Origin of the sequence: Tissierella creatinophila DSM 6911 (genome assembly GCF_001940565.1) — a bacterium.
Lineage (GTDB): Bacteria > Bacillota > Clostridia > Tissierellales > Tissierellaceae > Tissierella_A > Tissierella_A creatinophila.
This window is the reverse complement of the sequence record NZ_LTDM01000007.1, coordinates 1-56,721: the sequence shown is the minus strand read 5'-3', so window position 1 is coordinate 56,721 and position 56,721 is coordinate 1. Positions and strand designations below refer to the sequence as shown.

General features: G+C 30.5%; 57 protein-coding genes, 2 tRNA genes, 2 rRNA genes, 1 other RNA gene and 1 other annotated feature. Of the genes, 9 read left to right on the top strand and 53 right to left on the bottom strand.

What is annotated here, in order from left to right; all coding sequences use genetic code 11:
* Positions 1-59: 59 nt before the first annotated feature.
* From TICRE_RS02880 to TICRE_RS02855, 6 genes are all read right to left on the bottom strand, one after another.
* On the bottom strand, positions 60-566 hold the full coding sequence (locus TICRE_RS02880; RefSeq protein WP_075724938.1) for a Uma2 family endonuclease: 507 nt from the start codon (positions 564-566) through the stop codon (positions 60-62).
* A gap of 361 nt (positions 567-927) precedes the next feature.
* On the bottom strand, positions 928-1,362 hold the full coding sequence (locus TICRE_RS02875) for a Csac_0668 family 2Fe-2S cluster-binding (seleno)protein (RefSeq protein ID WP_075724936.1): 435 nt from the start codon (positions 1,360-1,362) through the stop codon (positions 928-930).
* Between the two features lie 150 nt (positions 1,363-1,512).
* Complete coding sequence (locus TICRE_RS02870) at positions 1,513-1,938, bottom strand: WapI family immunity protein (protein ID WP_075724934.1); 426 nt, start codon at positions 1,936-1,938, stop codon at positions 1,513-1,515.
* 27 nt (positions 1,939-1,965) lie between these two features.
* Positions 1,966-2,214, bottom strand: a complete 249-nt coding sequence (locus TICRE_RS02865) for a hypothetical protein (RefSeq protein ID WP_075724932.1) — start codon at positions 2,212-2,214, stop codon at positions 1,966-1,968.
* A gap of 5 nt (positions 2,215-2,219) precedes the next feature.
* On the bottom strand, positions 2,220-2,825 hold the full coding sequence (locus tag TICRE_RS02860) for a hypothetical protein (protein ID WP_075724930.1): 606 nt from the start codon (positions 2,823-2,825) through the stop codon (positions 2,220-2,222).
* A 58-nt stretch (positions 2,826-2,883) separates the two neighbouring features.
* Positions 2,884-3,129, bottom strand: a complete 246-nt coding sequence (locus TICRE_RS02855; protein ID WP_075724927.1) for a hypothetical protein — start codon at positions 3,127-3,129, stop codon at positions 2,884-2,886.
* Between the two features lie 442 nt (positions 3,130-3,571).
* Here TICRE_RS02855 and istB point away from each other — a divergent pair, with 442 nt between their 5' ends.
* Positions 3,572-5,008: an IS21-like element helper ATPase IstB gene (gene istB / locus TICRE_RS13725; protein ID WP_143583026.1), complete on the top strand. Its 1,437-nt coding sequence runs from the start codon at positions 3,572-3,574 to the stop codon at positions 5,006-5,008.
* A 748-nt stretch (positions 5,009-5,756) separates the two neighbouring features.
* Here istB and recR read toward each other — a convergent pair.
* From recR to TICRE_RS02825, 4 genes are all read right to left on the bottom strand, one after another.
* Complete coding sequence (gene recR / locus TICRE_RS02840; RefSeq protein WP_075724926.1) at positions 5,757-6,356, bottom strand: recombination mediator RecR; 600 nt, start codon at positions 6,354-6,356, stop codon at positions 5,757-5,759.
* Positions 6,357-6,369: 13 nt separating this feature from the next.
* A complete protein-coding gene (locus TICRE_RS02835; RefSeq protein WP_075724924.1) occupies positions 6,370-6,711 on the bottom strand; it encodes a YbaB/EbfC family nucleoid-associated protein in 342 nt (113 codons plus the stop codon).
* 16 nt (positions 6,712-6,727) lie between these two features.
* On the bottom strand, positions 6,728-8,350 hold the full coding sequence (dnaX, locus tag TICRE_RS02830) for a DNA polymerase III subunit gamma/tau (protein WP_075724922.1): 1,623 nt from the start codon (positions 8,348-8,350) through the stop codon (positions 6,728-6,730).
* A gap of 81 nt (positions 8,351-8,431) precedes the next feature.
* Positions 8,432-9,013, bottom strand: a complete 582-nt coding sequence (locus TICRE_RS02825) for a rhomboid family intramembrane serine protease (RefSeq protein WP_075724920.1) — start codon at positions 9,011-9,013, stop codon at positions 8,432-8,434.
* A gap of 144 nt (positions 9,014-9,157) precedes the next feature.
* Between TICRE_RS02825 and TICRE_RS02820 the strand changes: the two genes are divergently transcribed.
* Positions 9,158-9,247 (top strand) — tRNA-Ser (locus TICRE_RS02820).
* Positions 9,248-9,260: 13 nt separating this feature from the next.
* Positions 9,261-9,526, top strand: an RNA gene (gene ffs, locus TICRE_RS02815) — signal recognition particle sRNA large type.
* Positions 9,527-9,569: 43 nt separating this feature from the next.
* Here ffs and TICRE_RS02810 read toward each other — a convergent pair.
* The 7 genes from TICRE_RS02810 to TICRE_RS02780 all read right to left on the bottom strand — a co-directional run bounded on the left by TICRE_RS02810 (position 9,570) and on the right by TICRE_RS02780 (position 17,720).
* Complete coding sequence (locus TICRE_RS02810) at positions 9,570-10,730, bottom strand: M20 family metallopeptidase (protein ID WP_075724918.1); 1,161 nt, start codon at positions 10,728-10,730, stop codon at positions 9,570-9,572.
* An 80-nt stretch (positions 10,731-10,810) separates the two neighbouring features.
* Entirely contained in the window at positions 10,811-13,387 is a 2,577-nt protein-coding gene (gene clpB, locus TICRE_RS02805) for an ATP-dependent chaperone ClpB (protein WP_075724916.1), read from the bottom strand.
* Between the two features lie 17 nt (positions 13,388-13,404).
* Complete coding sequence (locus TICRE_RS02800) at positions 13,405-14,322, bottom strand: DnaJ C-terminal domain-containing protein (protein ID WP_075724914.1); 918 nt, start codon at positions 14,320-14,322, stop codon at positions 13,405-13,407.
* Positions 14,323-14,424: 102 nt separating this feature from the next.
* Positions 14,425-14,679, bottom strand: coding sequence for an aspartyl-phosphate phosphatase Spo0E family protein (locus TICRE_RS02795; protein WP_075724912.1), 255 nt, complete (start codon positions 14,677-14,679; stop codon positions 14,425-14,427).
* A 148-nt stretch (positions 14,680-14,827) separates the two neighbouring features.
* Positions 14,828-15,097, bottom strand: coding sequence for a metal-sensing transcriptional repressor (locus tag TICRE_RS02790; RefSeq protein ID WP_075724910.1), 270 nt, complete (start codon positions 15,095-15,097; stop codon positions 14,828-14,830).
* A 15-nt stretch (positions 15,098-15,112) separates the two neighbouring features.
* Positions 15,113-15,319: a heavy-metal-associated domain-containing protein gene (locus TICRE_RS02785; protein WP_075724908.1), complete on the bottom strand. Its 207-nt coding sequence runs from the start codon at positions 15,317-15,319 to the stop codon at positions 15,113-15,115.
* Between the two features lie 28 nt (positions 15,320-15,347).
* Positions 15,348-17,720: a heavy metal translocating P-type ATPase gene (locus TICRE_RS02780; RefSeq protein ID WP_075724906.1), complete on the bottom strand. Its 2,373-nt coding sequence runs from the start codon at positions 17,718-17,720 to the stop codon at positions 15,348-15,350.
* Positions 17,721-17,916: 196 nt separating this feature from the next.
* Between TICRE_RS02780 and TICRE_RS02775 the strand changes: the two genes are divergently transcribed.
* The 4 genes from TICRE_RS02775 (at position 17,917) to TICRE_RS02760 (ending at position 22,645) form a co-directional block, all read left to right on the top strand.
* Positions 17,917-18,156, top strand: a complete 240-nt coding sequence (locus TICRE_RS02775; RefSeq protein WP_075724904.1) for a FeoA family protein — start codon at positions 17,917-17,919, stop codon at positions 18,154-18,156.
* A 27-nt stretch (positions 18,157-18,183) separates the two neighbouring features.
* The gene (gene feoB, locus TICRE_RS02770; protein WP_075724902.1) at positions 18,184-20,178 is read left to right on the top strand and encodes a ferrous iron transport protein B; all 1,995 of its coding nucleotides are present in this window, start codon (positions 18,184-18,186) and stop codon (positions 20,176-20,178) included.
* Positions 20,179-20,193: 15 nt separating this feature from the next.
* A complete protein-coding gene (locus TICRE_RS02765; protein ID WP_075724901.1) occupies positions 20,194-20,457 on the top strand; it encodes a FeoC-like transcriptional regulator in 264 nt (87 codons plus the stop codon).
* A 727-nt stretch (positions 20,458-21,184) separates the two neighbouring features.
* The gene (locus TICRE_RS02760) at positions 21,185-22,645 is read left to right on the top strand and encodes a nicotinate phosphoribosyltransferase (RefSeq protein WP_075724899.1); all 1,461 of its coding nucleotides are present in this window, start codon (positions 21,185-21,187) and stop codon (positions 22,643-22,645) included.
* 15 nt (positions 22,646-22,660) lie between these two features.
* Here the strand turns inward: TICRE_RS02760 and TICRE_RS02755 are convergent, their stop codons facing one another.
* The 5 genes from TICRE_RS02755 to serS form a co-directional block, all read right to left on the bottom strand.
* The gene (locus TICRE_RS02755) at positions 22,661-24,016 is read right to left on the bottom strand and encodes a sodium-dependent transporter (protein WP_075724897.1); all 1,356 of its coding nucleotides are present in this window, start codon (positions 24,014-24,016) and stop codon (positions 22,661-22,663) included.
* A gap of 122 nt (positions 24,017-24,138) precedes the next feature.
* Complete coding sequence (gene tadA / locus TICRE_RS02750) at positions 24,139-24,621, bottom strand: tRNA adenosine(34) deaminase TadA (protein ID WP_075724895.1); 483 nt, start codon at positions 24,619-24,621, stop codon at positions 24,139-24,141.
* A gap of 76 nt (positions 24,622-24,697) precedes the next feature.
* Positions 24,698-24,772, bottom strand: a tRNA-Arg gene (locus TICRE_RS02745).
* 324 nt (positions 24,773-25,096) lie between these two features.
* A complete protein-coding gene (locus TICRE_RS02740; protein ID WP_075724893.1) occupies positions 25,097-26,602 on the bottom strand; it encodes a M1 family metallopeptidase in 1,506 nt (501 codons plus the stop codon).
* 140 nt (positions 26,603-26,742) lie between these two features.
* The gene (gene serS / locus TICRE_RS02735; protein ID WP_075724891.1) at positions 26,743-28,017 is read right to left on the bottom strand and encodes a serine--tRNA ligase; all 1,275 of its coding nucleotides are present in this window, start codon (positions 28,015-28,017) and stop codon (positions 26,743-26,745) included.
* Positions 28,018-28,070: 53 nt separating this feature from the next.
* Positions 28,071-28,239: a binding site (T-box leader), on the bottom strand.
* Between the two features lie 159 nt (positions 28,240-28,398).
* Between serS and TICRE_RS02730 the strand changes: the two genes are divergently transcribed.
* Positions 28,399-28,752: a DUF1667 domain-containing protein gene (locus TICRE_RS02730; protein WP_075724889.1), complete on the top strand. Its 354-nt coding sequence runs from the start codon at positions 28,399-28,401 to the stop codon at positions 28,750-28,752.
* Between the two features lie 147 nt (positions 28,753-28,899).
* Positions 28,900-30,891 carry an LTA synthase family protein gene (locus TICRE_RS02725; protein WP_075724886.1) on the top strand — a complete coding sequence of 664 codons (1,992 nt, stop codon included), beginning with the start codon at positions 28,900-28,902 and terminating at the stop codon, positions 30,889-30,891.
* Between the two features lie 40 nt (positions 30,892-30,931).
* On the opposite strand, the gene glpK is transcribed toward TICRE_RS02725, so the two are convergent.
* The 31 genes from glpK to TICRE_RS02570 form a co-directional block, all read right to left on the bottom strand.
* Positions 30,932-32,431: a glycerol kinase GlpK gene (glpK, locus tag TICRE_RS02720; RefSeq protein WP_075724884.1), complete on the bottom strand. Its 1,500-nt coding sequence runs from the start codon at positions 32,429-32,431 to the stop codon at positions 30,932-30,934.
* A 15-nt stretch (positions 32,432-32,446) separates the two neighbouring features.
* Complete coding sequence (locus tag TICRE_RS02715) at positions 32,447-33,466, bottom strand: PTS transporter subunit IIC (protein WP_075724882.1); 1,020 nt, start codon at positions 33,464-33,466, stop codon at positions 32,447-32,449.
* 34 nt (positions 33,467-33,500) lie between these two features.
* The gene (locus TICRE_RS02710) at positions 33,501-34,478 is read right to left on the bottom strand and encodes an ATP-binding protein (protein ID WP_075724880.1); all 978 of its coding nucleotides are present in this window, start codon (positions 34,476-34,478) and stop codon (positions 33,501-33,503) included.
* Complete coding sequence (locus tag TICRE_RS02705) at positions 34,479-35,567, bottom strand: DnaD domain protein (protein ID WP_075724878.1); 1,089 nt, start codon at positions 35,565-35,567, stop codon at positions 34,479-34,481.
* Between the two features lie 21 nt (positions 35,568-35,588).
* Entirely contained in the window at positions 35,589-36,191 is a 603-nt protein-coding gene (locus tag TICRE_RS02700) for a GNAT family N-acetyltransferase (protein ID WP_075724876.1), read from the bottom strand.
* Positions 36,192-36,244: 53 nt separating this feature from the next.
* Positions 36,245-37,459 carry an FprA family A-type flavoprotein gene (locus tag TICRE_RS02695; protein ID WP_075724874.1) on the bottom strand — a complete coding sequence of 405 codons (1,215 nt, stop codon included), beginning with the start codon at positions 37,457-37,459 and terminating at the stop codon, positions 36,245-36,247.
* Positions 37,460-37,534: 75 nt separating this feature from the next.
* The gene (gene dnaB / locus TICRE_RS02690) at positions 37,535-38,872 is read right to left on the bottom strand and encodes a replicative DNA helicase (RefSeq protein ID WP_075724872.1); all 1,338 of its coding nucleotides are present in this window, start codon (positions 38,870-38,872) and stop codon (positions 37,535-37,537) included.
* 12 nt (positions 38,873-38,884) lie between these two features.
* Entirely contained in the window at positions 38,885-39,331 is a 447-nt protein-coding gene (gene rplI / locus TICRE_RS02685; protein WP_075724871.1) for a 50S ribosomal protein L9, read from the bottom strand.
* Positions 39,331-41,322 carry a DHH family phosphoesterase gene (locus TICRE_RS02680; RefSeq protein WP_075724869.1) on the bottom strand — a complete coding sequence of 664 codons (1,992 nt, stop codon included), beginning with the start codon at positions 41,320-41,322 and terminating at the stop codon, positions 39,331-39,333. The genes rplI and TICRE_RS02680 overlap by 1 nt, the downstream gene beginning before the upstream one ends.
* Positions 41,323-41,332: 10 nt before the next feature.
* A complete protein-coding gene (locus TICRE_RS02675) occupies positions 41,333-42,283 on the bottom strand; it encodes a DUF2232 domain-containing protein (protein WP_075724867.1) in 951 nt (316 codons plus the stop codon).
* Between the two features lie 12 nt (positions 42,284-42,295).
* Positions 42,296-42,613 (bottom strand): MazG-like family protein, encoded by a 318-nt coding sequence (locus TICRE_RS02670; RefSeq protein ID WP_075724865.1) that lies wholly within the window; start codon positions 42,611-42,613, stop codon positions 42,296-42,298.
* A 92-nt stretch (positions 42,614-42,705) separates the two neighbouring features.
* A complete protein-coding gene (gene rpsR / locus TICRE_RS02665; RefSeq protein WP_075724863.1) occupies positions 42,706-42,930 on the bottom strand; it encodes a 30S ribosomal protein S18 in 225 nt (74 codons plus the stop codon).
* Positions 42,931-42,944: 14 nt separating this feature from the next.
* Positions 42,945-43,379: a single-stranded DNA-binding protein gene (locus tag TICRE_RS02660; RefSeq protein WP_075724861.1), complete on the bottom strand. Its 435-nt coding sequence runs from the start codon at positions 43,377-43,379 to the stop codon at positions 42,945-42,947.
* A 20-nt stretch (positions 43,380-43,399) separates the two neighbouring features.
* Positions 43,400-43,684, bottom strand: a complete 285-nt coding sequence (gene rpsF / locus TICRE_RS02655; protein ID WP_075724859.1) for a 30S ribosomal protein S6 — start codon at positions 43,682-43,684, stop codon at positions 43,400-43,402.
* Positions 43,685-43,781: 97 nt separating this feature from the next.
* Positions 43,782-45,185, bottom strand: a complete 1,404-nt coding sequence (locus tag TICRE_RS02650) for a sensor histidine kinase (RefSeq protein ID WP_075724857.1) — start codon at positions 45,183-45,185, stop codon at positions 43,782-43,784.
* Positions 45,166-45,861 carry a response regulator transcription factor gene (locus TICRE_RS02645; protein ID WP_075724855.1) on the bottom strand — a complete coding sequence of 232 codons (696 nt, stop codon included), beginning with the start codon at positions 45,859-45,861 and terminating at the stop codon, positions 45,166-45,168. Before TICRE_RS02645 ends, TICRE_RS02650 begins: the two co-directional genes overlap by 20 nt.
* Positions 45,862-45,877: 16 nt before the next feature.
* Positions 45,878-46,528, bottom strand: a complete 651-nt coding sequence (phoU, locus tag TICRE_RS02640; RefSeq protein WP_075724853.1) for a phosphate signaling complex protein PhoU — start codon at positions 46,526-46,528, stop codon at positions 45,878-45,880.
* A 19-nt stretch (positions 46,529-46,547) separates the two neighbouring features.
* Positions 46,548-47,300, bottom strand: coding sequence for a phosphate ABC transporter ATP-binding protein PstB (pstB, locus tag TICRE_RS02635; protein WP_075724851.1), 753 nt, complete (start codon positions 47,298-47,300; stop codon positions 46,548-46,550).
* A complete protein-coding gene (gene pstA / locus TICRE_RS02630) occupies positions 47,297-48,109 on the bottom strand; it encodes a phosphate ABC transporter permease PstA (protein WP_075724849.1) in 813 nt (270 codons plus the stop codon). The genes pstB and pstA overlap by 4 nt, the downstream gene beginning before the upstream one ends.
* Entirely contained in the window at positions 48,106-48,966 is an 861-nt protein-coding gene (gene pstC, locus TICRE_RS02625; RefSeq protein ID WP_075724847.1) for a phosphate ABC transporter permease subunit PstC, read from the bottom strand. Before pstC ends, pstA begins: the two co-directional genes overlap by 4 nt.
* A 2-nt stretch (positions 48,967-48,968) precedes the next feature.
* Entirely contained in the window at positions 48,969-49,853 is an 885-nt protein-coding gene (locus TICRE_RS02620) for a substrate-binding domain-containing protein (protein WP_233120129.1), read from the bottom strand.
* Between the two features lie 176 nt (positions 49,854-50,029).
* Positions 50,030-51,190 (bottom strand): iron-containing alcohol dehydrogenase, encoded by a 1,161-nt coding sequence (locus TICRE_RS02615; RefSeq protein ID WP_075724845.1) that lies wholly within the window; start codon positions 51,188-51,190, stop codon positions 50,030-50,032.
* A gap of 117 nt (positions 51,191-51,307) precedes the next feature.
* Positions 51,308-51,535: a DUF951 domain-containing protein gene (locus TICRE_RS02610; RefSeq protein WP_075724940.1), complete on the bottom strand. Its 228-nt coding sequence runs from the start codon at positions 51,533-51,535 to the stop codon at positions 51,308-51,310.
* A gap of 68 nt (positions 51,536-51,603) precedes the next feature.
* On the bottom strand, positions 51,604-52,080 hold the full coding sequence (locus TICRE_RS02605; protein ID WP_075724843.1) for a general stress protein: 477 nt from the start codon (positions 52,078-52,080) through the stop codon (positions 51,604-51,606).
* Between the two features lie 84 nt (positions 52,081-52,164).
* On the bottom strand, positions 52,165-53,040 hold the full coding sequence (locus tag TICRE_RS02600; RefSeq protein WP_075724841.1) for a mechanosensitive ion channel family protein: 876 nt from the start codon (positions 53,038-53,040) through the stop codon (positions 52,165-52,167).
* Positions 53,041-53,054: 14 nt separating this feature from the next.
* The gene (locus tag TICRE_RS02595) at positions 53,055-53,315 is read right to left on the bottom strand and encodes a DUF3343 domain-containing protein (protein WP_075724839.1); all 261 of its coding nucleotides are present in this window, start codon (positions 53,313-53,315) and stop codon (positions 53,055-53,057) included.
* 9 nt (positions 53,316-53,324) lie between these two features.
* Positions 53,325-53,915 (bottom strand): sulfurtransferase-like selenium metabolism protein YedF, encoded by a 591-nt coding sequence (yedF, locus tag TICRE_RS02590; RefSeq protein ID WP_075724837.1) that lies wholly within the window; start codon positions 53,913-53,915, stop codon positions 53,325-53,327.
* Position 53,916: 1 nt separating this feature from the next.
* Positions 53,917-55,005: a DUF5711 family protein gene (locus TICRE_RS02585; RefSeq protein WP_075724835.1), complete on the bottom strand. Its 1,089-nt coding sequence runs from the start codon at positions 55,003-55,005 to the stop codon at positions 53,917-53,919.
* A gap of 59 nt (positions 55,006-55,064) precedes the next feature.
* Positions 55,065-56,138: a YkvI family membrane protein gene (locus TICRE_RS02580; protein WP_075724833.1), complete on the bottom strand. Its 1,074-nt coding sequence runs from the start codon at positions 56,136-56,138 to the stop codon at positions 55,065-55,067.
* A 199-nt stretch (positions 56,139-56,337) separates the two neighbouring features.
* A 5S ribosomal RNA gene (gene rrf, locus TICRE_RS02575) occupies positions 56,338-56,454 on the bottom strand.
* A gap of 138 nt (positions 56,455-56,592) precedes the next feature.
* Positions 56,593-56,721, bottom strand: a 23S ribosomal RNA gene (locus tag TICRE_RS02570); the annotation flags it as partial.

Below are 56,721 nucleotides of genomic sequence, written 5' to 3'. Positions count from 1 at the left end.
ATCATATGTTTTAGTGAAAGATAAATATATTAAAGGAAAGGAGTATGCAAGGATTTCTGCTATCGCAGATTGCAATTCATCCCCCGCTTATAGAAGTGGAGGTATCCTTGCAATAAAAACGATGAAAATATTTGAACAGTACTGTTTCCAGGTGAGATTATCCAGTACTCTTTTATACCCACTTTCATATATATATCCATTTTTTTGATAAAGTCAATAGAGGCTGTAGAGGGTGAAAGGACTTCTACTACTAATGTAGGAACGCCCTGGTAGTTTTGTTCTCCTAGACCACTTTTATCGCAAATTACAGTTAAGTCAGGTTGAACTTTATGGGTCTTTTCTTCATCTTTTAGTACAACATCAAAAGGAGCAACAAAGTGTCTACACTCTTTCCCTTTAAAATAATTTCCAAATTCGGTTAAAAGATTTGTAACAACTATTTGGTGAATTACAGAAGGAGCAGCCAATAGATATATCTTACCATCTATAAGTTCCAAATTGTCCTGACTTTCTTTGTCTATTTCTAAAAATTCTTCATAGATAACTTCTTGTTGATTTGGTAGCATTTATACTCCCTGTCAAATAATAATAAAGTTTGGTGGAAACTGAGGAGTTTCAGGGCATATGCAACTCCTAAAACTTGACCAGTTAAGGCATATCCTACTTGCTTAGGCTATAAAAAATATATATTTAATTATTTATTTATTTGCTCTATGCCTTGGATTACCTTCAGTTTGCAGGTTTGACTACGATGCTCCGCATTTGGCTTTGCGGAGGCTTTGTAGGTCGCACCAAGCAAAAACCCCAGTAATACTCGCAAGACTTCTCTTGCAAATAATACCGGGGTTTTAACTAAACTTTATTATCATTCACTATTCTTTATTATCTTCCACCAATGTTTATTATGATAAGACACTGTAACCTATATTATTTACTATCCAATGCCTTCTTTAAGGTTTCCAATATAACAGGGCTACAACATTTACCTAGAGGGTTATTAAGTTCACATTGTCCATTTTTCATGGCTCCTGTTAATCTAATAATATCTTTCATATTTTTAGCATCATTATTTAAAACAGCATCTATAATCTGTTCTTCAGTTACGTCATTACAGTAACAAATATACTTAGGATTAGCCCTTTTTTTAAACCATACAGGAACCTTTACGTGCTTTTCATAAAAAGTATTTTTATTATTTGAACTATAATACACTACGTTGCAATTTTCATTTATACATACATAGTAATTTTCTTTATCAATAACTTTTTTAATAAGGTCTTCTAATACCAAATGCCTTACAGCTATATTTGGTACATTTTCTCCTACCTGATGACATAATGGACAACATTTCTTTTCTACCACTACACCAGTGGTATCTAGTAATGAACTTCAACAAGATTTACTTGTATATTTATTTTCATTCATTTTACCCCTCCTTATCTCTTACCATATAGAATCTATATATCCGTTTTTTTAACTTTGTACATGGTTGTTTTTTTATTTCTATACAATTTATCTATCATATTTACTAATAATGCTACTTAAATTGCGAATTGTTTCCTGTATAAAACTTTGGTCACTAATAATTTCAAATATCAATTTATTATCTTCATCATGCTTTTCAATGTAATCACCAAAGACAATTACATGTCCCAACTTATCAAATTTAATTATTAGTTCAAGATTTCTTTCATGGGTCATAAACCTGATTTCTCCCTTTAAGTTCCTCCAGCATTCTTTAAGCGAGATAAAGAAGTTATAAAGTTCCTTAGTATTAAGCCATAGTGCACCACATGCTCTATAATTACCTGATTTTATATCTATCTTCCCTATAACATCATATCCTCCAAATATGTTTATATCTTCAGCAGCATGAGATGTTTCTCCTATATCTATTGCAATATATCCATTATTTCCTCTAATTTCAAACCTATCCATATATATGTCTCCTATATCTATAAGAAATTAAATTATTCTATGTAAGAATAACATAGCAATTATACCAAAAATAGCACCCAATATACTTCCTAATGCAATTAACTTTCCGCTTCTTATGATAATTTCTTCAGTTTCTTTTTTTATTATTTCTGTGTCTCTTTGCTTATCTAACTCTTTAACTGCCTTTTTCAACTTCCTATATCCTATAAAAATAATACAATAAGAACAAAGAGATAGTATCACAAAAAATATCCTTAATTTATCTTTTAACTCCATATTCTTCAACCCTTAATATTTCCAATAATATTATCCAAGGAAATCAAATCTCCAACACCCCTAAATCTTTCCATATCATTATTTATATTATTTATATTATTTATATATATAGGTATCCCACCATATTGGCAATCAGGATGAAGGTTTTTTATATCCATTTTAATTTGATCCGTATCAGTATAATCCTTTTCATAATATTTTTTATAAATAGATTTACCATGTATAATATATTGCATAACTATTAACCTTGGGGTCTTAGAAATAGATATATATTTTTTATTATCTAGATTTAAATGAAAACACTGAAAATCCGATTGTATTTTTTTCACTCCGCATTGCATCAAAAATTCAATGACCATCTGTTTATCCACTTCTATATCCATGGCATCATCAGGGAAAACAATGGTTGCATTTTTTATTTTTAATTCTTTAATCTGACTTTTTATATCTTTAATATAGTTTTCCTTGTCTTGGTCAAATAAATGATAATAAGCCGGAATATTTGGTATGAATTGTTGAAGGGGAATTATATATTTTGAATAGTCATCTTCTTTTTTTATAATGAAATTATTATTACTAACTATTATATAAAATTTACTAGGTTTGAACATATCTACCTAATCACCTTTCTTATTCTTAACTATATTGTTGCTTTCTATCTAGTCTCTTTTATTTACATCTATCCTTTAGTAACCACGGCAATATAACCTCAAATTCTAACTGAATAACAGGCTGTGGAAATTTATCTGGTACAAGGTCTAACTCCTCACTAAATATAAAATTTACATTATCAATTTTTATGATATTTGAGTCATTCCACTTTTCTACATCTTCATTAGGCTTTTTAATGATTTCTCCCACTAAATGATAGAACCCCATATATAAATGATTATAATCATTCATTTCATACTGCATAAATTCTACCTCTTTTTGTGGATTTATTTCCAATGTCTTGTAAAAATCTAAAACTTCTTTTGAAAAACCTTCACAGCATTCTAAGTAATTTCTACAATATGCACAATCACAGCCTTCTTCAACTGTTATGGTATCATAATATTTTTTGTCCTTTTAACATTTATATCTATAACCCAATTAGATAAATATATTCTTTCCATCAAAATACCCCACTTTAAAATTCCCTTTAAATATCAAATTTCCCAAACACTAGAGACATTATACCCAATATCGTTATATACTGTAAATGTTAAGATGAAACTACACAAATATTAGAATCTCAAAGTACACAAAATTGTACATTTTTCTTGTATAATAATTCTATCATATAAAAGATAGGAGAGATATAATGCGGAAAGATGTGTCAAATCAAATAAAATTAATTAGAGAGGAGACTGATCTATTGAATAAAAGTGAGCTGGCAAGAAGATTTAATTGCGATAGAAGAACAGTAGATAGGTATTTAAATGAAACAGATTCTCAAACAAGAAAATCACGAGAAGTTAAAACTAAAGTTGATGATTTTAAAGAAGTAATTATTGATAAAGTAGATAATTGGGGTTCAAACTCAATGGCTGTATTTAAATTCATTGAAAAAAAGGGCTATGATGGTGGGTATCATACGGTAAATAATTTTATCAAAACCCATATAAAAACAGAAGTAAACAAGGCAAATATTAGGTTTGATACAAGTCCAGGGCTTCAAGCTCAAGTAGATTGGAAGGAAAGTGTTACGATGGTAAGTCGGCAAGGAGAAATATTTGATATAAATATTTTCTTAATAGTTCTAGGGTATTCTAGACTCAAATTTATCAAATTAACTACAGATAGGGTTCAAAAAACTTTGTTTGAATGCATCACAGAAAGCTTTAAATACTTTAATGGAGTTCCTAAAGAGCTTCTCTTTGATAATATGTCTACTGTTGTAGATCGAAGCAGGACAACCTTTAAAAATGTAAATATAAATCAAGATTTTAAATATTTTGCAATGGATGCTGGATTTGAAATAATTACCTGTAGACCCTACAGACCTAAAACTAAAGGTAAAGTTAAGACTTTAGCTAAACTAATAGATAGATTAACACCATTTAATGAAGAATTTGATACATTTGAAGAACTTAATAAAATAGTAGAAGATTTTAATTATGATATAAATAGAGAAATATCACAAGCAACTAATGAAATACCATTTATTAGATTTCTAAAAGAAAAAGAAATGAGTTTTAGAGATGAAAGAGCTTCAAAGATTCAAATATCTGTATCAGCTTTCCCATTTGAAAAAACATTTAAAGATTTTGATTTTGACTTTCAACCCTCTTTAAATAAAATTCAGATGATTGACTTTGAAAGTTTAAGATTCCTAGAAAACAAAGAAAATATATTGTTTTTTGGATCTTCAGGTGTTGGAAAGACTCATTTAGCTATAGCAATTGGAGTTGCTGCAGCTAAAAGGAGAAACATGGTATACTTCATTTCTTGTCATGATTTAATAATGCAGTTGAACAAGGCTCATGCCGAAAATAGGTTAGAAACTAAATTAAAACACTTTGCTAAATATAGACTTCTAATTATTGATGAGATTGGTTATTTACCTATTGATAAGCAAGGAGCAAATTTACTCTTTCAATTAATAAATAAAAGATATGAAAAGAATTCTACCATAATTACTACAAATCAACCATTTAGCAAGTGGGGAGAAGTGTTTTCAGATATAACGCTAGCTAATGCAATTCTGGATAGATTGATTCATCATTCAAGTATTATTAAAATTACAGGCCCTTCTTACAGACTAAAAGGTAAGGTAGATATGATGGAGTCTAAAAAAGCTAGCAATAACTAATTCTAATAAATGTACATTTTGGGGTTGACATTTACAATTTTATTATATTTTTTAGTTTAAATAAATTGTATAACACTTGAAAATGCTTGTCAACCAACCATATAGATATTTTTTTAATATATTTGTCAACTAAACTTTATTATAATTCTCACACGACTTTATTATAATTTTTCTAAAATCGCATTGATTTTTTTGATATACATATTGTATCTATGTCAAATAATAATAAAGTTTGGTGGAAACACAAAGTTTCATAGAACCCTGCAAAGCCTTGTACCAACTAGTCTACAACCTTATTTATATATTTATTTATTTTTATGAGTAATAATAAAGTTTGGTGGGAAATCACCCTATTTTCAGCCATTTACAAGTCAAAATAAGGAAATAAATCAATAAAAAATCATAATAAAGTTTGGTGGAAACTGAGGAGTTTCAGGGCATATGCAACTCCTAAAACTTGACCAGTTAAGGCATATCCTACTTGCTTAGGCTATAAAAAATATATATTTAATTATTTATTTATTTGCTCTATGCCTTGGATTACCTTCAGTTTGCAGGTTTGACTACGATGCTCCGCATTTGGCTTTGCGGAGGCTTTGTAGGTCGCACCAAGCAAAAACCCCAGTAATACTCGCAAGACTTCTCTTGCAAAAAATACCAGGGTTTTAACCAAACTTTATTATCATCCACTAATCTTTATTATATCTCACTAATGTTTATTATGATAAGACAACTCCCCCTATATCTATCAAAGTTCCCTTCTGTTTTCCATCGCCTTTGATAGTGTCACTTCATCAAAGTATTCGAGATCTCCTCCAACTGGGATTCCATGGGCTATTCTTGAAACCTTTACTCCAAGTGGCTTTATTAGTCTTGATATATAAAGTGCTGTGGCTTCTCCTTCTACTGTTGGATTTGTAGCTAGGATTACTTCTTTTACCTTACCATCTGCCAATCTGTTTAGCAGCTCTTTTACCTTTATATCATTTGGACCAATATTATCCATTGGAGATATGACTCCATGGAGTACATGGTATTCTCCTTTATATTCACGCGATCTTTCCATTGCTATTATATCCTTTGCACCTTCTACCACGCATATAATAGATTTGTCTCTATTTGCATTTTGACATAGTATGCAAGGATCTATATCTGTAAGGTTTTGACATACACTACAAAGCTTTATCTTTTCTTTTGCTTCAAGTATAGCTTCTGATATCTTCTGGGCTTCTAAATTTTCCATTTCAAGTATAAAAAACGCAAGCCTCTGAGCAGTTTTTCTACCTATTCCTGGTAATTTTGATAGTTGATCTATAAGGTTTGCTATAGGTACTGCATACTGCTGCATAAATTTTCCTCCATTAAAATAATCCTGGTATATTCATTCCACCAGTTAATTTACCCATTTCTTTTGCCATCATCTCTTCTGCTTTTCTAAGTGCTTCATTTACTGCGGCTAAAACTAAATCTTCTAACATCTCTACATCTTCTGGATCTACTACTGATTCATCTATATCTATGCTAAGTAATTCTTTTTTTCCATTTACTACGGCTTTGATAGCTCCTCCGCCAGCAGTTACTTCTATTTCTGTTTGTTCTAATTCTTTTTGTGTATCTTCCATTTGCTTTTGCATCTTTTGCATTTGTTTCATCATATTACCCATGTTTCCTCCGCCCATTCCTGGGAATTTACCTCTTGCCATTTTACATCTTCCTTTCTTATTCTATTTCTACTATATCTTCTCCAAAAAAGTCTATGACTTCTTTAATAGCATCTTCATCAGTTTTTTCTTTTTCTTTGGATTTATTTGATATTATACTTCCCAAAGAAAAATCTACTACTATATCTATATTAAAATACTTTGATATTATCTCTTCTACAAGCTGTTTATTGTCTTCTTTATTAACAGCTCCATGATGAAACCCAAACTCTTCATCATAGTTTATTTCAAGTTGATTATTTGAGAAACTATTTAGCTTTCCTTCTCTTATAAGTGCATACAAACTTACCTTTTTAACCTTTATCTCTTTTAAAACTATATCCCAATGGTTTGAGATGGTTTCAAGGTCTAAATCTATAAAGCTTTCACCCTCATGCTCTTCTTTTATGTTTTCTTTTTTAGGAGTTGCTACAGACTTTTCTCTAGGCTTTTCTACTACACTCTCTGTTTGAAGGTTTTCTCTTGTATTCTCTATTTTTACTTCTTTTCTAGGTACAAAACCTTCTTCAAGTCTTTTTATTCTCTCTAAGAGAGAGAGTTCTTCTTCTATATCTACCATCTTTATAATGGCTATTTCTAGTATAAGTCTTATCTCTCCAGACCATCTTCCCTTATTTTCTGCATCTATAAGTATATTTAATGATTTTAGTATAAACTCTATACTCATCTTTTCAGCCTGGGTCTTAAACTTTTCTATATTGTCTATATCTATTATAGTTTCAGGGTTTTTAGATGATTTTATTATCATCAAGTTTCTAAAGTGACTTATTAAATCTTTTACAAGTCTATTTAAATCTTTTCCACTTTGATTGATGGTTTCTAAAGAGTCAAGTGCATCTTCTAGTTTTTTATCCTTTATATTATCTATCATAGTAAATAGAATATCTGTATTTGCTATACCCAGTAAATCTAGTGCGTCACTATATTCTATTTTATTTTCTGAAAAAGAAATACATTGATCAAGCAAACTTAAAGCATCTCTCATAGCTCCATCTGAATTTCTAGCTATTAAGCTTAGAACTTCCCTATCTACTTCAATTGCAAGTTCACCCGTTATCTTTTCCATGTTTTCTACTATATCTGTAGATTGTATTCTTTTAAAGTCAAATCTTTGACATCTTGAAAGAATAGTTTGAGGGATTTTTTCTGGTTCTGTAGTTGCTAAGATAAATATTAGATGTTTTGGAGGTTCTTCTAGTGTCTTTAAAAGGGCATTAAATGCTGAGTTGCTAAGCATATGAACCTCGTCTATTATATATACTTTTTTCTTTATATTTGTAGGAGGGTATATTACTTTTTCCCTTAGTTCTCTAATATCATCTACTTTGTTGTTACTAGCAGCATCCATCTCTACTACATCTACAGTGGTTTCTTTCAATATTTCAACACAGTTTTTACATTTGTTACAAGGCTCACCATCTTGTGAATCTAAACAGTTTACAGCCCTTGAAAATATCTTTGCAGCAGATGTTTTTCCAGTTCCTCTCGTTCCAGAAAAGAGATAGGCATGACCTATGTTTTCATTTTTAATTTGATTTTTTAATGTTGTAGTTATATGATGTTGACCCAATAATTCATGAAAAGTCTTAGGTCTATATCGTCTATAAAGAGCTTGATACATTTTCTCACCTCTGTCTATATATTATATCAGATAAGCTCAAGTTTTACACTCATAAAAAGGATAAAGAAAAGACTCTATACTCTATTTAATAAATCCATAGGAAAGTAAATATCCTGCTATCAATCCTCCAAAATGAGCTGTTGCACTTATATTGGGAACTAAAAGGGTAATGGCTATATTTATTACTAATAATTGTAATATGCTTTTTTTACCTTCTGGAGTTACCATCTCTGGATGACGCCTTATTAGATATAAAAAAGCACCAAACATACCAAACAAGCTTCCAGATGCTCCTGCTGAAATTGTTTCATAACTAAAAATATAAGTTAATAAGTTTCCTCCAAGTCCTGTAAGAAGAAAAAACAATATATACTTTTTATGACCCATAACTCTTTCTATTTGAGTTCCAAATATATATAGTGCATATGAATTAAAGAACAGATGCATTATGCCTATATGGATAAATATAGAGCTTATAAGCCTATAGTATTGTCCATATTCTTTTACAAGTGGGGGAAATAGTGCTCCAAATCTCACAAGGGTTTCTACATCCGTAGTTCCACCATTTAATGTAATAACTACAAAGTAAACTAACATTATGGCTAAAAGAACTGAATTTACTGATGCCTTTTTTATATATTCTATAAGATTATCTTTTTTCATCTTTTCCTCCAATTAAATTAATGTTTTACTATCTATATTTTTATTATATCATATGATATTGCAATATATTAACAAAGCATTAAAATTTTACCTATTTGACATTTACTCTATTTTAAGCTATAATATACTTCTGTAAGTAACTATGGAGAAATGGCCGAGTGGTTGAAGGCGCTCGCCTGGAAAGCGGGTAAACGTGAAAGCGTTTCGAGGGTTCGAATCCCTCTTTCTCCGCCATTTAAAAAGTTTGCCGTACTAGATGGGGAGCTAGCGGCACCCTATAACCTGCAATCCGCTATAGCAGGATTGAATTCCCAATGGAGGTATCTCTATTGTGGGGTCTGCCCCAAGTAAGTGGCGTTGACGATTGGGTCTTACGCAACGAAAACTCATGAACCCCGTCAGATCCGGAAGGAAGCAGCGGTAAGTGAATCCTTTCGTGTGCCGTGAGGTCGCCTGGTCCGAGTTAACTGCTTGGGTAACGCCTGGAATAGGATATCGATATTGGGTGTACGGTTACATAAAAAAACGAGTGAAAGATTAATCTTTCACTCGTTTTTTATATCTCTAATATATATGTGATATAAACTTCTGCCATCTTTGATATGGAAGATAGTTTCACCTTTTCATCTCTCTGATGAGCCATTTTATCATCACCAGGACCTAATATTATAAATGGGATATCAGTATCAGGTATGATCTGTGAACCATCTGTATAGAAAAATAATCCCTTATAGTCAGTATCATAATTTAGAGTTTTAAAGATTTCTTTTATAGTTTTTATCAAATCATTATCTTTTGAAACTTCTAGTGCGGGTCTATTGTTTTTAACTTCTATATTTATTTTTAATTTTTCTATCTCTTTCATAAAATCATCGGCTATAGTTTTTGCTATTTGAAGTATCTCTTTATGATTGCATCCTGGTATAGTTCTTATATCTAAACTGGCACTGGCATTTGTAGGTATCACATTTGTACCTACTCCTCCCCAAAATTCATTTACAGAAATAGTTGTCTTACCGAGTAATTCGTGAGTCTCTTCTCTTTGTATCTTCTCTTTAAATTCCTCTATAAACTTATAAAGATATTCTATGGCATTTACACCTAAATCAGGCCTAGATCCATGGGCAGATAATCCTTCTACATTGATACCTAACCAAAGTGCTCCCTTTTCTGCTATTCCTAACTTTTCATCTGTAGGTTCTGGTATTATTATGCATTTAGAGTCTTCTAAAGCCTTAGTATCCTTTATAGATAATACACCCATACCTCTATATTCTTCATCTGCTGTAAAGCAAAATTTTACATTATAGCTTGGAGTGATATCATTTTCCAATATATAGAGTAATGTAAGTATGGTAGCAGTAACTCCACCTTTCATGTCAGCACTACCTCTGCCATACATAAAACCATCTTTAACTTTGCCATCAAAGGGTGGATAAATCCATTTATCGTAATCTTCCACGGGTACCGTATCTATATGACCTAAGAAAGAGATTGAACTTTCCTTTTCCTTCCCAGGAATAGTAATTATAAGGGAAGATCTATTTTTACCATGATTAATTTCTTTATAATCTATATCATAATCTTTAAAAATAGATAGTATATATTTGACTACATCAGATTCATTTCCATCTGGTTGAGTAGAGTTTATTTTTATTAAGTTTTTTAATATATCTTCTATCTTTTCTTCATTGACAAATTGTTTTATATTATTCATCTTTCCCTTCCTTTATAAATAATAATTGCACCTATATTTTATTTCATAACTGATATAGGTGCAATTATCATGTTGATTTTTTATATATGAATGTCTAATACTCCATCCTTTACATCTACTATTATAGTGTCTTTATCTTTTATTTCTCCACTGATAAGTTTTCTACCTATTTTTGTTTCAAGTTCTTTTTGTAAAAATCTTTTAACAGGTCTTGCACCATAGCTAATAGAGTAAGATTTATCTAATACATATTCTTTAGCTTCATGGGTAAAGTTTATTTGGATTTCTCTATCTTCTAATCTCTTTTGTATTTCACGAACTTGAATATCTATTATCTTAAAGATTTCATCTCTTAGTAATGGTTTAAACATTACTATTTCATCTACTCTATTTAAAAACTCTGGTCTAAAAAGGCTTCTCATTTCTTTTAAAACTTCTTCTTTAGCACTCTCCATTATATCGCCTTTAGAGTCTATTCCCTCCAAGAGATAGTGACTACCTATATTTGAAGTCATAATTATAACTGTGTTTTTAAAGTCTACCGTTCTACCCTTATTATCTGTTAGCCTTCCATCATCTAATACTTGAAGAAGTATATTAAATACATCAGGATGGGCTTTTTCTATCTCATCAAATAAAATTACAGAATAAGGTTTTCTTCTTACTGCCTCAGTAAGTTGTCCTCCCTCTTCGTATCCTATATATCCAGGAGGGGAACCTACTAGTCTTGATACTGTGTGTTTTTCCATATATTCACTCATATCAATTCTTATCATGTTTCTTTCATCATCAAAAAGTACTCTTGTCAGTGCCTTTGTAAGTTCGGTTTTACCAACTCCGGTAGGTCCTAAAAATATAAAGCTTCCTATAGGTCTATTTTCATCTTTCATTCCAGATCTAGCCCTTATAACTGCATCAACTACGGATTCAACTGCTTCATCTTGCCCTATTACTCTTTCGTGAAGAACTTTATCAAGACTTAAAAGTTTTTCTCTTTCTGATTCTACAAGCTTAGATAAAGGTATGCCTGTCCACTTAGATATAATCTCTGCTATCTCATCTTCGGTTACTTCTTCTTTTAGCATCTTATCTTCTGATTCGTCAGTCTGATTTGCCTTTTCTAGTTTATTTTCTAATTCTACTAGTGTTCCATATTTAAGTTGGGATAATCTTTCAAGGTCATATTTTCTTTCAGCATCTTCTATTTCTCTTTTTACTTTATCTATATCTTCTTTTATCTTTTTTACCCCACCTATACTCTTTTTCTCATCTTCCCATTTTGCTTTTAATCTATCTAGCTCTTCTTTTGAATCTGAAAGCTCTTTTTCTAGTTTTTCAAGTCTTTTCTTAGAAGCTTCATCAGTTTCTTTTTTTAGAGCTGCTCTTTCTATTTCTAGTTGTAGAACTCTTCTACGAACTTCATCTACCTCACTTGGCATTGAGTCTATCTCGGTTCTAAGCATAGCTGATGCCTCATCCATAAGGTCAATTGCTTTATCAGGAAGAAATCTATCACTTATATATCGGTCCGATAATGTAGCAGCTGCTATAACTGCTCCGTCAGATATCCTTATACCATGGTGGATTTCATACTTTTCTTTAAGTCCCCTTAAGATAGATATAGTATCTTCTACATTTGGTTCTCTTACAAGTACCTTTTGAAATCTTCTTTCAAACGCTGCATCTTTTTCCATATACATTCTATATTCATCTAAAGTTGTAGCCCCTATAGTACGAAGCTCTCCTCTTGCAAGCATAGGTTTTAGTAGATTTGATGCATCCATAGAACCTTCTGATTTACCAGCACCTACTATATTGTGAATTTCGTCTATAAAGAGGATTATTTTTCCATCTGATTTTTTTATCTCTTCTAATACTGCCTTTAATCTTTCCTCAAACTCACCTTTATACTTTGCCCCTGCAAGAAGTGCACCTATATCTAGTGAAAATATAGTCTTATCTTTAAGACCTTCTGGGACATCTCCATTTACTATTCTTTGAGCTAATCCTTCTACTATTGCAGTTTTACCGACTCCCGGTTCTCCAATTAGTACTGGGTTGTTTTTAGTTCTTCGACTTAGTATTCTTATGGCACTTCGTATCTCACTGTCCCTTCCAATTACAGGGTCCATAGATCCTTTTTTTACCTCTTCTACCATATTTACTCCAAAACGTGTTAGAGCTTCGTAAGTTGACTCTGGACTATCTGTAGTTATAGTTTGATTGCCTCTTATACTTTTTAAGCTTTCCAAAAATCTTTGCATGCTTATATTGTATTTCTGAAATATCTTTTCTGAACGAGTTCCTTTTTCTTTTAAAAGAGAAATATATATATGCTCCACGCCTATATATTCATCTCCAAATTTTTTCATTTCTGTTTCTGCATCTTGAAGAAGTCTTGTATAGGTTCTACTAGGATAGATGGAACCTCCTTGTTGCTTTGGAAGCTTTTCTATTTCTCTTAAAACTTCAGCTTTTATCATGCTTACATTTTCATTCATAAAAGAAAGTACTCTTGGAATTAGTCCTTCTTTGTCATCCATCAAGCTATAGTGAATATGGATTTCATCTACTTGAGGATTGCCATATTCTGTAGCTAAATTTTGAGAAGCTTGAATAGCTTCAATACTCTTTTGTGTAAATTTGTTTAAATCCATAAATTCATCTTCCTTTCTTATTCTTCCATATTTTTTAGTTTTTCATATAGTTTTCTTTGAGTCTTTGAAAGGGTCTTAGGATTTACTATATTTATCTTCAAAAATAAATTACCCCTATTTCCTTTCATATCTCTATACCCCTTTTTAGGTATTTTAATTCTTTTACCACTTTCTATTCCTTCAGGAATATTTACCTTTATCTTACCATCTAATGTATCTACAACTTGTTTATTTCCAAGAGCTGCATCCCAAGGAAGTACATCTACTTTAGATATAAGATCAAGTCCGTCTAGTTCTAAACCATCTTCTTCTATAAAGTTTATTTTAAATAGAATATCTCCATCTATACCCCATTTTTCCCCTTTAACTTTTAATTTCTTACCTGGACCTATCCCACTTGGAACTTTTACTTTTATGGTTTTAACTTCTCCGTTAAAGCTTAAAGATATATCTTTTTCAAACCCTTTATATCCTTCTTCAATTGTTATGTTTAATTCAGAATCGTAGCTTTGCCTTTGAGCTTTAGCACGTCTTGAAGTCTTTCTTCCGCCACCAAATAAATCGTTTATATTAAACCCACTAGAAGCCCCAGATCCTCCTCCAAATATAGTATTAAAGAAGTCACTAAATCCTTCATCAGAACTTGTATATGTGTAAGATCCACCGCCTCCATAGCCGTACTGTGAGGGATCAAAGTTTTGTCCCCCTTGAAATCCTCCAGTTGAACCAAATGTATCATATTGTTTTCTCTTCTTTTCATCACCTAATACTTCATATGCTTCATTTACTTCTTTAAACTTTTCTTGTGCATCTTTATCGTCAGGATGTAAATCGGGATGATACTTTTTAGCTGCTTTTCTAAAAGCTTTTTTTATTTCATCTCCACTGGCACTTTTGCTTACTCCAAGTATTTTATAGTAATCTTTATATTCCAATATATATTCACCTCTTTTTTAAGTTTAAAATCTCTGACCTTATTTGACCTTTATAAGTTTATTATATACCTTTCTGGTATAAATTTCAATAAAAAAGGCAATTTAAATTGCCTTTTTTATTGAAGACATCTCTTCTTCATATCTAAAATTAAGTTTTAAATCATTATATTCTAAAATATAGTATTGTAAGATAAGGCTATCAAGTTTTTGACTAACTTCAACGACCTTTTTATCTCTTATATTGTGAGTTTCTAAGAGTTCTTCTAATAATTTTCTCGTTTTATTGATTTCTTTTAGCATTTTTATCTTCTCCTTATCTTCATAACAAATAGGAAAGGTTCTAGTACGTATATACATATATATATTATCTCCATCTTTAGAAATTTAAATCACATTTTCTAATATTTTTATGAATGTATGTTCATCAGTCTATTCAATCATAACATGCGTTCGAAGTAATTGTAAAGCATAAAATAAAAGATTTCCTTAAATTTAAGGAAATCTTTTATTTTATATATTTATCTATTATATTTATTATCTCTTGTATCTTTTCTTCGCCTTTATCTTCACTTTGGAGTATAGCTGTGGCAACACATGATCTAATATGACTATTTAATATATCTATATTTGCCTTTTTTAATAAACCTATTACAGATAGAATTTGCGTAGATATATCTACGCAATATCTTTCATCTTCAAGCATGTTTATTATTCCATCTATCTGTCCCCTAGCAGTCTTTAATTTATTTAAGGCTTTTTTCTTTGTTTCGTTCATAGTTTTTTTCCGCCTTTAATCTATACTTACGAGCTCATAACCCGCTTCATCTATTGCTTCTTTTAATCTGCTATCTTCCAAATCGCTTCCTTCAACTTCTACTTTGTTTTGTGCTAAATCCACCTCTACATCTAAGACCTCTGGTAATTCTCTTAATGCATTTTTAACTGCGTTTTCACAGTGAGAACAACTCATGCCTTCTACTATCAATGTTTTTTTCATTTTTATATTCCTCCTATTTATTTACTATTTATCTAAACTTTTTAAGTCTTAAAGAATTTGTAACGACTGAAACTGAACTAAATGCCATCGCTGCACCTGCTACCATAGGATTTAAAAATCCAAGTGCTGAGAATGGTATACCTATAGTATTGTAGAAAAATGCCCAAAATAGATTTTGGCGTATTGTCTTCATAGTTCTATGACTTAGCCTTATAGCTGTAACTACTCCAGAAAGGTCTCCCCTCATAAGAGTAATGTCCGCTGCTTCCATAGCTACGTCAGTTCCTGTTCCTATTGCAAAACCTACATCTGCTGCTGCAAGAGCTGGTGCATCGTTTATACCATCTCCTACCATTCCTACATGCTTACCTTCTTTTTTTAATGCTTCTACTTTTTCCGCTTTGTTTTCCGGCAAAACATCTGCTAAGATATTTGTAATACCAACCTGATCTGCTATAGCTTTTGCTGTTCTTTCATTGTCTCCTGTTATCATATATACTGTAAGATTCATCTCTTGAAGCTCTTTTATAGCTTTTAAAGAAGTTTCTTTTATCGTATCTGCTACTGCAATTATACCAGAGAGTTGACCATCTATAGCTATAAGCATTGCAGTTTTTCCAAGCGTTTCAAGTTCTGCTAGAGTATTTTCTTTTTCCTCTATATCCACACTATTATCCTTCATAAGCTTTCTATTTCCAATAAGAACTTTTTTACCTTCAAAATCTGCTTCAAGCCCCTTACCTGGAACTGCTGTAAAGTTTTTAGCTGCAACTATTTTTTCAAGCTTTGTTTCACCATATTTAACAATTGATTGACCCAGAGGATGTTCTGAGGCTTTTTCTACACTTGCTGCAATCCTTAAAATTTCATCTTCTTCAAATCCATTAAAGAAAAGTATATCTGTTACTTCAGGTTCTCCTTTAGTAATTGTACCCGTTTTATCAAATATTATAGTGTCCATTTCATGAGTTCTCTCTAAATGTTCACCTGATTTTATTAAAATCCCATTTTCTGCTCCCTTTCCAGTTCCTACCATTATAGCTGTAGGTGTTGCTAGGCCAAGCGCACATGGACAGGCTATAACAAGAACTGCTACTGCATTTATAAGTCCTTCATTAAAGTCTTTAAATACTAAGAAAAATATTAAAAATGTAACAAGTGCTATCCCTACAACCACCGGTACAAATATACCTGATATCTTATCTGCAAGTCTTTGAACAGGTGCTTTTGAACCTTGAGCATCTTCTACAAGTTTTATTATCTGTGAAAGCACTGTATCTTTTCCTATATTAGTAGCCCTAAATTTAAATGCCCCAAATTTATTGATAGTAGCTCCTATTACTTCATCTCCAATTGCTTTATCTATTGGTATACTCTCTCCTGTTATCATAGATTCATCAAGTGAGGAAGTTCCTTCTACTATAACACCATCTACTGGAACCTTTTCTCCAGGTTTTACTATCACTATGTCCCCTATATTTAAATCATCTATATCTATCTCAATTTCTTCACCATCTCTAATTATTAAAGCAGTTTTTGGTTGAAGACCCATAAGTTTTTTTATAGCTTCTGAAGTCTTTCCCTTTGCAATAGCTTCAAATGTCTTTCCTAAAAGTATAAGAGTTATAATAGTTGCCGATGCTTCAAAGTAGTATTCATGCACTCCTGCAAAAAGATTATATATACTATAAAAATAAGCAGCGGAAGTACCCATAGCAATTAGTACATCCATATTAGCTCCTCCGCCTCTTAAAGCTTTATACGCTCCATTATAAAATCTATATCCTATTATAAACTGTACAGGAGTTGCTAGGGCAAACTGAAACCAACCATTTGTCAGTATATTATTTATTCCTGCCATATGAAAAAACATAGCTGAGAAAAGTGGTATGGTGAGTATAGCAGAAACTATAAAAGAATTTTTTAAAGACTTTATTTCTTTTTCTCTAAGTTCTTTTTCACGATCTAAATCTCTATCTATCTCTACTTCTGCCTTATATCCTGCTTTTTCTATTATAGCTATTATGTCTTTATCGGTTAAAACACCCGATGAAAATTCTACAACTGCCTTATTGGTAGAAAGATTTACATTCGCCTTTTGGATTTCCTCTTTCTTATTTAAGGCCTTATCTACTCTAGTTGAGCATGCAGCACAAGTCATGCCCTCTATAAGATAAGTTCTCTTAACCAAGGGTACTTCGTATCCAGTTTTCTCTATCAGATTTACTAATTCGCTTGGTCCTACTATATTAGAATCATATTCTATAGTGGCCTTTTGACCCAATAGATTTACTACTGCATTTATAACACCTTCTTTTTTATTTAAGGCTTTTTCAACTCTAGCTGAGCATGCAGCACAAGTCATACCATTGATTTCTATATCTATTTTTGAATTTATCATAATATCAACTCCTCCTTCCACCCCCCTCTATAGGGGGTCTTTTATTTATAATAGCACCTTAGTTTCAGTTTGTCAAATAAAAACAATTTAATTCCCAGTAAAAAGGTGTTGATTTTTTCAATAATTTATTATAGAATATAAATAGTTGATAATCGTTATCAATTCATGCTTTTTAATTATAAAGGAGTGAATTTAAATGGAAAATCTATACATAGAACAATCATCTCTATCATCTCTTAAAAAGGGTGAATGTGGTAAGATTTGTGGAATTTCTGCCGGATGCAATTCAAGAAGTAGATTATGTGAACTAGGACTTAACAAAGGAGTATTAGTAAAAATAGTCAAAAATGACATTGGACCGTTAATATTAAATATACAAGGACACAAGCTTGCTATTGGAAAAGGACTTGCAAGTAAGATAATTATAGAAAGATAGATTTTAAATGTAGAAAGGGATGGATACATGGACACAATTGCTTTGGTAGGAAACCCAAATAGTGGTAAAACTACGCTTTTCAATGCTATAACAGGATCAAATCAACATGTTGGAAACTGGCCTGGAGTTACTGTTGAAAAAAAGGAAGGAAAAGTAAAATATAATAATAAAGAATATAATATAGTGGATCTACCAGGTACTTACAGCCTTGGAGCCTTTTCAGAAGATGAAATTGTTGCAAGAGATTTTATATTAAAGGGAAATCCCGATGTAGTAATAAATGTAATTGATGCAACCAATATTGAAAGAAATTTATACTTAACAGCTCAACTTATAGAGATGGGTACAAAGGTAGTCCTCGCTCTAAACATGATGGATGAAGCAAAGGCTAAAAACATAGAAATTGATTTAGATAAATTATCTAAAGAACTTGGTGTACCAATAGTTGCAACGATTGCTTCAAAAAAACAAGGTATACAAGATTTATTAAAGTCTGCAACTGAATATATTAACTATGAAAAAATGATAAAACCTTTTACTTATACTGAAAGAATTAAAAACGAATTAGAATCTATAATGCCTCTTCTTTCAGATTCTGAATATATATATCCTAAGAACTGGTTAGCGATTAAGATTTTAGAAAAAGATAAAGAAATTATAAATTATATAGATAAAAATGGAACCGAAAATTTAAAAAATAAAGTCAATGAGATTCAATCAATAGATTCTGATTTAGAACTTGAAATAATAGATAATAGATATAATTTTGTAGGAGATATTCTCTCCCATAGTGTAAAAAGACCTGCTGAAGACCAGCTTAGTTTAACAGATAAGATAGATAAAATAGTTACAGATAAGTTTTGGGGGATTCCTATCTTTGGGCTTATAATGTTTATAGTATTTCAACTTACATTTACAATTGGAGAAGGTTTTTTAGGTGGACTTGTTGAAGGATTAATAGGAACACTTGGAAAATATGTAGAAGAAGTATTATTAAATATATCCGCTCCCACTCTACTTACTTCATTTATAATTGACGGGATATTTGGAGGCGTTGGAGCTGTTTTAGTCTTTGTACCTCTTATAGTAGTCTTATATTTCTTTTTAGGAATATTAGAGGATACAGGTTATATGGCAAGAGCTGCGTATGTTATGGATGGTATAATGAGAAAACTTGGTCTTCACGGTAAGACATTTATTTCAATGATAATAGGTTTTGGATGTAATGTGCCTGGAATTATGGCAACTAGGACACTCGAAAATAAAAAAGATAGAATGATAGCGATACTTATAAATCCATTTATGAGCTGCGGGGCAAGGATACCTATATACATGTTGTTTATTGCAGCATTTTTCCCAAACAACGGAGGATTGGTGCTATTTTCATTGTATCTACTAGGTATTATAATGGCACTTGTAGTAGGTAAGATATTTAGTAAGACACTTTTTAAAGGAGAGAGTTCTGACTTTATAATGGAGCTTCCTCCTTATAGACTTCCTTCTATAACAAGTGTACTTAGAAATATGTGGGATAAAGTATGGGATTTTCTTCATAGAGCAGGTACGGTGATCTTTGTGGTTGTAAGTCTACTATGGGTGCTTTCGATACTTCCATATGGTGTAGAGCCATCTAGTCAGGGAAGTTATCTGGGTAAAATTGGAACTGTTGTAGCTCCAATATTTAAACCAGCTGGATTTGGGTCATGGCAAGCGGCTGTAAGTCTATTTTCTGGTATAGCTGCTAAAGAAGCAGTTGTTGGTGTTCTTGGAATGGTATATGCTGCTGGTTCATCTGATCCTAGCGCCCTAGCTGTTGAGCTTCAAAGTATATTTACACCTCTTACTGCCGTTTCCTTTATGGTTATGGTATTGTTTTATACTCCATGTGCTGCTACTATAGCTACAGTAAAAAAAGAAACTAATTCCTATAAATGGGCAATATTTATATCTATCTATACATTTATAATAGGATGGATATCAGCTGTACTTGTCTATCAAGTTGGAACTTTACTAGGGTTTTAAAGGAGATGAATTCTTTTGCTTAAGGAAACTTTAAAATTAATAGATGAAACAAATCTTTATTCAGATTTATATATAAGCAAATCACTTAATATTTCAAAAGATATGGCAAAGGCTCTAGTAGAAGATCTTATAAGAATGGGGTATTTAATAGAAGATATAGGTTCTTCCACTTGTGAAACTTCTTGCAATAGATGTCCTTATGCTAGAAGCTGTAACACGACTTTAGTAAAAACATTTAAAATTTCTTCTAAAGGAGAAAATTTGTTGAAATCTATCTAGACATGATACTTAGCTGTAAACAGCTAAGTATTTTTTATTTTTGAAGATATATTAAAAAACTTAATATATTTTCAAAAAAGATGTTTAGAAAATATATATTGGGTATAATATAGATACAACCATAAAAGATAAGATAACTTATACCCCTTAGATTTATCTTATATAAATTTTATGGCTTGTAAATAAAACTTTAGTTAACAGAGTCTAAAGTATTAAAGAAGTAAGAGTTTAGAAACGATAATTAGATTTATAAAAATTATCGCAAAAGAGATTAGATTTTAAAATACGAAGGTTGATTTAGATGTAAAATATTTAAAGTAACTAGAGTAAAAGTATTAAATAAACAAAGATAACAAGAGTAAGATAATAAGAGTAAATTTGTTTACAATTTAATATCGGTTTAAAGAATTGTTAAGATGGAAGTTTCCCCTAAAGACGGATACTGAAACTTAATAAATAAACTTAATAAAGAAGTATAAAAAGATTAAGTTTAATAAGTTCAATTGAGGAGAAGATTAGTATAGTACAAGATTTAAGCATTGAGAGTTGTTTAGACTCTGTTAACAGTTTTAAGTTTTATTTTAAATAGATGGGTGTTTTCTAGTAAACAATATAGAAGACATCCATCTTATTTTTTAAATCTAAAACCTTTGGCTATCATTTGTATATATTGTAATTCAAGAAGTTTAAGTTTATAATGGTAATAATATAATTTAAGGAGACGATTATGAATAATTTAGACTGGTCAAATAATAGAAATCTTTCAATGCTTGCAGATTTTTATGAATTCACTATGGCAAATGGATATTTAGAAAATGATATGGAAGGAAAAATCGCTTATTTTGATATGTTTTTTAGATCTATTCCTGATGATGGAGGATACGGCATCATGGCTGGAGTAGAACAACTTATTGAATATCTTAAAAACTTAAGATTTAGCGATAGAGATATAGAATACTTTCGAAGCAAAGGTATCTTTTCAGAAAAGTTTTTAAAATATCTTCGTAATTTTAAGTTTACCTGTGATGTATGGGCATTTAAAGAAGGCACTCCCATCTTTCCTAGAGAACCTATAGTTATAGTTAGAGGTCCTATGGTACAAGCTCAACTTATAGAAACCATGATACTTCTTACTATAAATCATCAATCGTTGATAGCAACTAAAGCTAGTCGAATAGTAAGAGCAGCTGAAGGTAGACCTGTAATAGAATTTGGCAGTAGAAGAGCACATAGTTATGAAGCAGCAATTTTAGGGGCTAGGGCAGCCTATATTGGAGGTTGTATGGGTACAGCTAACACTATAGTAGATAGAGATTTTAATATACCTGCAATGGGTACCATGGCTCATAGCTGGATTCAGTCATTTAACACTGAGCTTGAGGCGTTTAAAGCTTATGCTAGAGTCTATCCAGATAACTGTTATCTACTTGTAGATACATACAATACATTAAAACAAGGTATACCAAATGCTATAAAAACTTTTAACGAAGAGGTCTTACCTAGAGGCTTTAGACCTAAGGGCATAAGAATAGACAGTGGAGATATGGCTTATCTTTCTAAAGAAGCTAGAAAGATGCTAGATGAAGCTGGCTTTCCTGATTGTACAATTATGGCATCAAGTGGTTTAGATGAATATATTATAACAGATTTGATAAATCAAGGTGCTAAGATAAATTTATTTGGTGTAGGTGAAAGACTTATAACTGCTATGAGTGAACCAATATTTGGTGGGGTATATAAGCTTACAGCTCTTGAGGAAAACGGAAAGATAATCCCTAAGATAAAGATAAGTGAAAATGTTGGAAAGATAACTACTCCAAGTTTTAAACAAGTTCATAGATTGTTTGATAAGACTACAAATAAAGCTATAGCTGATGTTGTAACTCTTCATGAAGAAGAAATAGATGATACTAAGCCATATGAAATATTTCATCCTCTATTTACATGGAAGAGAAAGGTTATAGAAAACTTTTATGTTGAAAAACTCTTAGTTAAAATATTTGATAAGGGTGAGCAGGTCTATAAAAATAGAAATATACATGAAATCAAAGAATATACCAGTAAGAATATAGAAAACCTTTGGCAAGAAGTAAAGCGATTTGAAAACCCTCATGAATATGTAGTAGATTTATCGCTTAAACTATGGACAATAAAAGATAAGCTACTAAAAGAAAAAACCGATAGTTAAACTATCGGTTTTTTGCTATAATTTTTCACCAAATACTCCAATTTGGTATAAAAACACTAATAATATTCCAATAGGAGCTATATATCTTATTATTGTATAAAATGCCTTTTCATACATTACATTAAATGAACCTTCACTAGTAAGCTGTGCTTTTACTCTATCTTTATTCATAAACCAACCAATAAATATTACGCTTATAAGTGCTGCTGTAGTTAAAAAATAATTTGCTGTAGTCGTATCTAAAAAATCAAAGAAATTCTTACCAAAGAAGACTTTACCTGAGAGTGGACCATTAGCAAGTGATGCAAAAAATCCTATTATTGTTATACTTGTAAAGGAAAGTATACTTGCTTTTTTTCTTTCCATTTTAAGACTATCAACTAAAAACGCTACTACTACTTCAAGTAGAGATATAGTGCTTGTAAGAGCTGCTAGTGCTAAAAGTGAAAAAAACATTATACTAAAAAAGTATCCTCCTGGCATTTGATTAAATACATTTGGAAGAGTTGTGAATACAAGCCCCGGTCCTTCTGCAGGATCTAATCCATATGCAAATACAGCTGGAAATATTGCTACCCCTGCAAGCAGAGCAATTAGTGTATCTGCTATTGAAATTTGAAGTGCTGTTTTTCCTAAGTTTTCCTTATCTCCTATATACGAACCATAAGTTATCATAATTCCCATACCAAGACTAAGTGAATAAAATGCATGTCCAAGTGCAGCCAAAACTACTCTTCTATCTATTATAGAAAAATCCGGTTTAAATAAAAACTTAAGTCCCTCCATACTATTTGGAAGACTAATTGCTCTAATATCAAGTACGATGATAAGAACTAATAATAGAGGAACCATTATCTTTGAAACTTTTTCTATTCCCTTTTCTATCCCAGTAGAAACTACAAGTCCAGTTACACCCATAAATATAATTTGCCATATAATTGGTCTGTATGGATGTTGTATAAACGTCCCAAACATATTTGCAATCTCTTCACTATTTTGGCCTGCAAACTTGTTTGTTATAGATGAAAATACATATTCAAGTGTCCAACCTGCTACTACACCATAATACGAAAGAATAAAAAATGCAGATAAAACTCCAAGCACTCCCGAAATATAAAAAGGCCTCTTAGAATCAAGCTTTTTAAATGATCCTATAGCGTCAAGTTTCGCTTCCCTACCTATTACAAACTCACTTAACATAAGAGGTAATCCTATTATTGCAACTATCCCTAAATATATAATTAAAAAGGCACCTCCGCCATATTTACCCGTTACATATGGAAACCTCCATATGTTTCCAAGCCCTACTGCAGATCCTATTGCAGCTGCAAGTATACCAAACTTGGAACTAAAACCTTCTCTTTTTTCCATTTACCATAACCCCCTTTTTTTGTACATAATTTATACTATAATGTGATATAGCCTATTTGTCAAGAATAGTATGTGAAAATTTGTATTTATTTGTCAATATATGCGATATGGGATTAAATGGATTACTTATCTAAACTCTTAGAGTGATTTATTTCTTTAATCTTCCTTAGCTCCTTAAAAAAGTTCTGTAAAATTTCTGTACATTCTTTTTCTAAAATCCCAGTTTCTACTTCTACCCTATGGTTTAAACTTGGATGATTTACTATATTGATAAGACTTCCTGCACATCCTCTCTTGGGATCAAGCGAGCCTATTACAAGTCTTTTTATTCGTGAGTTGACTATAGCTCCTGCACACATAGCACACGGTTCTAGTGTAACATACATAGTAGAATCTATTAATCTCCAGGCATCCATAGATTTACTCGCCTCATCTATTGCAATTATTTCTGCGTGAGATAGTGAGTTTTTAAGTGTTTCTACTTTATTGTGACCCCTTCCTATTATCTTACCATCATATACAATAATAGCACCTACTGGAACTTCTAAGAGTTCATACGCATATTTAGCTTCTTTTAAAGCTTCTTTCATAAAATGTTCATCCATTTTTTCACCTACTTTTAAGTGTCTGAAACTTATCACATAAAAAAATCTTATAAATATTATATTTATAAGATTTAAGTGGCACCCCCGGCCGGAATCGAACCAGCAACTAACCCTTAGGAGGGGTTTATTATATCCATTTAACTACGAGGGCCTATTTTGCTTCTTCTTATTTTATTACTACATTATTTTATAATAACTATTACCTCTTGTCAACCTTAGTCTATTATTCCTTTTTCAATCTTCTATATCCCTATTATATCTTACTATCTTTAGTATCATAATAGTAACATATTTTAGAAATTTTAATATAATATAGTGAGCAATCCAAAATCTACTAAGGAGGTATTTACTATGTTACAATGTGGTGGTTATAAGAAAAAAGATAGTAGTTTATTGTTTTTCTTTTTATTATTAGTAATTATTTTTTCAGGTGGTTGTGGTTGTAAATATTAAAAAAGAGCTTTAAAGCTCTTTTTTATTTTAGCCACTCTTCTTCTAATCCCTTAAAGCTCTCCTTTGTTACTTTCTCACAAATTTCTAAAAAACCTTCAGTAGTAGCATTCTTATATTTATATTCTTTAAAATATGTGCTAAGGATTTTTAAAAGAGTATCCTTTCCATATCTATCTTCTATATCTCTTAAAAATACAGCTGCTTTTGTATATACTAAAATACCATAGTCATCCCAGTCTTCAAATTCTTCTATCGATTTATTTACCTGAGTATCTTCCCCTCTTAGATACTCTTCTATGATGTCATAATTCATTTCAAAACCATTTTCAAAATATAAATCTCCCTCTTTTTCCCCATATATTTTATCCATATATATGACTTCAGAATAGCTAGTTAATCCCTCATCTAACCAAGCTTCTTTTACTTGATCATTCCCAACAAGGCCATACCACCATTGATGAGCTGTCTCATGGACTATAGTTTGTTCTAGGATTGTCTTAGCATCTTTAGTGAAATATCTTTCATTTATAAATACTATACTCGGATATTCCATTCCACTTGGGAACTCTGTTAAAACTACTGAATATACACCATATGGGTATTTACCAAAAGATTTATTAAAAGCCTTTATAGAGTCTACACTATATTTTAAACTCTCTTCAATCATAGTTTTATTATTATCTAAATAATATAATTTTACTAAAGTATCATCTACCATTTCTTCTCTTATTTTAAAGTCACTACTTGCCGCAAAGGCAAAGTCTCTTATAAATCTTCCCTCTATCTTATAGATTTTTTCTTTGCCTATTATTTTTTCTTCCAAGATATTTCCACTACTTGCAACAATTATATCTTTATCTACTGTTATATTTACATCATAGTTGGATGCATCTGTATAAAATGGATCTCCTACTGAATAATAAGGATCCTTACTCCATCCATCTTCATCATATACTGATAGAACTGGATACCAATTTCCAAAGTTCATAGTGTTTTTTCCATATCCAAATCGATCTTGTGATGTAGGGAGTTTTACAAAGTACTCCATATCTATCTCTATTTGTTGACCTTCCATCAAAGGTCTTTCAAGTTTTATCTTTAAAAGTGTTTTATCCTCTCCCTCTATTGTATATTTTAAATCTTCACCTTTTAAACTAAGTTTTTTCATCTCTATAAATCCCTCTTTAAAGGTTTTCTTTGTATATGGAGATTGTGAAAAAAGAATAGGTGAATCTTCAAAACGTTTGAAAGCATTTGGATATAGCCTAAAATATATTTCTCCTAGGGCAACCCCTGTATTATTTTTAAATAGAGTTTTTTGTTTTCCCGTAAAGGATTTTTCCTTCTCATCAATTTTTATATCTATTTTATATTTATTTAAATCCCCTTCTACTGTGCCATTTGCATCTTTTTCTATCAAAGTAGATGGCTTAAAATTAGAACTCGTTTTATCATCATTACCCTTACAACCAGTTAAAAATAAAGTAAATATCAATAAGAATAGATAAATCCTGCTTTTATTTTTCAATTTATTCCTCCTAGAATTTTAGATTTATATGTATTATAACAATATTATTGCTAGTATATAACAATATATTCCATTTAAGAGATATTAATAACTAGAAAAAATACATCTTAGATATCTATCTATGATGTATTTTAAATAATTTACTTTTGGATTTTTTCTATATTTCTTAAATATGGTCTTAAAACTTCAGGTACTATTACACTTCCATCTTCTTGCTGGTAATTTTCTAGTATTGCTGCAAAAGTTCTACCAACTGCAAGACCTGATCCATTTAGTGTATGAAGATACTCTACTTTAGAAGTTTTATCGTTTCTAAATCTAAGATTAGTTCTCCTTGCTTGGAAATCTTCAAAGTTACTACAGCTTGATATCTCTACATATCTATCATAACTTGGCATCCAAACTTCTATATCATAAGTTTTAGCAGAAGAAAAACCTAAATCTCCACTACTAAGCATTACAACTCTATATGGAATATTTAAAAGCTTTAATATCTCCTCTGCATTTTTTGTAAGCTTTTCAAGCTCATCATAAGAACTCTCTGGTTTTACAAGCTTTACAAGTTCTACTTTATCAAATTGATGATTTCTTATAAGTCCTCTGGTATCTCGTCCAGCAGCTCCAGCTTCTTGCCTAAAACAAGGAGTATAACCTGTATAATATACTGGTAGATTTTCCCCCTCTAAAATCTCATCTCTATGAAGATTGGTAAGTGGAACTTCAGCAGTAGGTACTAAAAAATAATCTTTTTCTGGAAGATGAAACATATCATTCTCAAACTTTGGAAGTTGACCTGTACCTATCATACTATCTCTATTTACCATAAAAGGCGTAAGCATCTCAGTATATCCATGTTCAGAAGTATGAGTATCTAACATAAAGCTCATTATAGCTCTTTCAAGTTTTGCACCTAGTCCTTTAAAAACAGTAAATCTAGCTCCTGTAATCTTTGAAGCTCTTTCAAAGTCTAAGATATCTAAATCAGTTCCAATATCCCAATGGGCCTTTATTTCAAAATCAAACTTCCTAGGTTCTCCAAATTTTCTAATCTCTACATTGTCCTCATCACTTTTACCTATTACCACAGATTCATGAGGGGTATTTGGTATTTCAAGTAGTAGAGCTTTAAGTTTTTCATCTATTTCTTTTACTAATATATCTTTTTCTTTTACTTTATCAGAAAGGCTTTTCATCTCTTCTAAAACTTCCGCTACATCTTTTCCTTCCTTTTTAAGTTTTGGTATTTCTTTAGATACACTATTTTGTTTAGCTTTCATTTCTTCTACTTCTATAAGTAGATTTCTTCTCTTTTCATCTATTTGAATCACTTCATCTATTGGAAAAGATCCATGTCTTTTTTCTAAAGCTTCTTTTACTTCTTTTGCATTCATCCTTATTCTTTTGATATCTAACATTTTTAAAAACCTCCTATTTTTATCAAAAAACAAAAAATACCCCCGCTTCCCATAGTAGGGACGAGAGTAAAGCCCGCGTTGCCACCCTAATTAACCTTTTTAAAGTTCACTTAAAAGATTACTAGCTCCAGGATGGATTCAAAAAATTTACTTACCAATTTTCACCACGCATTGGCTCTCTTAAAAGTTCGTTTTTTTACTTATTCCCTTCTTCGCTACAATATTTAATTATAATATAGTATAACTCAAATTAACTAAATTATCAACCAATTTTCTAAAAAATTATATTTTTTTTATAAAAAAACATTTTTCATTTAAAATATATGGTATAATATATCTTGATGCTGGTATACCTATTTGTTAGAGAAGGTGAATAATATTATGCAATGTCAAATATGTCCTATGAAGTGTGAGTTAAACATAGAAGAAAACAAAGAAGATAATTCCTATAAAGTAAGCGGCAATAGATGCCCACAAGGACAAAAATATGCATTAAAAGAAATGACCGAGCCATCAAGAGTGGTTTTTTCCAGAGTGCTTTTAGATAGTGGCCCTATGAGTAGATTACATGTCAAAACTGATGATATAGTACCAAGTTATCTAAAAGATAAATTTATAGAGATAATAGAAAATACTAGAGTAAAGGCCCCTGTATCTAAAGGTGCTATTATAATAGAAGATATAATGAATACTGGTATAAATGTTATCTCAACTAGAAAAGTAAATAAGATTTAATGTTTGTTTAATCTTACTAATTTGTAAGGCGACTTTAATCTATGTGTAATCTTCTTATTATATAGTTCTATTTAAGAATAAAAGAAGATTTAATCTAATATATTAGTGTAGCTTGTAAGATTAGTAAAAAGAAAAAGAGGGGTATAAATGGAAAACAAAAAAAGAAAAGTTTATGGAAATTTTAAAAACAATATTATATTAGTATTACTAGTTCTTGGAGGAATATTTAATGACTTAGTTCTAAGAGCTCTTACTATAGGAGGAGTATTTAAATTAAAGCCAATTGTTACAAGTATCTCTATGATACTTATTATAAGTATACTTGCTCTGTTTTTATCCTATAAAAACAGAAACTATGTCTATATTATTCTGTCTGGGGTATTTAGTTTTTTAAGTGCAGCAAATTACTTATATTATACACATTTTAACTCGTTTATATCTGTTACACTTTTTAATCAAGCTAAACAACTTGGAAAGATGAAAAATAGTGTTACAGAAACTTTGGATATAAAGGTATTGCTATTTGTTATTCCAACTGTGCTTTTGATAATAGCTTTTAAAAGACTTAAAAAGAAAGGTTATTTTGAAAAGCCAGAAGGAAAAGTATGTAAAAGACAGGTTATAAGACCATTTGTACTTGGAACAGTAATGCTTCTAATGGTATCTCTTACACTAACATCAAGTGATTTTAGTAGACTTAAAAAACAATGGAATAGATCTTACCTTGTAGAAGAACTTGGTATATATTCTTATGCTACAGCAGATATAGTTAAATCTGCATTTGTACCTAAACCTACTAAAGTAAATCCTGGAGATTTTAATGAAGCACTAAAAGGTTTAGTAGATGAAAATAATAGTTCAAGAATAGAAAATGAGTATACAGGTATATTAGAAGGAAAAGATATATATGTAATTCACTATGAAAGTGCACAAAATTTTGCTATGGATTTATCATTTGGAGATGGAGAAGTTACTCCTTTCTTAAACAAATTATCAAAAGAGGGATTGTTCTTTAATAACTTTTATCCTCAACATTCTATAGGTACTAGTAGTGACTCAGAGTTTACCTTTAATACTTCACTATATCCTATAAATAATGGTACAGTTTTTATAGACCATAGTAATAAAGAGTATGAATCAATTCAAAAGTTATTAAATGAAAAAGATTATTATACAATGAGTATGCATGGTAACAACGGAGACTTTTGGAATAGAGATATAATGCATGAAAATCTTGGTTATCAAGAATTTGTAAGCAAAGATAGTTATGAGATAGATGAAGAAGTTGGGCTTGGTCTTAGTGATGAGTCATTCTACAAGCAATCTGTTCAAAAGATAAAAAAGATAAAAGAAGAAAAGAAGAAGCCTATTATGGCAAAACTTATTTCTCTTTCAAATCATTATCCTTTTGATGATTTAAAGACTTATGGAGAATTCGATACTGGTTATTTAGAAGGAAGTGATATATCTAATTATCTAAAATCTTTTAACTACGCAGATAAGTCCCTACAGGTCTTTGTAGAAGAAATGGATAAAGAAGGACTTTTAGAAAATGCGGTTATATTGATATATGGTGATCACCATGCTAAGATTTCAACTGAAGATTATGAGAAAATCTATAACTATGATAAAGATACTGATACAGTATTAGCCAAAGATGATCCAAATTATATTAAAGTAAATAACTCTTATTTAAAACAAGTAAGAAAAACTCCACTTATAATTTGGTCTAAAGATGGATCTTTAGCAAAAAAAGTTGAAGAACCAATAGGAATGGTAGATGTTCTTCCAACGATTTCAAATATGCTTGGAGTATTTAATCCTTATCAAATGGGAAAAGATATATTTAATGTAGAAGAAAATACAGTAGCATTCCCTGATGGAAGCTTTATAGATAAAGACTACTATTACTCTTCATCAACTTCAGAACTCTATGATATTAAAACTAATGAACTATTAGTAAGAGAAGATTTAGATGAGGATATTACACCAGTGATAGAGAGAATAGAACAGAGATTAGAACTTTCTTCCAATATAATAAATAATGATTTAATAAAATATTATAAAGAATTTTTAAAAAATGAAACTACTAAAACAAAAGTTATAGATGGTAAAGAAATAGAGATATTGAGTGAATAAAAAAAAGACAAGATTAAAAATCTTGTCTTTTTTTTCCATGTCATTCTTCTTCCCAATCAACCGCCTTACTAATTGCTTTTTTCCACCCTTTATACAACTTCTCTTTTTTATCTTCTTCCATAGTTGCAGTAAAGATTCTATCTACACTCCATTTATCTTTTATCTCATCTTTGTTTTTCCAAAAACCTACCGCAAGCCCTGCAAGATAAGCTGCACCTAGAGCTGTGGTTTCTATAGTTTTAGGTCTATGAACTGGTACTCCTAAAATATCTGCTTGGAAGTCCATTAGAAAGTTATTTTCTACTGCTCCTCCATCGACCTTTAAAGTATTTAACTTTATATGGGAGTCTTGTTCCATAGCTTCTAATATATCTCTAGTTTGATAGCAAATAGATTCTAGAGCCGCTCTTATTATATGATTTCTATTAGTTCCACGAGTTAAACCCACCATAGTACCTCGTGCATACATATCCCAGTAGGGAGCACCAAGTCCTACAAAAGCAGGCACTAAATACACCCCTCCAGTATCCTCTACCTTGCGTGCAAAGTACTCAGTATCCTTTACATCGTGAACTATTTGAAGCTCATCTCTTAGCCATTGCACTACAGCTCCAGCTACAAATATACTTCCTTCAAGGGCATACTCTACCTTACCATCTATTCCCCAAGCAATTGTAGTTAAAAGTCCATTTTGAGAAGTTATCATCTTCTCACCTGTATTCATTAACATAAAGCATCCAGTTCCGTAAGTATTTTTTGCCATTCCAGGGGTAAAACATGTTTGTCCAAATAACGCTGCTTGTTGATCCCCTGCTATACCTGATATGGGTATCTCAGCTCCGCCAAATGTTTGAGGATCAGTAGTTCCATAGACTTCACTTGAGTTTCTAACTTCAGGAAGCATTGAAGGGGGTATATCTAATTCTTTTAATAGCTTTTCGTCCCATTTTAATGTCTTTATATTGTAAATCATAGTTCTAGAAGCATTTGTATAATCCGTTACATGAACCTTTCCACGAGTTAGATTCCATATAAGCCAAGTGTCTATATTTCCAAATAATAATTCTCCATTTTCAGCCTTTTCTCTGGCTCCTTCTACATTATCAAGTATCCATTTAATCTTTGTTCCAGAAAAGTAGGCATCTATTAAAAGACCTGTATTTTCTTTTACATATTTCTCAAGTCCCTTTTTCTTTAAATCAGTACATATCTTAGCTGTTCTTCTACACTGCCAAACTATAGCATTGTAAACTGGTCTACCAGTATTCTTATCCCATACTACTGTTGTTTCCCTTTGATTTGTAATTCCTATAGCAGCTATTTTCTCAGGCCTTATCCCTGCAGTTTCAAGTACTTCTCTTGCTACTCCTGACTGCGTGCCCCAGATTTCCATAGGGTCATGTTCTACCCAACCGCTTTTTGGATAGAATTGTGTAAACTCATTTTGCGCTACCTTTACTATTTCACCCTCATGATTAAATATTATAGCTCTTGAACTAGTTGTCCCTTGATCTAGTGCTAATATATATTTTTTATCCAAGATCTTCTTCCCCCTTTAAAGTGTCAGATCTCCATCTCTTATATATCTTTTTTTCCTCATCCATTTATAAACAGTATAAGATATTATAGCTGGGAAGATAAAGTGCATAAAAAGAATCATAATCAAAACATTTGATGATGAACCCATTGAGTCTATTACTCCAAACTGACCTACAAATCCACTTGTACCCATTCCAGCACCTATCATGTTGGACTCCATCTTTAAGACAAAAGTAGATATAGGCCCTAAGATTGCAGAAGAAACTATAGCTGGAATCCAAATTAGTGGATTTCTTATTATATTAGGAACTTGAAGCATAGAAGTACCAATACCTTGAGCTAAAAATCCACCAAAACCATTTTCCCTATAAGAAATAACCGCAAAACCTATCATATTACATGCACATCCAACAACACTTGCACCAGCTGCTATACCAGATAGTTTTAGGGATATTGCAATAGCTGCTGAACTTATAGGAAGGGTTAAAATCATACCCATAACCACTGAAATTATAATACCCATAGGTATAGGATGAAGCTGTGTTGCCATATTTATAAATCTTCCTATATAGTCCATAAAGCTTGTCATATATGGTGCTACAAACTTTCCAATAAATCCTCCTATAAGAATAGTAGTTATAGGTACAAGAACTATATCTACCTTTGTCTTTCCACTTATAAGCTTGGAGCTTTCAGCCCCTGCAAGAGATGCTATAAAAGCCCCAACAGGCTCTCCAATATTTATCATAGCCAATTGTCCATCAAATGTTATACTACCTGCCCCAATGGTACCTGCCACTATTGAAGCAAATATTCCAAGAGGAGGCGCTCCTACACTAAAAGCTACTCCTGCACCTATAGCTGGACCCATAAGTTTTTGTGAGATATTACCAAATACTATAAGTGTTTCTAATCCAAAGAAAGTTCCTATTTGTTTTATAATGAGACCTATAAGTAAAGAAGCAAAAAGTCCTAAAGCCATTCCATTTAACACCTTTATAAAATATCCTCTTATTCCAGTTTGATTATTCTCCACTATTCTATCCCCTTAAATATATTTTTTAAATTTACTATTCCCATCTTAAATCTTCTCCATAAAACTTTAGAGGTATAAATTTTTGTAGGATTCTAGAAAAAATTCTATCTGTATAGATTTCAGAGATTTCCTTTGGAGTTAGATTTGTCGATATAATTGTCTTCTTTCCCTTTATAATTCTAGTATTTACTATATTAAATATTTCTGCATTTGTAAATGTGTTTGTTACTTCAGTACCTAGATCATCTATTATAAGTAGATCTGCATCAAATAGGAGATCATATTCATATGAGTTTTTGTCTCTATCTTTGCCAAATCTTTTTCGCTCAAGTATATCAAGTATAGTAAAAGCTGTCTGATATACCACTATCTTGTCCTTATCTATTAGTGCCTTTGCAATACATGAACAAAGAAATGTCTTACCAAGACCTGTAGTTCCATAAAACAGTAGATTGTCTTCATTATTTTCATCAAAGTTTCCTATAAATCCTTCTGATATACCTATTATATCTATCATGTTTTCACGAGGCGTCATAGTTTCATCTTCAAAAGGTTCATCCTTAAATATATTTATATCAAAGTTTTTAAAATTATCTTTTAATAGATTTGTCTCTATATTACTCATCTTATATGCTTTTGAAACAAGTCTTTGTTTTAAACAACTACACTTTCTACCATTCTCCAGATACCCTGTGTCATTACAGGTTTTACAAGTATAATTTTTTTCAATATACTCTGGATCAATATTTGATTCAGTAAGTAAAAATGCCTTTTCCATCTTTAACTTTTCTATTTTTCTCCTAGCTTTTTCTATATCATCTTTATAGCCTTGAGGGTTTACTATTATAAACTTTGCCATATCTAAACCTATTTTAAATATATCTTCATCAATTCTCTTTATAGCCGGGATCTTTCTATATATTTCTTGAACCCTCATTCTTTGAAGTCTTTCCTCTTCATCTCTTTTCTTTTCATAATCTAAATGAATAGATTTTAATATATCTTTATACATCTAAGCATCACCTTTAGCCCTTTGACTGTAAGCATCTCTCTTCTTTCTAGCTATATCTTCTAATTGAGCAGAACTATATTTATCTGTTCTCTGTTCAAAGTTGTGAAATCGGGTTACACTTGCCTGAGCTTTTTTAACTTGCTTTTTTGCACCACTTGTCTTTGGATTTTCTTTTCTCTTATCTAATACTTCAATATCTTCTATAGTTTTTATTCCCTTTTCATTCCAAGATCTAAGTATTCCATTTACATAGCTAACGCTAGGGGTAGGGTTTTTGTCTTGTTCACATCCATGAAGTGCTAGTTCAAGAGTAAACTTCCATTTTTCAAACCATATATCTATTAATTTTCTCTCTTCATCTCTCATAGGCCTTTTATCTAGTCCTAGAGCTTTCATTACTCTTTGATATCTATAGTACTTTTCATCACTTTCTTTAAAGTGATTCATAAGTGCTTCCATATTTGTCAGTCCATCATTATACCAGTTTCTAACTATAGCCTCTATATAAGGAAGATTTTTTACTCCTCTTCTCTCTACAGAATAATAAACAGCTTTTTCTATTACATCAGGGTTCATATTATAGTCATGAATCCAATCTAGTATTTTCTTTTTTTCACCTGGTACAGTTTGTTTTCTTAAAATATGGTCTATATTGTTAAACATATTATTTATCTCGGGAACTTTGTTTGCATCTACAAGGTCACGAGTATTATATACATATGTCTTTGCTAAACTATCATCTTCTAACCAAAGATTTATATTGTTTTTTATGTATAATTGCTTTAAGTTTAAAAACTTTACTTCATAGTTTACGTTCCTAGTGTTCTCCGGTCTAATCTTTTCTATGATTCCCTTTTCTTCCCAAAAATCCCATGATCTTAGGACATCTTCTAAAGGAATATCTAAATGTTTTGAAATAGTTGTGTTATTTACCTCTATATTTATATCTCTATCATGAGCATATTTATATCCAAGTAAATAAACTTTTACATAAGTTCCATTTGCCATTGGCATATAATCATTTATAAATATATTTTCAATAGGAGTATCTCCTAAATCCATATCTGTAGTTTGTAAAACAAAACTCATCTATAATCAACTCCACCTAAGTTACTTAATACTCGATATTTTACTAAAAAAAGTTTCTCTATCAAGTTTCATCTTATATATATAATTATATATCTTTTTCCCGTTTATTACAAAGCAATATTTTGCATCTTTATAATAAGAATTGTCTAAATCTAAGTCATCATCAAAGAATTCTTCTAAATAATATCCAATGTTTTCAAATCCCATCTTTTTATAAACACTCTGGGCTCTAGCGTTAAACTCAGCAACCTCTAAATACATCCTTTTCATATTCATTTGAGTAAAGTAACTTTCTAAGAAATACTTTAATGTTTCAGTACCATATCCCATATTTAGAAAGTTTGGGTCAAATACTATTCCTAGAGTAGACTCTTTCTTTAAAAATTTTATTTCTTTTATTCCCATATATCCTATTAGTCTACCGTCTTTTAAACTTATTCCAAAATATTTATTAAAAAATGATTTTGTTTTAATATCATACCATCTTCTAATTTGACTATCTGACATACTTGGAAAATTATAATCCCAAAGAAGAGGGTTTTCATGCTCTCCCCAGTTTCTCATATCAAATACATCTTGCACTTTTAAAGGTCTTATTGTTATTCTATCTCCAATTATCTCCATATCTTTTCTCCTATAGATAAAATTTACTTCGGACCTTGTAAGGCCCGAAGTAATTATTTTCTATTTTCTAATAATCTTTTTCCAAACTCAAACCCATACTTTATTGCCTTTTCATCTGATTTATCATCAGGAACAAAGTTTACTTTAAGACCTTCCTCATCAAATAATTTAAATTTAAGGTTTTTAAGATTATCTTGTATTATCTTTACCGCTTCACCGCTCCAGCCATAAGATCCAAATGCACCGGCAAGTTTTCCCCTATTTCTAATAGGGTTTATAACTGCAAGAAGTGTATATATTGGAAGAAGTGTATTTTGGTTTATAGTAGGGCTTCCAACTATAAATGCACAACTTCTATATACTTCTTTTTCTATAACTTCTACAGGCACAAGTTCTATATCCATTACAGTAACATCTATTTCAGGCGATACTTTTTTTATACCTTCTGCTATTTTTTCAGCCATCTTTCCTGTATTTCCATAGGCTGATACATATGGAATAAATACTCTTAATTCTTTGCATACCTCTTCTGTATCCTTTGCCATCTCTTTAGACCACTCTACATATTTCTTCCAGTTGGATCTAAGTATTGGGCCATGACCCGGACAAATAGTATCTATATCTAAGTCTTTTATTTTATCTATTGCTTGAAGCATATAATTACTAAAAGGTCTTAGGATAACATCAAAGTAATACTTAAATGCATCATCAAAGTCATCTACTAAATCATCAAACATTCTCGCGTCACAAAAATGTGATCCAAAGGAATCACAAGTAAAGAGAACTTTATCTTCTACTAGATAAGTATACATAGTATCTGGCCAATGTAGAAAAGGTGCTCCTATAAATTTAAGAGTTTTATTTCCAAGATCTAATGTATCTCCATCCTTTACCACCATTTGTTTAAAATCAATGTCAATCATATGGCTTAAAAAGCTTATAGCTGATTTGCTTCCTACAACTGTAGCTCCAGGTGCTAACGATAGTAAATGTTTTAAATTACTTGAATGATCCGGCTCTGTATGATTTAAGACTATATATTCTATCTTAGAATAGTCTACGACCTTCTCTAGCTTATCTAAATAAATATCTTTAAAGTCTTCCTTCGCAGTTTCTATCAATGTCTTTTTATCTGCATCGATAAAATAAGAGTTATAAGTTGTACCATATTGTGTTTCCATTACCACATCAAAAGTTACCAGTCCTTCATCAAGTATACCAATCCATTTTACATCTTCTGTTACATCTAAAATCTTATCATCTACCATTTTAAATCCTCCTTATCTAATAACACTTAGTCTTTTTATACCCTATTAGAAAAGAGCTTCACACTTTTAGGAAAATCATTCACTTGCAAAACTTTCTTTGTTTAAAAACTTTGTAAATTCCTTTTTAAATACAAGTTCCAAAGTTCCTGTAGGTCCATTTCTATGTTTTGCTATTATAACTTCTCCAATATTTTTCTTTTCAGAGTCTTCATTATAATAATCATCTCTATATAAAAACAGTACCACATCGGCATCCTGTTCTATAGCTCCAGACTCACGAAGGTCTGAAAGTATAGGTCTATGGTCTGCACGAAGTTCTGGAGCACGTGAAAGTTGAGAAAGGGCTACTACAGGACAATCCATCTCTTTTGCAAGAGCTTTAAGTCCTCTAGATATAGATGATATTTCTTGTTGCCTACTTTCTTGTCTTCCCTCCATTTGCATAAGTTGCAAATAGTCTATAACAACTAAATCAAGTCCTTTTTCTATTTTTAATCTCCTACACTTTGCTTTCATTTCCATAAGAGAGATTCCTGCTGTATCATCTATATATACCTCAGCAGCAGAAAGAGGGCCCATAGAATTTATTATATTTAACCATTCTTCTTCATCTAGCCTTCCACTTATAATCTTTTGAAGATCTACATGAGCCGTAGCTGCTATCATCCTTTGAACAAGTTGTTCTTTACTCATCTCAAGTGAAAACACAGCTACCTTTGCCTTAGCTTTAAGAGCGCTATTAGTTACCATATTTATTCCAAGAGCAGTTTTACCCATAGAAGGGCGGGCAGCTAAAAGCACTAGGTCAGACTTTTGAAGACCTGATAGTTTTATATCCATATCTATAAAACCTGTTGTAAGACCAGTAAGTCCTCCCTTGTTTGCAGCCATCTCTTCTATCTTTGCAAAACTATCTAACAAAACTTCATTTATAGGTGAAAAGCCTTCTCTTTGACTACCTTGTGTTATATCAAAGATATTCTTTTCAGCTGCCTCTATTATTATATTTACATCTTCACTATCTTCATAGGCTTTTCCAATTATATCATTACTAGAAGTGATAAGTTTTCGAAGAGTTGATTTTTCATCTACTATCTTACAGTAGTATTCAGTATTTGCTGTTGTCGCAACTCCACCGGACAAATTAGCTAGGTAAGTAACCCCACCTATTGCCTCTAAGCTTCCACGTCTTTTTAATTCTTCTTGAAGTGTTATTATATCTACTGGTTCGTTTTTATTAAATAAATCTATTATAGCACTATATATTTCACCATTTGACTGTTTATAAAAGTCATCTGGGCGAATTATTTCTATTGCTGTATTTATTGCTGTTTTATCTATTATCATAGATCCTAAAACAGACTGCTCTGCTTCTATACTATGAGGAGGTATTCGTCCCATCCCTGTTTCCATATTTATCAAATCCTATTCTACAGTAACATTTACTTTTAAACTAGCAGTTATTTCTGGATAAACCCTTACTTCAACTAGTGTAGTTCCGCCAGTTTTTATATTATCTTTTAACTCTATCTTTCTTTTATCTACTTCTATTTTATGTTGCTTTTTAAGTGCTTCTCCTATGTCCTTAGATGTAATAGAACCAAATAGTCTTCCGCCTTCTCCACCCTTGGATTTTAATTCTACAGTTACTTTTTCAATGCTTTCTTTTAATTCTAAAGCCTCTTGTTTCTCTTCTCTTTCTTTTGCTTCTTTATCTTTCATATCTTCTTTCCACTTCTTTAAGTTTGCTGGTGTTGCTTCTAGGGCTAAATCTTTAGGAAATAAAAAATTCCTAGCATACCCTGTTTTCGCATTTACAAGCTCATTTTTTTTACCTAATCCTTTTACATCTCCTAATAATATAACTTTCATTACTCTTCACCTTCCTTTAAGTATTTATCAATTGCCTCTATTAACATCTCTTTTGCCTTTTCCATACTAACACCCATAATCTGGGTTCCTGCACTTGTTAAATGACCTCCTCCACCCAATTTTTCTAAAATTATTTGGGCTGAAATATTACCAAGACTTCTACCAGATATATGAATTCTATCACTTGCAGGTGTCAATACAAATGAAGCTTCCACTCCATTTATATCTAATAATTCATTTGCAGATTGGGCAGCTATTAGTATTCCGTTTTCAAGTTCTTTATCTAAAATGCTTATAGCTATTTTTTCAAAGAATATTTTAGATTCCCTTATAACATCAGCTCTATGAATAAATGTATCAAAATCATCTCTAAAAAGTTGTCTTACATTTGTAGTATCAGCTCCTGCTCTTTTTAAAGTAGAGGCTGCTTCAAATGTTCTAACACCAGTTTGAGAACTAAAGTTTTTAGTATCTACTGTAATACCTGCAAGTAGAGCTTCTGCTTCAAATTTAGTTAAGTTTATATTATCACTCATATAGGTTAAAACTTCAGTTACAAGCTCACTTGCAGAAGAAGCATATGGTTCTAAATAAGTAAGTACTGGGTCTTCTACAAACTCGGCACCTCTTCTATGATGATCAATTATTACAATCTTTTGGGCTAAATCTACAAGCTCTGGACTTTCAGTAAAACTTGGCTTATGGTTATCTACTAAAATCATAAGTGAATCCTTGTCTATTATCTCTTTAGCCCTTGTTGGTGTGATTATAGAATCTAAAAGTTCAGGTTGTTCTACCTTTAATTTTTGAAGAAGATTCTTTATAGAAGGATTTTCTTCAGTTAAAACTAGATATCCTTGTTTTTCTCTGTTTTTTACACCTCTAAGTACTCCAATTCCTGAGCCTATAGCATCCATATCAGGATTTTTGTGACCCATTATAAATACTGTACTAGATTGTTCTATCAGTTGTCTAAGTGCATAGGCTATAACTCTAGCCCTAACCTTGTTTCTCTTTTCTACTGCTTTGGATTTACCACCATAAAATTCAAAGTTTCCACCCTTATTTATAACTGCTTGATCTCCTCCACGACCCAGGGATATGTCTACAGCAGCCCTAGCGTTCCTAAATCTAGTTACAAAATCATTGCCATTTTCAGATATCCCCATGCTTAGCGTTATAGGAATCGTGTTTCCAAATTGCAATTCTCTCATCTCATCTAGGACATCAAACTTTTTGTTTTTTATAGATTTAAAATCTTTATTGTCTATAATTATCATATACTTATCATCTTCATATTTTCTAACCAATGCATCATAATTAGAAAAATACTGTGATATTGTCTTATCTATCTCTGCTAATAATAAAGGTCTGTTTATATCTGGTGTAGTATTTCTTACATCATCATAATTATCTATATAGGCAAGCATTATAACAGTTATTTCATCATTATATTTATTTATAAGTTTTATATGTTCTGTGTTTTCTACCCAATATAACATTATAATTTTACCATTTGAATTAGACTTTCCCTTACTATTTACAAAGTTTGGATATACTAAATAATCCTTATCGTCATAGTTTACCTGTATAGGTTCTTTTTCCTTATGACTTAATACATCTTTTAAAGCTACTTTTGGCATTAAATCGTAAATTCTCTCATTTAATATTTCTTCTTCAACTATCATATCAAGAAATGGTGTATTATACCATATTATACTTCCCATTTCATTTATCATAACTAGAGGAAAAGGCATATTAAATATTGCATGTTTTGTGGCTGATTCAAAATCTTCTGATAGATCTTCAACATATTTATCAATTCTCTTGTTATTATCCCTAGCACTTATAAAGTTTAAATATACTATATAAGAAAAAGCTATAGCTGCAATAAGGCCAAGTACAGGCTTAAATATTGCTATGATAACTACAAATATAGCTGAAATAATCATTTGAATTTTATTATCATGCCATTGAAACAAATCATTCATATAAATCCTCCTAAAGGGATCTTTTTTTTCTAATCTTTCTTAAGTCAAATATTAAATCTATAAGTCCTATCATAGTTATAATAGATATTAAAGATTGATTAAAGACAAAAGTTATATAAAAAATAATCTTAAATATCAGATTAAATCTAAGTTTATTTAAAATATAATCTACTACAGAAACACCCTGTATAAAAAACCCTATCATAAGTAATACCCCAATATTTATAAATACTGCTTCATAATATGAAAATCCAAGTTTACCTATTAAAAAAGTTATACCCAACATTAAAAGAGATCCGGGCATTATATTTTTGGGTAGACTAAACTTAGAAAATCTTGGTATATTTACAATTTGTATATTTAGTCTTCCTAATATTATACCAGATAACCAATAGTTTATATAGCTTACAAATAAGGAAAGGATTAAAAATATAGAAGGTATAATAAGCAATACATGTTTATAAGCATCTTCCAATGCTTCTCTCATTCTAAAAAACTCATAATTACTAAGTCCTAAATTCTTATACGATTTGAGCTGACTATCTAATAAGTCTCTAAATATTGTCTCTATATATTTTACTACATCTACTCCTAAAATTTTCGTAATAACTAGCATAGTAAGTATAGATATAAAAAACACTATACTTGAAAATCCCAAAATCTTAGTGCTACCCTTTCTTTTTTTAATTAAAGTAGAAATCATAATAGTAAAAGGTATAAAACTAATAGCTAAAAAAATTCCTGTATTTAAAGACTCTACAATTGATATTATTATAATGGTTACTACCATATTTGTAATACCTTCACTGAGTCCATCTTGTATACTATTTACTATAAAGAGTACTGGAAATAGGATTAAAACAATATCAATATAGTGTATTCCAAGTAATGTTAAAAATGTAGTAGATATGATTATAATAAATGATCTTAAATAAAAACTGTTTATATTATTCTCTTTCAAAAACTTCACCTCTTATTCTTCAGCTGTCTCTATATGTTCCATAAGAGCACTTAAATCTCCATACCATCTCTCAATCTTATGTTCTTCGACCAAGTTTAACTTTATATTTCCCTTTAAAGCTTTATCTAGTGATTTATAATCTATACCCAATCTTTTTGCCAATACATAAGATTCAAGTATTATATTAGAAATTAAGTCTTCTAAATTTTCTCTAGAGGTATCCTCATTATTTGCCATGTCTTTATATAATTGTGATATATTGCTTAGAAGTTCAGCTTTTAACCATTCTATAGTCTTCATATTTTTAATAACATCAATTTCTTTATTCATGGTTTTCACCCCTTGTTTTATTAGATCTCTTACTAAAATAATACATATTTAAGGCTAATAAGTCAAATAAAAAAGAGAGGAAAATTCCTCTCTTATTCTGCACTATATGGTAATAGTGCAACTTGTCTAGCTCTTTTTATAGCTATCGTAAGTTCTCTTTGATGTTTTGAACAGTTTCCGTTAACTCTTCTTGGAAGAATTTTTCCTCTTTCTGTTATATGTTTCTTTAATTTATTTATATCTTTGTAGTCTATATTTTTTGATTTATCTGCACAAAAACTACAAACTTTTTTTCTTGGTTTAAATCTTCTTTGCATTTTTTTCCCCTCCTCTAGAATGGAATATCATCATTGTCTATTGGATGGAAATCTTGTAAATCAGAAAAATCAGAACCCTTAGAATTAGAATCCCCTTGTGGCTTACTATCTCCCCACTCTAGAAATTCTACAGTACTTGCTACTACATCTGTAGTATATCTTTTAGTTCCGTCTTTTGCCTCATAACTGCCAGATTGGATTCTGCCTTGTATTCCTACAAGTCTACCTTTTACTAAGTAATTAGCACAATTTTCTGCAGATTTACCCCAAACCACTATGTTTACAAAGTCAGCAGTTGGCTGATTTCTAGCTTCCATCTCTTGTTTTTTATCTTTTGATAAGTTTTTATCTACCGCTAAAGAAAAGGTAGATACGGCTTGACCTGAATTTGGTATGTATCTTAATTCAGGATCTCTTGTTAATCTTCCTATTAATACAACATTATTCATTTTATCTCACCGTCCTCAGATTATTCATCTTCCTTAATGATCATATGTCTCATAATGCTGTCAGAAATCTTAGCAATTCTATTTAATTCTTGAATAACTTCTGGTTGAGCTTCAAAGTTAATTAAGACATAGTAACCTTCACCTATATCATCGATTAAATAGGCAAGTTTTCTATTACCCCACTCATCGATGTTCGAAATGGAACCATTTTCTTCTATTATGCCTTTAAATCTATCTAGTATTTGAGTTCTTTTTTCTTCTTCTGTTGCTGGTGCAAATATATATACCGCTTCATATTTTCTCATAAAAATTCACCTCCTTATGGACTTTCGGCTCTATAAATTTATAGAGCAAGGAATACTTAAGTATTATACCACTAAGTGATCAGTGATACAAGTACTTTTACATATAAATTATAAATTGTGATCCCCTATCAATCTCACTTATCAAAGAAATCTTAAAATTATGATACTCGATTATATGTTTTACAATTGAAAGTCCAAGTCCTGTACTATTTTTATTTTTTGTACGGCTTTTATCTACCATAAAAAATCTCTCAAATATCCTTTTTTGATCCTCTTTTGATATCCCAATTCCAGTATCTTTAACTTTTAAAACAGTAAAATTGGAATCATTTAAGATTTCAATAGTTACTTTTCCTTCATTAGGAGTATATTTGATAGCATTTTCTATAAGATTATAGAGAAGTTCTTTTATCATTACTTTATTTGCCTTAATATTTTGGTCACTACCTATTAATTTTAAATCTATATTCTTTTCAGAAGCAATAAGCTTTAATTTTTCTATTACATCGATTGAAATACTATATAAATTTACATCTTCAAAGTCTTTCTTATATGAAAAGTCTCTCTTATATGAATCGTCTTCTATCTTTGATAATTTAATTATGGAATTTATTAGTTCCAAAAGTCTTAATCCCTCGTCCCTGATTATGGATGCAAATTTTTTAATATCTTCTCCCTTTGCAATACCAGTTTCTATCATTTCTGCATACCCATTTATAGATGTTAAAGGTGTTTTTAATTCATGAGAAACATTTGATGAAAATTCTTTTCTAATCAAATCCAATTTATGTTTTTGGGTATAATCAAACATAAGAATTATAACCCCTAAGGATTTGTCTTCTGAAAAAACTTTATTTATAAAAAAATAAATATATCTTCCATTTAGTTCTATTATCCTTTCAAAGTCATTTCCTTCTTCTAATACTTTATCTAATTCTAGATTTAAAGCTGAATTCCTACAAATTGTAATAAAAGACTTAGATTTATAATTAAACGCTTCATTTCCTTCTAAAATTTCTATAGCACTTTTATTTATAGAGAGAATATCTCTTTTATTGTCTACAAATATTAGTCCTTCTTTCATGTTTGATATAATAGTTTTTGTTATATCGTTTTTTTGAGCTATATCCTCTAATTGATGTTTAATCTTTTCACTTTGAAATATTAAGGCCTTTACAAATGGCAGAAGTTCATCGTATATATTTAAAGTATCTAGTTCATTTTTAATAAGTAATCTTTCTATATTTTCTCCTACATAATTAATAGGCTTTAATATTTGATCACTTAAAACAGATGATAAATAAGATGATATAATAAATATTAGAGCAATAATAATTATAAAAGCTGGTAGAGTGATTAAAAACAAAGGAAATATATTATGAGCTAATTCTATTTTATTATTTATATAAAAATTATTAAATATAAATAAAAGTAAAACGGTTACTAAAAAAATTGATATGCTAGATACCATCATCAAACTTCTATATATCTTTTTTTTCATCAGTTTCACCTATTTTATATCCTACATTTCTTATCGTTTGAATAAGCTTTCCACCTATACCAAGTTTTCGCCTTAAACTTCTTATATGAACATCTACAGTTCTAGTTTCTCCTTCATAACTATAGCCCCATACCTTATTTAATATAAAATCTCTACTTAATACCATGTTTTTATTTTCTAATAAATAATACAATAACTCAAATTCTTTATAAGTAAGATTAATGGATTGATCTTCTACTTTAACAATCCTCTTTTGATAATCTAAATAGATACTCTTAAATTTCAATATATCTTTAGTAGTATCTAGATTTACCCTTCGTAAAAGTGCATTGATTCTAGATATAATCTCCATTATACCAAATGGTTTTACTATATAATCATCAGCACCTGAATCTAAACCCACTACCTTGTCATATTCCGAAGACTTTGCTGTAATCATAATTATAGGTATATCTTTAGTTCTATGATTAGTCCTAAGGCTCTGTAATATATCTAGCCCATCTCCATCTGGAAGCATTATATCAAGAAGGATAAGACTTGGGACATTTTTTTCTATTTCCTCAAAAAACCCCTTTGTATCAACAAAACCTTTAACTTCAAAGCCATTGTTTTTTAAAGCATATACTAGGAGCTGGAGTATATTTTTATCATCCTCTACACAATAAATTTCAACCATAGTACATTCTCCTAATTTATATGTTTTCTTTATGAACTCCAGTTATTGAAAAAAGTGCCCATTCCGCTATGTTTTTAGCATGATCTCCTATTCTTTCAAGATATTTTGCTATCATTAAAAAATCTATAGCTTGAGTAGAATTTTCTATATCCTTTCTTATTAAATCAATAAGTTCTCTTCTTATTATATAAAACAAATCATTTACTCTTTTATCTTTTTCTATTATCTCTTTTATAATCTGGGTATCTTTAACTAAAAATGCATTAATACTTTCTTTTACCATACTAATCGCTATTTCAGACATTTCTTTTATATGTCTTAAATCCTTTATATAGTTTTTATCTACAAGATGCATAGTTATTTGAGATATATCTTGTGCTTGGTCTCCTATTCTTTCTAAATCAGTTATCATTTTTAATATCGAAGAGATAAGTCTTAAATCACTTGCTACTGGATGTTGCCTTAATATTATTCTAAGACACATATCCTCAATTTCTTTTTCCATAGAGTTTATAATATCATCAGATGTAAACACTTCATTAGCAAGATTTAAATCTTTATTTGCTAGGGCTTTTACGGCATTTTCTATAGCACTTTCCACCTGTCCACCCATTTCCAAAAGTTTATCATTTAATACATTAAGTTCCATATCAAACTTTGCCCTCATTTTATCACCTCTTCTTTTATTATCCAAATCTTCCAGTTATATAGTCTTCTGTACTCTTTTTTGAAGGAATAGAAAAAAGAGTCTCTGTGTCGTTAAATTCTATAAGTTCACCATTTAAAAAGAATGCTGTTTTATCAGATGTTCTAGTTGCCTGTTGCATATTATGCGTAACCATTATTATAGTAAATTCCTTTTTTAAATCCCCTAATAGGTCTTCTATCTTAGAAGTAGATATAGGATCAAGTGCAGATGTTGGTTCATCTAAAAGTATAACTTCAGGCCTTACAGCAAGAGCTCTTGCTATACATATCCTTTGCATTTGTCCGCCTGATAGTCTTAAAGCACTTTTTTTAAGATCATCTTTTACTTCATCCCAAATGGCAGCTTTTTTAAGACTTTCTTCTACTATATCATCTAATATACTTTTCTTATTTATATTGTGAGTTCTAGGTCCATATGCTATATTGTCATATATACTCATAGGAAAAGGATTAGGTTTTTGAAAAACCATACCGACTCTTTTTCTAAGTATATTTACATCTATGATGTCTTTAATTATATCTTTATCATCAAGTAATATTTCTCCTTCTATCTTACAATCTTCTACGAGATCATTCATTCTATTTAAGGTCCTTAAAAAGGATGATTTACCACAACCGGAAGGACCTATAAATGCTGTGATCTCATTTTTATTTATATCCATGTTTATATCTTTTAAAGCATGAAATTTACCATAATAAAGATTTAAATTTTTTACACTTATTTTTATCATCTTCCTAGCCTCCCAAATCTTTTACTAATATAAGTTGATAATGAATTTATCATAAATATAACTATAAGTAAAACAACTCCCGTTGCATAAGATTGTTCTACATGAACTGCTTCTGTAGAGAGTAGATACATATGAAGGGCAAGGGTTCTACCTGATGAAAACAATCCTGTTACTATTTTAGGAACTGTTCCTAGTGTAAATATCAATGCAGCCGTTTCTCCTACTATTCTTCCAATAGAAAGTATAACTCCTGCTAATATGCTATTTATACAAATAGGAAAGATAACTTTAAAAATTGTTCTAACCTTTCCAGCTCCAAGTGCAAAACTTGCTTCTCTTAAATTATTGGCTACAGAGAGAAGTGCTTCTTCTGTAGTATTTATTATAATGGGTAGTATCATAATAGAAAGAGTCAAAGTTCCAGCAAGAAGAGAATATTTAAATCCCAGATCTATTACAAAAAACAACATCCCAAATAATCCATATACTATAGAAGGTATAGCTGCAAGAGTCTGTGTTGTAATTCTAATAAGTGATACTAGCTTGCTTCTTCTATTAGCATATTCCACTAAATAAAATGAAGTAAATACTCCTATAGGGGTTGCTACTAGAAGAGTTAAAACTATAATTAAAACAGTATTTATAATAGATGGAAGTAAAGATACATTTTCGCTTGTATATTCTAGCGAAAACAGTTTAAAACTTAAATTTGGAACTCCTTTAATAAAAATATAACTTACTATAAAGAAAAAAATGCTAAAAGTTAAAAGAGCAGCTAATTTTATTGCTATATTTATAAACTTATTCATCTCAAGCTCCTCCTTTTAACTATAGAAAAAATTCCATTTATAATAAGTATAAAGATAAATAATACCACCGCTGTAGCTATAAGTGCTTCTCTATGCGTTCCTGATGCATAACTCATATCCATAACTATATTGGTAGTAAGACTTCTAAATCCTTTAGTAATTCCTTTTGGCATACGTGCTTGATTTCCTGCAACTAATATAAGAGCCATCGTTTCACCTATAGCTCTACCCACTCCAAGTATAATAGAAGCCATAATACCTGACTTTGCAGCGGGGATAACTACTTTTATAATTGAACTTTCATGACTTGCACCAAGTGCAATGCTACCTTCATAATATTCCTTTGGAACAGCCTTTAAAGCGGATTCTGATATACCTATTATCGTAGGAAGAATCATAACTCCAAGAAGAATAGATGCAGTTATAAAGTTCATTCCAGTTCCTCCAAAGACATCTCTAACAATTGGAACTACTACAGTAAGAAAGAAAAATCCATATACAATAGATGGAATTCCAGCCATTAAGTTTATGCTAGGTTTTAAAATACTATATATCCTCTTGCCACTAAAATAACTCATATATGTTGCTGTCATAACTCCAATGGGAACTCCAACTAAAACTGCTCCAATAGTTACATAAAATGAACCAAGTATCATCGGAAGTATTCCATATATCGGGGGAGAATTTGATGGCTTCCACTCTCTACCAAATAAAAAGTTTTTTAATCCATACTCCTTTATAAAAGGTATACCTCCTTTAAATATAAATACGCAAATAAGTACAATAGAAACTATAGATACTAAAGAAGAAAGAATGAAGATGCCTTTCATAAATTTTTCAAATCTTTTACCTTTCATATTTACTCCTCTTTCTGTTTAAGATTATCCCAAGATGTTATTTGACCTATATAAATCTTTCTTAAATCTTCTAATTTTATATCGTCTAAACTATTTTTAGTGTTCACAATTACCGCTATTCCATCTATTGCTATAGCTTCAAATAGAAGGTTTTCTTTTTCATCTTTATCTAGTTCTCTAGATGACATACCTATATGGGCACTTCCTTCTATAGCAGATTGAATACCTGCTGAAGAACCAGTAGATTGTATTTCTATAGAAACTAGAGGGTTTAGCTCCTTATACTTTTCAACTGCTTTTTCCATAACAGGGGTTACTGATGTTGAACCTGCAATTACTAAACTACCCTTTAAATTCTTAGTACTATATTCTTTATTTTTAGAATCTACACTAGTATACCCCATATCTTTTACTATATCTTGAGTTATATCAGATAATAGAAAAACAATAAAATCTTTTGTAAGATTATCTATATCCTTACTGTAGACTATATTAAACGGTCTTGAAATTTTATAAGAACCATCTTTTACATGGGAAGGAGTTGCTTCTACTCCATCAATCTTTAAAGCTTTAACAGTATTATTTAACGATCCAATAGATATGTATCCTATGCTATTTTCGTCACTTTCCACAGTCCTTATCACGGAATTGGTAGTATTTTGAATTATAGCTTCTTCATAGGTTTGATCTATCTCATTTCCGTTTTCTTCTTGTTTTAAAACCCCTAAAAGCTCTGTGAAAGCTTTTCTAGTTCCAGAACCATCTTCTCTACTTACAAGATTTATATTCTTTAAATCACTATTGGTGGAATTCCCACATCCTGTAAGTGATAAAAAGATTACAATACTAAATAAGCCTAAGACAATTATCTTTTTCAAAACTATCATCCTTTCAAATTATCTTTATATAAATCATATCCCATACTTGTTAAATCTATAAGAGGTATATGTTAAATCTATGTAAAGTTTTTATAAATTTCTCTATAAAAACACTCCTCTTATAACAAACAGTTTTTATTATTTAAACTGTTTGTTATAAGAGGAGTATATACATTCTTATTAAATTATTTAGCTAATTTATATATTTCCAGTACATCTTCTTTATATAACTTTTTAAAACTTCCAAGTGGTCCAGCTTCTGTAGCCTTTGTAGCCATTAATTCAAAGTTTTTTTCATCTATATCTATATCACTAAGTCTTGTTGGAAGAGATATATTCTTTAAAAAGTTTTCAAATTCTTCGATCGCCATTATTGCCATTTTTCCCCTATCATCATCTTCTTTTACGCCAAAAACTTCTCTACCAAACTGTGCAAATCTATCTATATTTTCTCTATAGACGTATTTCATCCAAGCCGGGAATATTATAGCTAGTGTTACTCCGTGAGTTGTTCCATATATTGCACTTATTTCATGACCTATGTCATGACTTGCCCAATCATCTTCTCTTCCAAGGCCTAATAAATCGTTATGAGCTATACTTCCTGATAACATTATCTCAGCTCTTGCGGGATAGTTTTGCGTATCTTTTTTTAATATATATGCATTCTTTATAATACTCTTCATAGCGCCTTCACTTAAAGAATCTATAAAGTCGACATTAGGAGTGTTTGTAAAGTATCTTTCAAATATATGAGAAATAATATCCATAATTCCTGCAAATGTCTGTTCATCTGGAAGAGTAAGGGTATATTTTGGATCCATTATTGCAAATACAGGTCTTACAACATTTCCACCTGCACCCCTTTTATAGGATCCTTCTTCTTTTGTTACGACAGTTGCTGTGCTCATCTCACTTCCTGTAGCTGGAAACGTAAGCACTACTCCAACTGGAATGGTTTCTTGTATCTTTTCTTTACCAGTAAAAAAGTCCCATACATCACCATCATATTTTGCACCTATTCCTATAGCTTTTGCAGAGTCTATAGCACTTCCCCCGCCTACTGCTAGTATAAGGTCTATATTCTTTTCCTTACATATTGCTATTCCTTCCTGTACTAAAGAAAGTTTAGGATTTGGCTCTACCCCTCCTAGTTCATAATAGTTTACATTTATTTTTTCCAATATACTAGTAATCTCATCATAGAGTCCAGATCTTTTTATACTTCCACCACCGTAGTGTATAAGTATATTTTTATATTTATCTTTTAAAACCTCTTCTAAACTTTTCAACGTATCTTTACCAAATATAATTCTAGTTTGAATCTGAAAATCAAAGTTTTTCATCCTTTTCCTCCTATGAGTAGTTTTATTTTTATTATATCATTTCTATTATGTATCCTGTATCTGCTATCAGAATAAGAGTGCAATAAATTTTAATTTTACCTGTTTATCGTATAAGATTTATTCCCCTTCTTCTGGTTTGTGATGGATTATAGATATCCATTTTTCTCCTACCAATATCTTTCTAACTCTTTTTTCAAATTCTATTCTAGAGAGCCAAACCTGTCTATCGCATCCCTTACACTGGAGCTTTATATCAACACCTGTTCTAAGTATTTCCCACTTATTTTCTCCGCATGGATGCCCTTTTTTTAAAGTAACTATGTCTCCTGCTTTATAATGTAAAATCAAAAGTATCACTCCTTTAAATTAATGTACAAAAGGAAAGCCGTTTATAGCCTTCCTTCTAGTTTTTATTATAGTTTATCTTTATCCATATTATTTATGCTAGATTCATCAATCCTACTTGTATCTACATTTACTTGAGAATTATATTCTAGATCTTCATTAAATTCATTTTCTCTCTCATCCCAGTCAGGTACTCCATCTCTAAATGTATCTCTATATAGACTTGCCCCTTCTTCAACAAGCACTATAATTTCTCCTGCTTGAAGATTTGTCCTATATCCTTCTAAAAGACTTCTTTCACTACTATCTAAATCTTTATTCCAATATTCATCATCGTATTCATCAAATGTAAATGCACCTTTTATCTTTTCCCAAAGACTTCTGTCATCTTTTTCTACATCATCTTCCAAATAGTTTAAATCTCTGCCTAAATCACTATTGGAAACAACTTTTATTTCATCTCTAGTATATCCTTGTTGTAATAATTCATCAACAGCTTTTCTAGCTTTAGTAGAAGTTAGATAGCTTCCATATATTTTTTTCATAATTGTTCTCCTCCAATTTATATTTAGTTGAGTAATTTATCCCACTATACTTTTACCCTAAATTAGAAGTTAAAACAGTTATTTTTATATATTTTTATTAGAATTATTATCATCTTTTTCCCTCAGTATTACATTCTTTGGATAAGGTATTTCTATACCTGCCTCTTCCAATGCTTCCTTTGAACGTTTTCTTATCTCTCTTTCAATAGCCCACTGATCCATAGGATTTGTCTTTGCTACTATATTTATATCTACATTGTAATGGCCTAGATTTACAATACCAAGAACAGTTGGGCCTTCTATTATTGTATCATTATCATTCTTTATCTTTTCGCATACATCTTCCAAAACTTTGATAGCTTTATTTACATCTGCTTCATATGATATAGACATAGTAACTAATGCTCTCATAGCTCCTCTAGTCTTATTTGTAACTATTTTTATGTTTCCATTTGGGATTATATGAAGTTCACCTGAAAATGCTCTAAGCTTTGTAACTCTAACCCCTAAGTCTTCTACTATGCCCTCATATCCCTCTGTTTGGATTAGTTCTCCTACGGAGTACTGGTCTTCTAAAAGTATAAAGAAACCTGTTATAAGGTCTTTTACTAGAGACTGAGCACCAAAACCTATAGCAAGACCCCCTATCCCTGCTGTAGCTATTATTGACTTTGTATCTATATTAAATAAATCCAAAGCCATAACTACTCCTACAAATACTAAAAAATAGTTTATAGTCTTTTTAAGTGTATTTATAAGAGTAGTTGCTCTTTTATTGTTTATTAAGAGATTATAATTTTTTTTGGACTTTATAGTCTTATTTATTATCTTATTAATTATTTTAGTCAATATATAAATAACTACAAATATTATAACTACTTTTATAAGTTTTTCTATTACATTTAATTCAGCTGCATTTTTTTGTACCATGCTTTTAAGATAAGTTTTAATGTTTTCCATAATATCCTCCTAAACTAAAGGATCTTTTCTGCCTTTGCTCTATGATTTTCTTTTGTATATTTGTATAATCCATCTATATTTAATCTTTTTTCTTCTATAAGATTCTTTACCTCTTCTATATCATCAATTCCAAATAAAAGAGCAAGTCCACAACTTTGGCTTACTTCTCTTGGTGTTGGTATAGTTTTAAATATTATTTTTTCTTCTTTAAGAATACTTTCACCTTGAAGTGCAAATTGAGTTGATTTAAATGTTGTAAGTCCATATTCTTCCATTTTTATCTCCTATCCTATTATCAGATTTGAATCTTTATCTTTTAGTTTTTCATATATAGTGTACATATTTGATATACTTCCTACTTTTAATCTTTCTTTAAGCTCTAAAAAATCTAAACATGTTCCGCAAGATATTATCTCTACACCTTTTCCCTCTAGAGCTATCAGTTCATCTATTACTTCTGATCCTTCTACTGTAAGTCTTACACCTCCATTATAGAAAACTATAGTAGATGGATAAGGTTCTGTTTCTGAAACAGTATATATAAAACTTTTCATAAGAATCTTTCCTAAAGTATCATCCCCACTACCCATGGTATCTGAAGAAATACCTATTGTCATATTTTTAAGCTTTTTATCTTCTTTAACTTCTTCTACCATCTCACCATCTTTATTTATATTTATATAAAAGTCTCCATCTTTTTCTTCTACATTAAAGTTATAACCCATACTTGCTACAAGTTTTGACACATTTTCTCTTGCTACATCATTATCTACTATAGTTGTAATACTTCCCTCTTTTAGATTATCTAATTCTTTTTTAGTCATTATAACAGGTCTTGGACAATCCATTGCTCTTGCATCAATTTCTTTATTCATATCATTTATCTCCCTTTTCTCTTATATTGTATATTTCTACTTTACCTTGCTTTTGTATAAGTAGATTTCCATCATCGTATTTTAAATCGAGTATATCTTCTTTAGTTTTAAAACTTAATATATCTTTCTTCTTTTGAGGCATAAGTATATTTCTTTTACCAAAGAGTAATATACTATCTTCTATAAATCTTATATTTTCTAAGTCTAAAGTTAAAACTACCTCTTCTTTAGTATTTCCTTTTAAATCTATTGTTTCAAACTTATTATTATATAGGACATATATATCTTTATTTACTACTTTTATATCTTTTAAATTATCTATTTTTTTATCCCACTTTATCTTTTCATCTTCTAAAAGATAAATGTTTTTTTCAGTTGCAATTATTATCTTATCTCCTATAAATTCATTATAGACTACAAGTTCATCTTTTAATTCTATGCTCCCTATATTTTTACCCTCTATAGAATAGATGCTAACTATACTTTTAAGATTTTTATCTATATCAAGTGTTGATACAAGATACTTTCTATCTTTATTTCCCGTTGTTATATCCAAAATAGGTATCTTTTCTTTATGAGTTTTTAAAATATTACCTTTTCTATCTACTATGTCTACATTTTCTTTATCTCCATCTTTTCTATAGATATATATATTTTCTCCCTTTTCCTTTAATTTAGAAAAAGGAGTCTTCAAATCTAACCTCTCTATAGTTTTACCAGTTTTATCTAATAGATATAAACTTCCTGAAGATCTATCCATTACATATAGAATTTCTTTTCCCAAAATTATATCTGCATCTTTAAATTCAAAATTCTTCTTTAAGGTTTCAAATCCATTGAAATCTAAAAAAGATAAGTTTTTATCTTTCCACACAATAACTTTTTTATTGAATATATCTATCTTTTCTACTTCTTTATCTATAGCAAATCCATTTACCAGTTCTAATTCTTTTTGTGGTTTACTAAATAAATTAAGTGTACTAAAAATTTGGTTGCGACTGACTGAATTTATAAAGATAACAGCTAATACCAAAAGTATCATCAAATATATCTTAAATGATTTAGGTAATTTTATATTTTTATCTTCCACATTCTCACCTATTTCTTTTTTTATCTTTGTGTATTATTTAATTGTATAATATATCACGCTTAATTACTATAGTCTCTATGAGGAAAATTTTTTTTATTTTTTATAATAGAACTATTTTTATTTGGTTTAGTAAATAATATGAGCAATATCATTATAAATCCTAAGACTCCAAATATAGGATATATTGTAGATACTAAATTTGAAAAACCTATTCTTGCAATTGGTATAGAAGAAATACAAAATAAAAAAATCATAAATTTACTTCTGATTTTAAACTTATTTATAAATCCAAAACCATTTGCAAGTGCTGTAGTAAACATAGCTATCCAAAGTATTATAGAATACATTTTTCTATAGAATTCGCCTACTAAAGAAGAGATATAGAGCATAGGTATATCCATATTACTTACCTCTTCATAGTAGAGTAATATAGGTTTTATTAAGGATATAGCTAATAAAAATAGTAATACCCCTCCTGCCATACCACCCATTATAGCTGTTTTTTTGCTATCTATCAAAGGTAGTATAGAAGAAAATACTACTATGATTATAAGTGAATTAGATCCAAAGTAAAGAATTGACGATGTTATAAAATTACCCTTAGCTGTTAAAGTCTCACCCTCTAAAACACTTATATCATATCCACCATCACGACTAAGGTAGAGTGATGTAAATATGATCCCTATAATAAGAAGTGGTACAAGAATGGTATTTACAGTAGAAAATCCTTCTAAACTAAATAAAAAGACTATAAATGAGAATATTATCATTATAATTATACCTATATTATACGATAGATTCAAGTTTTCTTTAAATAGTGCACCACTACCTGATACCATAATAGAAAATCCTGTATATAAAGATATTATTATGAGTATATCAATTAAAACTTTAATCTTTTTAGGAAAAAGTCTTTCTAAGAGTTCATCTAGACTTTTTATCTTATAATCATGAACCTTTAGAAGTAACATACTTCCTAGAATAGAAAATAGTACCCCAACAATATAAATACCCCACAATCCTTTTACTCCATATACTCCAAAAAACTCTACTATCTCCCTACCAGATGCAAATCCTGCTCCTATTACAGTTCCTATGTAGATAGCAGCTATCTTAATCCAATTTTTCTCCATAAATATCCCCTTTCTATATATAAATATATTAGAAAGGGAGTTTGTCTTATGACATATAAAAAACACCTTATCAATTTGATAAGGTGTTTTTTCTTACGTACGCTACACAAATCTATTTGCTCCCTATTGGTCGCATAGATTTGGTGCTACCGCATCTGACCTACTAGAACTCACTATCGTTCGTTAAGTTAGGTCACTAATCTGGCGACTTCCTACTCTCCCAGGACGTTGCCATCCAAGTACCATCGGCGTTAAGAGGCTTAACTTCTGTGTTCGGTATGGGTACAGGTGTGTCCCTCTTGCTATTGTTACCAGATAAACTACAAAGTATGATAGATAGTATTTAATTCGCATCCGCTACACAAATCTATTTGCTTCCTACCGGTCGCATAGATTTGGTGCTACTGCATCTGACCTGACTCAAATCACTATCGTTCGTTAAGTTAGGTCATTATAGGTCAAGTCCTCGACTTATTAGTATCTCTAAGCTACAGATATTGCTATCCTTCTACCTGAGACCTATCAACCAGGTGGTCTTCCTGGAGTCTTACTCATCTAATGATGATGGGAAATCTTATCTTGA

Bases quoted from the DNA above. Each gene is read 5' to 3' on its own strand.
- pstA (WP_075724849.1), bottom strand. From the start codon at position 48,109: ATGAATAAGTTTATAAATATAGCAATAAAATTAGCTGCTCTTTTAACT.
- TICRE_RS02620 (WP_233120129.1), bottom strand. From the start codon at position 49,853: ATGATAGTTTTGAAAAAGATAATTGTCTTAGGCTTATTTAGTATTGTA.
- rpsF (WP_075724859.1), bottom strand. From the start codon at position 43,684: ATGAGAAAATATGAAGCGGTATATATATTTGCACCAGCAACAGAAGAA.
- TICRE_RS02810 (WP_075724918.1), bottom strand. From the start codon at position 10,730: ATGAATAATATAAAACAATTTGTCAATGAAGAAAAGATAGAAGATATA.
- TICRE_RS02855 (WP_075724927.1), bottom strand. From the start codon at position 3,129: ATGCAGTATGAAATGAATGATTATAATCATTTATATATGGGGTTCTAT.
- recR (WP_075724926.1), bottom strand. From the start codon at position 6,356: ATGCAGCAGTATGCAGTACCTATAGCAAACCTTATAGATCAACTATCA.
- TICRE_RS02615 (WP_075724845.1), bottom strand. From the start codon at position 51,190: ATGAAAAACTTTGATTTTCAGATTCAAACTAGAATTATATTTGGTAAA.
- TICRE_RS02730 (WP_075724889.1), top strand. From the start codon at position 28,399: ATGCAATGTCAAATATGTCCTATGAAGTGTGAGTTAAACATAGAAGAA.
- TICRE_RS02835 (WP_075724924.1), bottom strand. From the start codon at position 6,711: ATGGCAAGAGGTAAATTCCCAGGAATGGGCGGAGGAAACATGGGTAAT.
- TICRE_RS02795 (WP_075724912.1), bottom strand. From the start codon at position 14,679: ATGTATATACGTACTAGAACCTTTCCTATTTGTTATGAAGATAAGGAG.
- phoU (WP_075724853.1), bottom strand. From the start codon at position 46,528: ATGAGGGCAAAGTTTGATATGGAACTTAATGTATTAAATGATAAACTT.
- TICRE_RS02710 (WP_075724880.1), bottom strand. From the start codon at position 34,478: ATGTATAAAGATATATTAAAATCTATTCATTTAGATTATGAAAAGAAA.
- TICRE_RS02865 (WP_075724932.1), bottom strand. From the start codon at position 2,214: ATGGAGTTAAAAGATAAATTAAGGATATTTTTTGTGATACTATCTCTT.
- rpsR (WP_075724863.1), bottom strand. From the start codon at position 42,930: ATGCAAAGAAGATTTAAACCAAGAAAAAAAGTTTGTAGTTTTTGTGCA.
- pstC (WP_075724847.1), bottom strand. From the start codon at position 48,966: ATGAAAGGTAAAAGATTTGAAAAATTTATGAAAGGCATCTTCATTCTT.
- TICRE_RS02755 (WP_075724897.1), bottom strand. From the start codon at position 24,016: ATGGAAAAAAGAGAAGGTTTTAGTTCCAAGTTTGGTATACTTGCAGCT.
- TICRE_RS02605 (WP_075724843.1), bottom strand. From the start codon at position 52,080: ATGAAAAAAATATATGGAAGCTATCTAACTTCTACTAAAGCTAGAAAA.
- dnaB (WP_075724872.1), bottom strand. From the start codon at position 38,872: ATGGAAACAGGGATGGGACGAATACCTCCTCATAGTATAGAAGCAGAG.
- TICRE_RS02580 (WP_075724833.1), bottom strand. From the start codon at position 56,138: ATGGAGAAAAATTGGATTAAGATAGCTGCTATCTACATAGGAACTGTA.
- TICRE_RS02705 (WP_075724878.1), bottom strand. From the start codon at position 35,567: ATGAGTTTTGTTTTACAAACTACAGATATGGATTTAGGAGATACTCCT.
- TICRE_RS02595 (WP_075724839.1), bottom strand. From the start codon at position 53,315: ATGGAAGAATATGGACTTACAACATTTAAATCAACTCAATTTGCACTT.
- TICRE_RS02645 (WP_075724855.1), bottom strand. From the start codon at position 45,861: ATGGTTGAAATTTATTGTGTAGAGGATGATAAAAATATACTCCAGCTC.
- TICRE_RS02880 (WP_075724938.1), bottom strand. From the start codon at position 566: ATGCTACCAAATCAACAAGAAGTTATCTATGAAGAATTTTTAGAAATA.
- TICRE_RS02790 (WP_075724910.1), bottom strand. From the start codon at position 15,097: ATGAACGAAACAAAGAAAAAAGCCTTAAATAAATTAAAGACTGCTAGG.
- TICRE_RS02780 (WP_075724906.1), bottom strand. From the start codon at position 17,720: ATGATAAATTCAAAAATAGATATAGAAATCAATGGTATGACTTGTGCT.
- yedF (WP_075724837.1), bottom strand. From the start codon at position 53,915: ATGAATAAAGAAATTGATGCAAGAGCAATGGATTGTCCAAGACCTGTT.
- TICRE_RS02660 (WP_075724861.1), bottom strand. From the start codon at position 43,379: ATGAATAATGTTGTATTAATAGGAAGATTAACAAGAGATCCTGAATTA.
- dnaX (WP_075724922.1), bottom strand. From the start codon at position 8,350: ATGTATCAAGCTCTTTATAGACGATATAGACCTAAGACTTTTCATGAA.
- feoB (WP_075724902.1), top strand. From the start codon at position 18,184: ATGGACACAATTGCTTTGGTAGGAAACCCAAATAGTGGTAAAACTACG.
- TICRE_RS02760 (WP_075724899.1), top strand. From the start codon at position 21,185: ATGAATAATTTAGACTGGTCAAATAATAGAAATCTTTCAATGCTTGCA.
- TICRE_RS02650 (WP_075724857.1), bottom strand. From the start codon at position 45,185: ATGAAAAAAAAGATATATAGAAGTTTGATGATGGTATCTAGCATATCA.
- pstB (WP_075724851.1), bottom strand. From the start codon at position 47,300: ATGATAAAAATAAGTGTAAAAAATTTAAATCTTTATTATGGTAAATTT.
- rplI (WP_075724871.1), bottom strand. From the start codon at position 39,331: ATGAAAGTTATATTATTAGGAGATGTAAAAGGATTAGGTAAAAAAAAT.
- clpB (WP_075724916.1), bottom strand. From the start codon at position 13,387: ATGGATTTAAACAAATTTACACAAAAGAGTATTGAAGCTATTCAAGCT.
- serS (WP_075724891.1), bottom strand. From the start codon at position 28,017: ATGTTAGATATCAAAAGAATAAGGATGAATGCAAAAGAAGTAAAAGAA.
- TICRE_RS02725 (WP_075724886.1), top strand. From the start codon at position 28,900: ATGGAAAACAAAAAAAGAAAAGTTTATGGAAATTTTAAAAACAATATT.
- TICRE_RS02700 (WP_075724876.1), bottom strand. From the start codon at position 36,191: ATGGAGATAATTGGAGATAGAATAACAATAAGACCTTTAAAAGTGCAA.
- TICRE_RS02670 (WP_075724865.1), bottom strand. From the start codon at position 42,613: ATGAATAAAGAAATTGATGTTATTAAAAATATGAAGACTATAGAATGG.
- TICRE_RS02870 (WP_075724934.1), bottom strand. From the start codon at position 1,938: ATGGATAGGTTTGAAATTAGAGGAAATAATGGATATATTGCAATAGAT.
- TICRE_RS02825 (WP_075724920.1), bottom strand. From the start codon at position 9,013: ATGAAAAAAGATAATCTTATAGAATATATAAAAAAGGCATCAGTAAAT.
- TICRE_RS02860 (WP_075724930.1), bottom strand. From the start codon at position 2,825: ATGTTCAAACCTAGTAAATTTTATATAATAGTTAGTAATAATAATTTC.
- TICRE_RS02785 (WP_075724908.1), bottom strand. From the start codon at position 15,319: ATGAAAAAAACATTGATAGTAGAAGGCATGAGTTGTTCTCACTGTGAA.
- TICRE_RS02775 (WP_075724904.1), top strand. From the start codon at position 17,917: ATGGAAAATCTATACATAGAACAATCATCTCTATCATCTCTTAAAAAG.
- TICRE_RS02600 (WP_075724841.1), bottom strand. From the start codon at position 53,040: ATGGAAAACATTAAAACTTATCTTAAAAGCATGGTACAAAAAAATGCA.
- tadA (WP_075724895.1), bottom strand. From the start codon at position 24,621: ATGGATGAACATTTTATGAAAGAAGCTTTAAAAGAAGCTAAATATGCG.
- TICRE_RS02695 (WP_075724874.1), bottom strand. From the start codon at position 37,459: ATGGTAGATGATAAGATTTTAGATGTAACAGAAGATGTAAAATGGATT.
- TICRE_RS02680 (WP_075724869.1), bottom strand. From the start codon at position 41,322: ATGAATGATTTGTTTCAATGGCATGATAATAAAATTCAAATGATTATT.